Origin of the sequence: Burkholderia sp. KBS0801 (assembly GCF_005937855.2) — a bacterium.
Taxonomy (GTDB): domain Bacteria; phylum Pseudomonadota; class Gammaproteobacteria; order Burkholderiales; family Burkholderiaceae; genus Burkholderia; species Burkholderia ambifaria.
The window spans coordinates 2,466,560-2,522,525 of the sequence record NZ_CP042178.1 but is presented as its reverse complement, the minus strand read 5'-3'; the positions used below and the strand labels follow the sequence as shown (position 1 = coordinate 2,522,525).

General features: G+C 64.2%; 54 protein-coding genes and 1 pseudogene (2 of these 55 cut by a window edge). 29 read left to right on the top strand and 26 right to left on the bottom strand.

The genetic code is table 11. From position 1 onward, the window contains the following. Window positions 1–237: the 5' portion of a hypothetical protein gene (locus FFI87_RS28205; protein ID WP_138849919.1), read on the bottom strand. The gene continues 2,076 nt to the left of window position 1, outside the view; 237 of the gene's 2,313 nt are visible here — the first part of the coding sequence; the start codon lies at window positions 235–237; its stop codon lies off the left edge, out of view. Between the two features lie 18 nt (window positions 238–255). Then, window positions 256–3,024, bottom strand: coding sequence for a type VI secretion system Vgr family protein (locus FFI87_RS28200; RefSeq protein WP_138850264.1), 2,769 nt, complete (start codon window positions 3,022–3,024; stop codon window positions 256–258). 748 nt (window positions 3,025–3,772) lie between these two features. Here FFI87_RS28200 and FFI87_RS28195 point away from each other — a divergent pair. From FFI87_RS28195 to FFI87_RS28150, 10 genes are all read left to right on the top strand, one after another. Next, window positions 3,773–5,023 carry an MFS transporter gene (locus FFI87_RS28195; protein WP_138849920.1) on the top strand — a complete coding sequence of 417 codons (1,251 nt, stop codon included), beginning with the start codon at window positions 3,773–3,775 and terminating at the stop codon, window positions 5,021–5,023. Window positions 5,024–5,180: 157 nt separating this feature from the next. Beyond that, entirely contained in the window at window positions 5,181–6,110 is a 930-nt protein-coding gene (locus tag FFI87_RS28190; RefSeq protein ID WP_006752302.1) for a LysR family transcriptional regulator, read from the top strand. 114 nt (window positions 6,111–6,224) lie between these two features. Then, a complete protein-coding gene (locus tag FFI87_RS28185; protein WP_138849921.1) occupies window positions 6,225–6,719 on the top strand; it encodes a hydroxyquinol 1,2-dioxygenase in 495 nt (164 codons plus the stop codon). A 43-nt stretch (window positions 6,720–6,762) separates the two neighbouring features. Continuing rightward, window positions 6,763–7,782 (top strand): hydroxyquinol 1,2-dioxygenase, encoded by a 1,020-nt coding sequence (locus tag FFI87_RS28180; protein WP_138849922.1) that lies wholly within the window; start codon window positions 6,763–6,765, stop codon window positions 7,780–7,782. Between the two features lie 32 nt (window positions 7,783–7,814). After that, window positions 7,815–9,281, top strand: a complete 1,467-nt coding sequence (locus FFI87_RS28175) for an aldehyde dehydrogenase family protein (protein ID WP_138849923.1) — start codon at window positions 7,815–7,817, stop codon at window positions 9,279–9,281. 7 nt (window positions 9,282–9,288) lie between these two features. Next, window positions 9,289–10,356: a maleylacetate reductase gene (locus tag FFI87_RS28170; RefSeq protein ID WP_138849924.1), complete on the top strand. Its 1,068-nt coding sequence runs from the start codon at window positions 9,289–9,291 to the stop codon at window positions 10,354–10,356. Window positions 10,357–10,384: 28 nt separating this feature from the next. Further along, the gene (locus FFI87_RS28165; protein ID WP_138849925.1) at window positions 10,385–11,257 is read left to right on the top strand and encodes an intradiol ring-cleavage dioxygenase; all 873 of its coding nucleotides are present in this window, start codon (window positions 10,385–10,387) and stop codon (window positions 11,255–11,257) included. A gap of 5 nt (window positions 11,258–11,262) precedes the next feature. After that, window positions 11,263–11,574 carry a YciI family protein gene (locus FFI87_RS28160; protein WP_012365279.1) on the top strand — a complete coding sequence of 104 codons (312 nt, stop codon included), beginning with the start codon at window positions 11,263–11,265 and terminating at the stop codon, window positions 11,572–11,574. A gap of 3 nt (window positions 11,575–11,577) precedes the next feature. Then, window positions 11,578–11,913, top strand: a complete 336-nt coding sequence (locus FFI87_RS28155) for a Rieske (2Fe-2S) protein (RefSeq protein ID WP_138849926.1) — start codon at window positions 11,578–11,580, stop codon at window positions 11,911–11,913. 235 nt (window positions 11,914–12,148) lie between these two features. Beyond that, window positions 12,149–13,237, top strand: a complete 1,089-nt coding sequence (locus tag FFI87_RS28150) for a porin (RefSeq protein ID WP_138849927.1) — start codon at window positions 12,149–12,151, stop codon at window positions 13,235–13,237. 78 nt (window positions 13,238–13,315) lie between these two features. Here FFI87_RS28150 and FFI87_RS28145 read toward each other — a convergent pair whose 3' ends face one another. Next, a complete protein-coding gene (locus tag FFI87_RS28145; protein WP_138849928.1) occupies window positions 13,316–13,975 on the bottom strand; it encodes a glutathione S-transferase family protein in 660 nt (219 codons plus the stop codon). Between the two features lie 119 nt (window positions 13,976–14,094). Between FFI87_RS28145 and FFI87_RS28140 the strand changes: the two genes are divergently transcribed. Both FFI87_RS28140 and FFI87_RS28135 read left to right on the top strand, forming a co-directional pair. Further along, window positions 14,095–14,910, top strand: a complete 816-nt coding sequence (locus FFI87_RS28140) for a helix-turn-helix domain-containing protein (RefSeq protein WP_138849929.1) — start codon at window positions 14,095–14,097, stop codon at window positions 14,908–14,910. 263 nt (window positions 14,911–15,173) lie between these two features. Then, the gene (locus tag FFI87_RS28135; protein WP_138849930.1) at window positions 15,174–15,986 is read left to right on the top strand and encodes a hypothetical protein; all 813 of its coding nucleotides are present in this window, start codon (window positions 15,174–15,176) and stop codon (window positions 15,984–15,986) included. 92 nt (window positions 15,987–16,078) lie between these two features. Here FFI87_RS28135 and FFI87_RS28130 read toward each other — a convergent pair whose 3' ends face one another. Next, window positions 16,079–16,585, bottom strand: a complete 507-nt coding sequence (locus FFI87_RS28130) for an adenylate kinase (protein WP_249177018.1) — start codon at window positions 16,583–16,585, stop codon at window positions 16,079–16,081. Window positions 16,586–16,736: 151 nt separating this feature from the next. Next, complete coding sequence (locus FFI87_RS28125; protein ID WP_244108060.1) at window positions 16,737–18,815, bottom strand: copper-transporting P-type ATPase; 2,079 nt, start codon at window positions 18,813–18,815, stop codon at window positions 16,737–16,739. Window positions 18,816–19,417: 602 nt separating this feature from the next. Between FFI87_RS28125 and FFI87_RS28120 the strand changes: the two genes are divergently transcribed. The 3 genes from FFI87_RS28120 to FFI87_RS28110 are packed head-to-tail and all read left to right on the top strand — an operon-like array spanning window position 19,418 to window position 21,431. Continuing rightward, window positions 19,418–20,080 (top strand): LemA family protein, encoded by a 663-nt coding sequence (locus tag FFI87_RS28120; RefSeq protein WP_138849932.1) that lies wholly within the window; start codon window positions 19,418–19,420, stop codon window positions 20,078–20,080. A gap of 17 nt (window positions 20,081–20,097) precedes the next feature. After that, the gene (locus tag FFI87_RS28115; protein ID WP_138849933.1) at window positions 20,098–20,931 is read left to right on the top strand and encodes a TPM domain-containing protein; all 834 of its coding nucleotides are present in this window, start codon (window positions 20,098–20,100) and stop codon (window positions 20,929–20,931) included. A gap of 2 nt (window positions 20,932–20,933) precedes the next feature. Further along, window positions 20,934–21,431 (top strand): TPM domain-containing protein, encoded by a 498-nt coding sequence (locus tag FFI87_RS28110; RefSeq protein WP_012365293.1) that lies wholly within the window; start codon window positions 20,934–20,936, stop codon window positions 21,429–21,431. Window positions 21,432–21,476: 45 nt separating this feature from the next. Here the strand turns inward: FFI87_RS28110 and FFI87_RS28105 are convergent, their stop codons facing one another. Both FFI87_RS28105 and glmS read right to left on the bottom strand, forming a co-directional pair. After that, window positions 21,477–22,736 (bottom strand): IS256 family transposase, encoded by a 1,260-nt coding sequence (locus FFI87_RS28105; protein ID WP_138848321.1) that lies wholly within the window; start codon window positions 22,734–22,736, stop codon window positions 21,477–21,479. A 158-nt stretch (window positions 22,737–22,894) separates the two neighbouring features. Continuing rightward, the gene (glmS, locus tag FFI87_RS28100) at window positions 22,895–24,724 is read right to left on the bottom strand and encodes a glutamine--fructose-6-phosphate transaminase (isomerizing) (RefSeq protein ID WP_138849934.1); all 1,830 of its coding nucleotides are present in this window, start codon (window positions 24,722–24,724) and stop codon (window positions 22,895–22,897) included. A gap of 156 nt (window positions 24,725–24,880) precedes the next feature. On the opposite strand from glmS, the gene FFI87_RS28095 reads away from it, so the two are divergent. Beyond that, complete coding sequence (locus tag FFI87_RS28095) at window positions 24,881–25,372, top strand: Lrp/AsnC family transcriptional regulator (RefSeq protein WP_138849935.1); 492 nt, start codon at window positions 24,881–24,883, stop codon at window positions 25,370–25,372. Window positions 25,373–25,401: 29 nt separating this feature from the next. Here the strand turns inward: FFI87_RS28095 and panB are convergent, their stop codons facing one another. After that, the gene (gene panB, locus FFI87_RS28090) at window positions 25,402–26,256 is read right to left on the bottom strand and encodes a 3-methyl-2-oxobutanoate hydroxymethyltransferase (protein ID WP_138849936.1); all 855 of its coding nucleotides are present in this window, start codon (window positions 26,254–26,256) and stop codon (window positions 25,402–25,404) included. Window positions 26,257–26,333: 77 nt separating this feature from the next. Here panB and FFI87_RS28085 point away from each other — a divergent pair, with 77 nt between their 5' ends. Continuing rightward, a complete protein-coding gene (locus tag FFI87_RS28085; RefSeq protein WP_138849937.1) occupies window positions 26,334–27,152 on the top strand; it encodes an AraC family transcriptional regulator in 819 nt (272 codons plus the stop codon). Between the two features lie 13 nt (window positions 27,153–27,165). Here the strand turns inward: FFI87_RS28085 and FFI87_RS28080 are convergent, their stop codons facing one another. Together FFI87_RS28080 and FFI87_RS28075 are read right to left on the bottom strand one after the other, a co-directional pair. Next, the gene (locus tag FFI87_RS28080; protein ID WP_138849938.1) at window positions 27,166–27,699 is read right to left on the bottom strand and encodes a methylated-DNA--[protein]-cysteine S-methyltransferase; all 534 of its coding nucleotides are present in this window, start codon (window positions 27,697–27,699) and stop codon (window positions 27,166–27,168) included. After that, a pseudogene (locus tag FFI87_RS28075) lies at window positions 27,696–29,065 on the bottom strand (Ada metal-binding domain-containing protein). The gene FFI87_RS28080 and the pseudogene FFI87_RS28075 overlap by 4 nt, the downstream one beginning before the upstream one ends. A 341-nt stretch (window positions 29,066–29,406) precedes the next feature. On the opposite strand from FFI87_RS28075, the gene FFI87_RS28070 reads away from it, so the two are divergent. Then, complete coding sequence (locus FFI87_RS28070) at window positions 29,407–30,699, top strand: MFS transporter (RefSeq protein ID WP_012365300.1); 1,293 nt, start codon at window positions 29,407–29,409, stop codon at window positions 30,697–30,699. Window positions 30,700–30,798: 99 nt separating this feature from the next. Here the strand turns inward: FFI87_RS28070 and FFI87_RS28065 are convergent, their stop codons facing one another. After that, on the bottom strand, window positions 30,799–31,902 hold the full coding sequence (locus FFI87_RS28065) for a LacI family DNA-binding transcriptional regulator (protein WP_138849939.1): 1,104 nt from the start codon (window positions 31,900–31,902) through the stop codon (window positions 30,799–30,801). 113 nt (window positions 31,903–32,015) lie between these two features. Here FFI87_RS28065 and FFI87_RS28060 point away from each other — a divergent pair, with 113 nt between their 5' ends. Further along, entirely contained in the window at window positions 32,016–32,852 is an 837-nt protein-coding gene (locus tag FFI87_RS28060) for an NAD-dependent epimerase/dehydratase family protein (protein WP_138849940.1), read from the top strand. Between the two features lie 19 nt (window positions 32,853–32,871). Here the strand turns inward: FFI87_RS28060 and FFI87_RS28055 are convergent, their stop codons facing one another. Both FFI87_RS28055 and FFI87_RS28050 read right to left on the bottom strand, forming a co-directional pair. After that, window positions 32,872–33,192: a DUF1330 domain-containing protein gene (locus tag FFI87_RS28055; RefSeq protein WP_012365303.1), complete on the bottom strand. Its 321-nt coding sequence runs from the start codon at window positions 33,190–33,192 to the stop codon at window positions 32,872–32,874. 139 nt (window positions 33,193–33,331) lie between these two features. Continuing rightward, a complete protein-coding gene (locus FFI87_RS28050) occupies window positions 33,332–33,799 on the bottom strand; it encodes a MerR family transcriptional regulator (RefSeq protein WP_138849941.1) in 468 nt (155 codons plus the stop codon). 76 nt (window positions 33,800–33,875) lie between these two features. Here FFI87_RS28050 and FFI87_RS28045 point away from each other — a divergent pair, with 76 nt between their 5' ends. Next, window positions 33,876–35,111 carry an NADH:flavin oxidoreductase/NADH oxidase family protein gene (locus tag FFI87_RS28045; protein WP_138849942.1) on the top strand — a complete coding sequence of 412 codons (1,236 nt, stop codon included), beginning with the start codon at window positions 33,876–33,878 and terminating at the stop codon, window positions 35,109–35,111. 36 nt (window positions 35,112–35,147) lie between these two features. Here the strand turns inward: FFI87_RS28045 and FFI87_RS28040 are convergent, their stop codons facing one another. Beyond that, window positions 35,148–35,471: a hypothetical protein gene (locus FFI87_RS28040; protein ID WP_006749566.1), complete on the bottom strand. Its 324-nt coding sequence runs from the start codon at window positions 35,469–35,471 to the stop codon at window positions 35,148–35,150. Between the two features lie 619 nt (window positions 35,472–36,090). On the opposite strand from FFI87_RS28040, the gene FFI87_RS28035 reads away from it, so the two are divergent. Next, on the top strand, window positions 36,091–36,723 hold the full coding sequence (locus FFI87_RS28035) for a LysE family translocator (protein WP_012365306.1): 633 nt from the start codon (window positions 36,091–36,093) through the stop codon (window positions 36,721–36,723). A 127-nt stretch (window positions 36,724–36,850) separates the two neighbouring features. Here FFI87_RS28035 and FFI87_RS28030 read toward each other — a convergent pair whose 3' ends face one another. Together FFI87_RS28030 and FFI87_RS28025 are read right to left on the bottom strand one after the other, a co-directional pair. Then, on the bottom strand, window positions 36,851–38,479 hold the full coding sequence (locus tag FFI87_RS28030; RefSeq protein ID WP_138849943.1) for an NADP-dependent glyceraldehyde-3-phosphate dehydrogenase: 1,629 nt from the start codon (window positions 38,477–38,479) through the stop codon (window positions 36,851–36,853). 473 nt (window positions 38,480–38,952) lie between these two features. After that, on the bottom strand, window positions 38,953–39,906 hold the full coding sequence (locus tag FFI87_RS28025) for a LysR family transcriptional regulator (protein WP_138849944.1): 954 nt from the start codon (window positions 39,904–39,906) through the stop codon (window positions 38,953–38,955). Between the two features lie 220 nt (window positions 39,907–40,126). Here FFI87_RS28025 and FFI87_RS28020 point away from each other — a divergent pair, with 220 nt between their 5' ends. Beyond that, window positions 40,127–41,155: a DUF1338 domain-containing protein gene (locus tag FFI87_RS28020; protein WP_138849945.1), complete on the top strand. Its 1,029-nt coding sequence runs from the start codon at window positions 40,127–40,129 to the stop codon at window positions 41,153–41,155. Between the two features lie 226 nt (window positions 41,156–41,381). Here the strand turns inward: FFI87_RS28020 and FFI87_RS28015 are convergent, their stop codons facing one another. From FFI87_RS28015 to FFI87_RS34620, 3 genes are all read right to left on the bottom strand, one after another. Beyond that, a complete protein-coding gene (locus tag FFI87_RS28015; protein ID WP_011660169.1) occupies window positions 41,382–41,579 on the bottom strand; it encodes a CsbD family protein in 198 nt (65 codons plus the stop codon). Between the two features lie 53 nt (window positions 41,580–41,632). Continuing rightward, entirely contained in the window at window positions 41,633–41,983 is a 351-nt protein-coding gene (locus FFI87_RS28010) for a BON domain-containing protein (protein ID WP_138849946.1), read from the bottom strand. Between the two features lie 88 nt (window positions 41,984–42,071). Beyond that, window positions 42,072–42,236, bottom strand: coding sequence for a hypothetical protein (locus FFI87_RS34620; protein ID WP_006749573.1), 165 nt, complete (start codon window positions 42,234–42,236; stop codon window positions 42,072–42,074). Between the two features lie 390 nt (window positions 42,237–42,626). On the opposite strand from FFI87_RS34620, the gene FFI87_RS28005 reads away from it, so the two are divergent. The 5 genes from FFI87_RS28005 (at window position 42,627) to FFI87_RS27980 (ending at window position 48,406) form a co-directional block, all read left to right on the top strand. Continuing rightward, window positions 42,627–44,171, top strand: coding sequence for a helix-turn-helix transcriptional regulator (locus FFI87_RS28005; protein ID WP_138849947.1), 1,545 nt, complete (start codon window positions 42,627–42,629; stop codon window positions 44,169–44,171). A 162-nt stretch (window positions 44,172–44,333) separates the two neighbouring features. Beyond that, on the top strand, window positions 44,334–44,525 hold the full coding sequence (locus FFI87_RS28000; protein WP_011660173.1) for a CsbD family protein: 192 nt from the start codon (window positions 44,334–44,336) through the stop codon (window positions 44,523–44,525). Between the two features lie 413 nt (window positions 44,526–44,938). After that, entirely contained in the window at window positions 44,939–46,090 is a 1,152-nt protein-coding gene (locus FFI87_RS27990; protein ID WP_138849949.1) for a branched-chain amino acid ABC transporter substrate-binding protein, read from the top strand. Between the two features lie 194 nt (window positions 46,091–46,284). Beyond that, entirely contained in the window at window positions 46,285–47,457 is a 1,173-nt protein-coding gene (locus FFI87_RS27985; RefSeq protein WP_012365312.1) for an NAD(P)/FAD-dependent oxidoreductase, read from the top strand. A 346-nt stretch (window positions 47,458–47,803) separates the two neighbouring features. After that, the gene (locus FFI87_RS27980; protein WP_175711048.1) at window positions 47,804–48,406 is read left to right on the top strand and encodes a J domain-containing protein; all 603 of its coding nucleotides are present in this window, start codon (window positions 47,804–47,806) and stop codon (window positions 48,404–48,406) included. Between the two features lie 72 nt (window positions 48,407–48,478). Here the strand turns inward: FFI87_RS27980 and FFI87_RS27975 are convergent, their stop codons facing one another. The 6 genes from FFI87_RS27975 to FFI87_RS27950 form a co-directional block, all read right to left on the bottom strand. Next, the gene (locus FFI87_RS27975; RefSeq protein ID WP_138849951.1) at window positions 48,479–48,982 is read right to left on the bottom strand and encodes a prolyl-tRNA synthetase associated domain-containing protein; all 504 of its coding nucleotides are present in this window, start codon (window positions 48,980–48,982) and stop codon (window positions 48,479–48,481) included. A gap of 83 nt (window positions 48,983–49,065) precedes the next feature. Then, on the bottom strand, window positions 49,066–50,481 hold the full coding sequence (locus tag FFI87_RS27970; RefSeq protein WP_138849952.1) for an aspartate ammonia-lyase: 1,416 nt from the start codon (window positions 50,479–50,481) through the stop codon (window positions 49,066–49,068). Next, window positions 50,474–51,457, bottom strand: coding sequence for a LysR family transcriptional regulator (locus FFI87_RS27965; protein ID WP_175805044.1), 984 nt, complete (start codon window positions 51,455–51,457; stop codon window positions 50,474–50,476). Before FFI87_RS27965 ends, FFI87_RS27970 begins: the two co-directional genes overlap by 8 nt. Before the next feature lie 120 nt (window positions 51,458–51,577). Continuing rightward, entirely contained in the window at window positions 51,578–52,933 is a 1,356-nt protein-coding gene (locus FFI87_RS27960; protein ID WP_138849954.1) for an MFS transporter, read from the bottom strand. Window positions 52,934–53,146: 213 nt separating this feature from the next. Then, window positions 53,147–53,560, bottom strand: a complete 414-nt coding sequence (locus FFI87_RS27955; RefSeq protein WP_138849955.1) for a gamma-glutamylcyclotransferase — start codon at window positions 53,558–53,560, stop codon at window positions 53,147–53,149. 18 nt (window positions 53,561–53,578) lie between these two features. Then, complete coding sequence (locus FFI87_RS27950; RefSeq protein WP_279607543.1) at window positions 53,579–54,685, bottom strand: type II asparaginase; 1,107 nt, start codon at window positions 54,683–54,685, stop codon at window positions 53,579–53,581. A 450-nt stretch (window positions 54,686–55,135) separates the two neighbouring features. Here FFI87_RS27950 and FFI87_RS35275 point away from each other — a divergent pair, with 450 nt between their 5' ends. Next, on the top strand, window positions 55,136–55,408 hold the full coding sequence (locus tag FFI87_RS35275) for a helix-turn-helix domain-containing protein (protein ID WP_138849956.1): 273 nt from the start codon (window positions 55,136–55,138) through the stop codon (window positions 55,406–55,408). A gap of 44 nt (window positions 55,409–55,452) precedes the next feature. On the opposite strand, the gene FFI87_RS27940 is transcribed toward FFI87_RS35275, so the two are convergent. Next, on the bottom strand, window positions 55,453–55,839 hold the full coding sequence (locus FFI87_RS27940) for a MerR family transcriptional regulator (protein ID WP_138849957.1): 387 nt from the start codon (window positions 55,837–55,839) through the stop codon (window positions 55,453–55,455). 86 nt (window positions 55,840–55,925) lie between these two features. Here FFI87_RS27940 and FFI87_RS27935 point away from each other — a divergent pair, with 86 nt between their 5' ends. After that, window positions 55,926–55,966, top strand: the start of a protein-coding gene (locus FFI87_RS27935) for an alpha/beta fold hydrolase (RefSeq protein ID WP_138849958.1). Its footprint extends 868 nt past the window's final position; only the first 41 of its 909 coding nucleotides appear in the window; its start codon is at window positions 55,926–55,928; its stop codon lies beyond the right edge, outside the window.

Below are 55,966 nucleotides of genomic sequence, written 5' to 3'. Positions count from 1 at the left end.
CCATTCGCCCTCCGAGTTCACGCCATGCACGAAGATCACGATGCCGGGCAACGGCAATTGCTTGATGCAGATCAGCGGCGTGTTCTTTGCAAACATCGTCACGCCTTCGCCGCGGCCGACGACGATCTGCGGCGGCGCCGGCCGCGGCGCAGGAACGTCGGGAGCATAGGCTTTCGTCGCAGGTTCGCCGCCAGGCGCGACCGCTACCGTCGCCGAATCAAGAAACGAATCGGTCATTCAAACTCCTGCGCATTCCTATACGTTTTTCTTGATGAACCGCACCGCCAGTCTCTCGAACTGGTCGGCATCGACGGCGGGCAGTTGGCCGTCCACGTCGCTCGACACATTCGACACCGGCCCGGATGGCTTTTGAACCTCGCCTTCGAATCCCGCCGCCGCGTGGCCGTCCGTCGCGCGGACCAGCTTTGGCACGCGGCCAAGCGTGTCCTGCGCGAATGTCGGCATGTCCGCGCTCATGTTCGCCGGACCATCCCACGCATGACCGGCCGATTTCACCGTGAAAGTGCCCGGGCAACCCAGCTCGATATCGCCGCCGCGCAGCCTGAGATACGCGCCACCGGACGTAACGAGCACGACTTCATCGCTCGCGGTGCCAACGAGCTTTCCGCCCGCCGCGGTCAATTGAATGTTCTTCGCCGAGTCGACGCGCGTATCGTCGTTCTGCGACTGGAGCGCGACCTTCCCCTGATTCGCGATCGCCGACACGCCGTCGCCGTGCGCAAACATCGCGACGCCGCGACCGGCATGCAGATTGATGCGCTCGCCGCTCGTGACCTGCACATGTTGCTGCGCGACCTGATCGATGTTCTCGCCCGCATGGATGACGTGCGTTTTGGGCGTGACGTGGAGCGCCCCGGACTGCGCGCCGAACGCGAGCAGCGCGCACGCATCGTCGGCCGCGCCGGCTTGGACGCCGCCGGGCGTCCAGTTACGGAACGCACTGGCGACGTTGTCCTGACCGCTGGTGTCGGCGGACTGCCCGCCGTGCTGGCCGGCGTAATCACCGAGCGATTTGAAGAGTTCGGCACATTGATCGAGCAGGCGAATCAGTTCATCGCGATCGAGCTGACCACCGGTGGCCCGTGTGCGCGCATAGGTCGACAGCAGGATGCCGCGGGCGGCACGCAACGCGGCGGCGGCATCGGTACGCAACTCCGCGCCTTCGCCGCGCGCCTCCCCATGTCCGTTTTCTCGCGGCTGCGTCAGATAGCCGAGATTCAATTCGGTATGCGCATGTTCGCTCGCCAACTGCGCCGAGATTTGCGACGGCGTGTCGTCCAGACGAAGCTGGTTATAACGCCTGCCGTTGATTTCCTTGGTCTTGATGCCGGAAAGGAAACGGTTGCCGGGAAGCGCGCCGGTATGGCTGAAGGTCGCAGGCGGGTTCGCGGCATTGCTCAGGACGCCGATGATGACCAGCCGGTCCGGGTCGCCTGCAAGACATCCCAACAGGACTTCCATGCCGACGCGGGGCAGGAAGAGCGTCCCGAAGTTGCCGCCCGCCAGATTTGCCCCAACGCGAATGGGTGCGCTGTCACCGGCCCGGCCGTTCGTTCCGGCGCCTTGCGCGTGCGCATGATCGGCCGGATCGTAACCATGAATCCGCACGCGCACGCGGCCGGCGCTGTCGCAAGACACTTCCTCGCCCTGCGTGCCGACGATCGTGCCGGTCAGCAGGTGAGCCGGCGGCACATCGATCTTCGGATCGTAGGCGGGTTTGAGCGGCACGCCGCGCCGCACGCACGTGAAGCGGTTCTCGTAGCGCGTGTCCGCTTGTTCGGCAACATCGGCAGGCGTCGGCCCACCGGTTTGCGCCAGGTTACGGCTCGCCGCGAAGAGTCCCTGCGTCCGACTTGCGAGCTGCGTTGGCAAGTTGTTGTGGATGTCGTGTCGAACCGACGTGACGACGAACCGACGATGCTCGATCGGCTTCATATCCAGCTCCGGGTCGCCCGTCAGCGTGAACCAGTGGCCAACCGGCAAATCGCGCACGTTGCTGATCCCGTCGTATCGCTCGGCTTCGAACTGGTGAGCCAGTATCCGGTCGCGCGTGATGCGGTCGTGATCGTTCCACGAATCGCCGACATGCGGGATGTCGATCGCGACGTCGCTCAGCAGGTGTGCCAGATCGTTTCCCGATTCACCCTGATGGAGGCTGGTGACGGCCATGGAATCGTCGATACGCGCCGTCTTGTAGTCCCACGACGGACGGCGGACCTTGCCGGACGACAGGCGCTGGCGGTGCGCAAAGAGCGTCACCGTGTCGCGCTGCGCAGCGCCCGCATCGCGAGGGTGAAGGCGCAGCGCACCGGCCGGTGCCTCCTTCAAACAATGCGGATCGTCGCAAAATACGAGCGTGTGAACCGGCGGCTCGTCGGTCATGCCGTGCACGCGTCCGACCGGCTCAGCCTTCGCGAAGACCGTGATGCCTTCCCGGCGCAGCAGACGCCGGATGAAGCGCGCGTCCGATTCGTTGACCTGCCGCGTGAGCTCGCGCACCGGATAGCGATCGGCCTGCAGCCCGGACAGGTCGAAATCGAATGCGCGCGCGAGTGCGTAGCTGCGCTGTTTCCATTCGTTCATCAGCGTCGTGAGGATTTCCGTCACGCTGCGCGAGCGGAACACGCGGGCGTTCGTGCGGCCCTCCATCAACGACAGCGCGTCACACACCTGCAACTGATAGACGGTCAGCTCGCCGTCGGATTGACCGGTCCGCACTTCGCGCACGATCGCATTGATCGCGCGTACGCCGCCCCGATCGGTCGTCACACGAACCGACACGGGCAGGCCGAGAAACAGCGCAGGCGACAGATGGTCGTGGGTGGACACGCAGGTCAGCTGCCCTTCGATTCCGGACATCAGCCCTTCGGAGATATCGGCGTGATGGAGCGCCAGCAGATGGCCGACCGCGCGTTGCGCGCGCCCGAAATGGAGATCGACTGGCCGCGGGTTTCCGTCAATCAGACCAGACGCAAAATTACGGAGCGTTTTTGCTATCGATATCACGCTAATCTCATTGCTAGGTTTCAGAATTCAGATTTATATGAAATTGAATATCGGTATGGTTAAGCACGGGAATCCGCTAAATCGCGCGGCGGAGATTAGCAAGTTTTTCTGGATCCGAGAATGTATTTTTATTTTGGGATTGTGCGATTTATCTTTAAGAAACAGTATTTTGCGTTTGTCGTGATTTGTTTGTTTTTTTTAAAGTCTTATTTCCGGATGCGATTGATGCTGTCTCGACGATCGTTCGGTCAGCTGCGGGGTGCGATCAGCTGATTTTGTCCGATTATTGCAGGCGTGTATTTTAAAAAACTCGATTTGTCAGACATAAAGGCGGGCGACTGCGTGTTGCAGTATCGGAAAAGATGCGAACGGGATCGCTACTCGTGCCTGCGCAGGCAATGTGCGGGGAACGCATGATGTCTATGAGGGATTCCCCCGTAACACGCCGGTGAACGCCACGTCGACGCCCATGGCCCTTCTCCCGGCGCTTTTCCGCCGACGCTTCCCACCCCCCGGCTCCCGATTATTTGCGTTTCGCGAATGGCGCGTTCGCCGGTTGTTCCATACCCGATCGGCGGCCCCGCACCTATCGTTCGGGCGTCGGCTGATTGAATTCGACGCCTGCCACCGGAAAGGCGGCCGCCACTTCCTCGCGACTCGCGTCGCATCGCACACAAGACAACGGACCTGGCTTCATGCACCGACGCTGCGGCGCGTGCACGCGGACCAATCCACGGAGACAGACATGAAAGCAAACGAGTGGGATACCTCCTATGAGTGGAAGGCGGTGACGCTGCTGGCGCTCGGCTTCGGGCTGGTCGGCCTCGACCGCTGGCTCATCGCGCCGCTGTTCCCGTCGATCATGAAGGACCTGCACCTGACCGCGCAGGACGTCGGCAACTGCATCGGCGTGCTTGGGCTGTCTTGGGGCATTTTCGCGGCGCTGATGGGCGGCATCTCCGACAAGATCGGCCGCCGCAAGGTGCTGATCCCCGCCATCGTCGCGTTCTCGCTGCTGTCCGGCTTCTCGGGGCTCGCGGGCGGGCTGCTCGGCCTGATCGCGATCCGCGGGCTGATGGGCGTGGCCGAGGGTTCGTTCTGCCCGACCAGCTTTGCCGCGACCGCCGACGCTTCGCATCCGCGGCGGCGCGGCCTGAACCTCGGGCTGCAGCAAAGCGGCTTCGCGCTGTTCGGGCTGGCGCTGTCGCCGATCATCGCGACCCAGTTGCTCAACGTCGTGTCGTGGCGCTGGGTGTTCGCGCTGGTGGCCCTTCCGGGGCTGATCCTCGGCGCGATCATGTTCTTCGTGATCCGCGAACCGAAGCGCACCAAGGAGGTCGTGTCGGAACATGCGCCGGCCTCGCTCGGCCATGTGCTCAGGAGCCGTAACATCCTCGTCGCGATGGCCGCGCTCTGTTGCGCGATGACCGGCGTGTTCGTGCTCGGCGCGCTGCTGCCGCTGTACCTGACGGACTACCTGTCGCTCGGCACGCAGAAGATGGGCCTGGTAGTGTCGGCGATCGGCTTCGGCGGCTTTCTCGGGCAGTTCGGGCTGCCGGGCCTGTCCGACCTGGTGGGGCGCCGCCTCGCAAGCATCGTCGGCTTCGCCGGCACGGCGGTGATGCTCTACATTTTCCGTGGGCTCGGCCCGCAGCCGTTCGCACTGTTCGGCGTCCTGTTCGTCGCGTCGTTCTTCACGCTCGGGCTGGTGTCGCTGCTGTCGGGTCCGGTCGCGACCGAAGCCGCGCCCGTCGGCCTCGTGTCGACGTCGATCGGCGTGGTGGTCGGCTGCGGCGAGATCTTCGGCGGCGGCATCGCGCCGGCTCTGGGCGGCTACGTCGCCGCGCACTTCGGGATCCAGAACATTCTGTGGCTGCCGATGATTGCGGTGCTGCTCGGCATCGTGGTCAGCATGCTGCTGCGGGAAACTGCACCGGCCGTGCTGCAGCGCCGCGTGGGCGTGCAGCCGGAGCTGACTACGGGCGAGCAGCCGTAACATGCGGCTCGGTCGCACCCGCACCTGTACCCGCACCTGCGCCCGGCGGCCTGCGAGATTGACACCTGCCGGGTGACAGTGTGACGCTTTGCGCATGCTCCAACGGGCCGGCAGGTGCGGTTAGACTGGCGGTTTCGCTTCCCGGAAAAGGCGCCGCATGGACCGCTTTCTGAGCATCGAGGCATTCGTCAGGGTCGCGGAGGCGAGCAGTTTTGCGGAAGCGGCGCGCCAGCTTGGCGTCACGAGTTCGGTCGTGACGAACCGCATCCAGCAACTGGAGAAGTTCGTCAACGCGCCGCTGTTCCATCGCAGCACGCGGCACGTGCGGCTGTCCGACGTGGGCGAGACCTTCTACCGCGAATGCGCGGAGGTGGTCGGGCGCGTCAACGAGCTGACCGACCAGATGCGCGAACTGCGCGCGACCCCGACCGGGCGGCTGCGTATCCAGATGCTGCCCGGCTTCGCGCTCGATCACTTCGGCGTGCCGCTCGCCGAATTCAATCGGCGCTACCCGGGCATCCAGCTCGACATCATCGTCAACGACCGTGTGGTGGACCCTGTCGAAGAAGGGTTCGACATCGCGTTCCAGATCTTCCCGCCGATTTCCGAATCGCTGATCGAGCGGCGCCTGTTCGTGGTCCGACGCCTCTTCTGCGCGTCGCCCGCGTATCTCGACGCGCATGGTGCGCCACAACATCCGCGCGAATTGCTGCAGCACACGACGGCGCTGTATTCGGGTTATCCATCGCGCAACCGCTGGACGATGACGCGCGGCGACGAGGTCGTCGAAATGGAATTGCCCGGCATGATCCGCTCGAACTCCGTGCATTTGCTGCGCGAGTATGCGCTGACGGGCGGCGGTGTCGTGTGCCTGCCCACGCTGGTCGCGAGCGAGGCGCTCGTCGCGGGCCGGCTGGTGCCCATCCTCACCGACTTCCAGATCGCGCCGCTGAGCTTCGCGGCCGTCTATCCCGCAACGCAGCGACAGGCGTTGAAGGTGAAAGCGCTGGTCGAATTCCTCGCCGAATACATCGGCGACGAGTCGCCGTGGGACCGTCCGCTGCTGGAGCGCGGCTGGGTCCGCTGAGCCGGGCGATTATTCGCGAAACGCAAATGCCGTAGTCGCGCTCCGTTGCCTTGTTGAGGGGCGCCCTTGCCCCTAGAGTTGAATCCAACAAGCGGTACAACTCAGGAGACAGCAATGACCGACACGGCATTCCACACCGTCTTTGGCTCGCTCGACAGCTACACCAAGGGCGAGATCGAAATCACCAGCGGCAGCGCGCAGCACTACGCCTTCTCGAACGTGTTCGAGGTGGCATCCAAGTCGGCCCCCTACGAGAAAGTCGTCGCCGGCAAGAACCTCGAATACGTGATCGAAGTGCTGCGCACCGACGGCGAGTCGCCGTGGTTCGCATGCGCGCACGACGAGTTCGCGATCCAGATGGACGGCGAAGTCAGCATCGAATTCATCAAGCTCGACAACCCGCCGACCACCGGCCGCGGCACCGTGAGCGCCGGCACGCAGCCGGCGGGCCGCGAGATGGGCTACGTCGTCCTGCGCAAGGGGCATCAGGCGCTGCTGCCGGCCGGATGCGCGTATCGGTTCGCCGCCGACAAGCCGGGCGTCGCGCTCGTGCAGACCGTGCTCGGCGAACTGTCCGTCGAGAAGTGGCCCGACATCTGCCTGCACTGACCGATCCGACCGCCCCCCATTCGACTATTCCTGGAGACACGTGATGGCCACCCTCGAGACCCTCGATCTTTCCGCAGGCTTTGCCGCCGATCTGGTGCAAGCCACCGAAGCCGATGCCGTCACCGGCTACCGCCGCTTCCTGCTCGGCGCGTTCGCGTTCCAGCGCGACGAGTACTTCGTGAAAATCAGCTGGCCGGCGAAGGGCAGCACACGCACGCATGCGATCCCCGCGGACGCGTTTTTGCGCGCGATGATGCGCGACGTGGCGTGGGGCTTCTTCTACGGCTGGGTGAATTTCGATCACGTGTTCGGCACGCGCAATCACTACGGCAAGGTGGACGTCTATGCCGGCACATTCAACGGAATCCTGAAGGAAGCCGGCGTCGACTACACCGAGACCTTCGAAACGCCGACGATCATGGCGACCTTCAAGGCGATGCTGCACGACTGGACCAACGAAGGCTTCGACCCGTTCGCGGCGCCCGAGGAAACCGGCACGGCATTCGGCCGCAAGCATGGCGAGAACGGCGCGGCGATCGAACGCACGCGCATCGCGACGCGCTGCATGCCGGGCCTCGAAGGCGACTCGCCGCTGCGCGACGAACTGCCGGTCAACCGCGCGTTCCGCGACGTCGGCCAGGACGAGCCCGAGGTGCATGTGAAGCCCGGCTTCGAAGGCGAGCTGCACGCGTTCAACCTGTTCAAGTACCTGTCGCGCTCGGACGTGACGTGGAATCCGTCGGTCACTTCCGTATGCGGGCGCAGCCTGTTCTGCCCGACCACCGAGGAATTCATCCTGCCGGTGTTCCATGGCAACGACCGCGTCGAATGGTTTCTGCAACTGTCCGACGAAATCGTGTGGGACATCGGCGACAAGAACACCGGCGCGCCGCGCGCACGCATCACGATGCGGGCCGGCGACATCTGCGCGATGCCCGCCGACATCCGGCACCAGGGTTACTCGACGAAGCGTTCGATGCTGCTGGTCTGGGAAAACGCGACGCCGGACCTTCCGCAGCGATACGAGAGCGGCGAGCTTGCGCCGTATCCGATCGAATTCTAAGCAGCGCATGCGCGCGATACCGAGGACGATTCATGCAAACCCAACTCTTCATCGACGGCCGCTTCGTTGACGCCGTCGAGCGCGGCACGATCGACGTGCTCAATCCGCACGACGGCTCGCTGATCACGACGATCGCCGCCGCCACCGCGGCGGACGTTGACCTGGCCGTGGAAGCGGCCACCCGCGCGTTCCCGAAGTGGTCGGCCATGCCGGCGGCCGAACGTGGCCGGCTGCTGCTGCGTCTGGCCGACGCGATCGAAGCCAACGCGGAGGAACTCGCGCAGCTCGAATCGCTGGACACCGGCCACCCGATCCGCGATTCGCGCGCGCTCGACGTGCCGCGCACGGCAGGATGCTTCCGCTACTTCGGCGGGATGGCCGACAAGCTGCAGGGCTCGGTGATTCCGGTCGAAACCGGCTTCCTGAACTACGTGCAGCGCTCGCCGATCGGCGTCGTCGGCCAGATCGTGCCGTGGAATTTCCCGCTGATGTTCACGAGCTGGAAGATGGGCCCGGCGCTGGCCGCAGGCAACACGGTGGTGCTCAAGCCGTCGGAGATCACGCCGCTGTCGACGCTGCGTATCGTCGAGCTGATGGCCGAGGTCGGGTTCCCGGCCGGTGTCGTCAACATCGTCCCCGGTTACGGGCATACGGCGGGCCAGCGGCTTGCCGAACATCCGGGTGTCGGGAAGATCGCGTTCACCGGTTCGACGGCGACGGGCCGCCGGATCGTCGACGCATCGCAGGGCAACCTGAAGCGCGTGCAGCTGGAGCTGGGCGGCAAGGGCGCGAACATTGTGTTCGACGATGCGAACCTCGACGCCGCCATCAACGGCGCCGCGTGGGCGATCTTCCACAACCAGGGGCAGGCGTGTATCGCGGGTTCGCGTCTCGTGCTGCACGAACGCATCGCCGACGCATTCCTCGAGCGCTTCGTGTCGCTGGCGTCGTCGATCCGTGTCGGCAATCCGCTGGACCCGGACACCGAGATGGGGCCGCTCACGTCGAAGCAGCACCTCGACCGCGTCCTGTCGTTCGTCGACGTCGCGCGCGAGCAGGGTGGCCGTGTGCTCGCGGGTGGCAGCGTGCCGCAGGATGCGGCGCTCGCCAACGGCTACTACGTGCGCCCGACGGTCATCGAAGCGAAGAGCGCGGCCGATCGCGTCGCGCAGGAGGAAGTGTTCGGCCCGTTCGTCACCGTGCTGCGCTTCGGCAGCGACGACGAAGCGCTGTCGATCGCCAACGCGACCGAATACGGGCTCGGCAGCGGCCTGTGGACCAACGATCTGTCCCGCGCGCACAGGATGGCAGCGCGCATCGACGCGGGCATGTGCTGGATCAACTGCTACAAGCGCGTCAATCCGGGCAGCCCGTTCGGCGGCGTCGGCCAGTCGGGCTACGGCCGCGAGATGGGTTTCGAGGCAATGCACGACTACACGGAAGCGCGCTCGGTGTGGGTCAACGTCGACGGCAACGTGCCGCCGCACTTCAAGCGCTGAGGCCGAGATGGAGCGCTTCGTCTATCAGGGAACGCCGTCGCGCGTCGTGTTCGAATGGGGCGCGCTCGAGCGGCTGCCCGACGAGTTGTCCGCGCTCGGCGCGCACCGCGCGCTGATTCTGTCGACACCCGAGCAGCAGCCGCTCGCCGAACGCGTCAGCGGCGTGCTCGGTGAGCGGGCCGCCGGCGTATGCGCGCAGGCCGTGATGCACGTGCCGATCGAGGTGGCCCGTGCCGCGCGCGAGATGGCGGCCGAGCTGGGCGCGGACTGCTGCATCGCGATCGGCGGCGGCTCGACGATCGGGCTCGGCAAGGCGATCGCGCTCGAATCGTCGCTGCCTATCCTCGCCGTGCCGACGACTTACGCGGGCTCGGAGATGACGCCGATCTACGGGCTCACGGAAGGCCGGCTGAAGCGCACCGGGCGCGATGCGCGCGTGCTGCCGCGTACGGTGCTCTACGACCCGTCGCTGACGTTGTCGCTGCCGCCGGGGATTTCCGCGGCGTCCGGCGTCAACGCGATGGCGCATGCGGTCGAAGCGCTCTATGCGGAAGATGCGAACCCGGTGATCAGCCTGATGGCCGAGGAGTCGATTCGTGCGCTCGGCGACGCGCTGCCGGTCATCGTGCGCGCGCCGGACGACCGCGAGATGCGCAGCCGCGCGTTGTATGGCGCATGGCTTGCCGGCACGTGTCTCGGCGCGGTCGGCATGGCGCTGCACCATAAGCTCTGTCATACGCTCGGCGGCACCTTCAACCTGCCGCACGCGCAGACACACGCCGCGATGTTGCCGCATACCGCCCACTACAACCATGCCGCGGCGCCCGACGCGCTGCGCCGGGTCGCGCGGGCGCTGGGCGGCACCGACGCGGCCGACGCCGGCCCGCTGTTGTTCCGGCTGAATCGGCAGCTCGGCCTGTCGGCGGCGCTGGCCGATATCGGGATGCCGGAAGCGGGCCTCGACGAAGCCGCCGACCTCGCATGCCGGAACCCATACGCGAATCCGCAGCCGATCGAACGCGCGCCGATTCGCGAATTGCTTCAGCGTGCGTGGCAAGGGCACGCGCCGCGGTGAGCGGCCGGCCGCATCCAAGGAGACGAACGTGACGAATGATCATCATGACGGCGATACCCGGCTGACCGAGCAGGTCGTCGCCAGCTTCGACGGTACGCCGAACCCGCGCTTGCGCGTGCTGATGCAGAGCCTCGTGCGGCACCTGCATGCGTTTGTCCGCGAAACGGAGCTGACCGAGGCCGAGTGGGTGACCGCGATCCGCTTCCTGACCGAAACCGGGCAGATGTGCGACGACGTCGTGCGCCAGGAATTCATCTTGTTGTCGGACACGCTGGGCGTGTCGATGCTGGTCGATGCGATCAACCACCGTTTCGCCACCGGCGCGACGGAAACGACCGTGTTCGGGCCGTTCTACATCGAGGGCATGCCGGAGCGTGCGTACGGCGAGAACATGGCGTTCACGCCCGGCACGCCGGTCGTCGTGCATGGCCGCGTGCTCGGCACCGACGGTGCGCCGGTGCCGGGCGCCGTGCTCGACGTGTGGCAGACCGCCGACAACGGCATGTATTCCGGACAGGACAACGCACAGCCGCACGGCAATCTGCGCGGCCGCTACCGGACCGATGCCGAAGGCCGTTATGCGATCACGACGATCCTGCCGGTCAGCTATCCGATTCCGACCGACGGCCCGGTCGGCAAGATGCTCGATGCCACCGGACGCCATCCGTGGCGGCCCGCGCACCTGCACTTCATGATCGATGCGCCGGGCTACCGCAAGCTCGTCACGCATCTGTTCGACGAGGAGGACGCGTATCTGGAGTCCGATGCCGTGTTCGGCGTGAAGCCGTCGCTGATGGTCGCCTATCGGCCGCGTGCGGCGGGCGATGAACTTGCGCGCCGGTTCGGGTTGAAAGGCGCGTACCGCGAAGCGACGTATGACTTCGTGCTCGACCGGAGCTGACCGACATGGCTCGATTTTTCGCGGTGTTTGCGACCGACCAGCCCGGGATGCGCGACGTGCGCGACCGCGTGCGCGCCACACATCGGACTTACCTGCGTTCCGCCGCGCAGCACGGCGTGTACGTGCGGCTCGGCGGGCCGACGCTCGATCCGCAGGGCGATGCGATGAACGGCACGCTGCTCGTCATCGAGGCGGACGACATCGATGCGGTGATGCAGTTCGTCGGCAACGATCCGTACGTGAAGGAAGGGCTGTTCTCGCGGGTCGAGGTGCGTCCGTGGGACTGGAGCCTCGGCAATCCCGAGCGGAGAGTGTGAGCCATGGGCGCCACGCAACTCTGCCGCTTCTCCGGGGTGCCTGACGGCGGGGCGCGGGTCGTCGACGAGGCGGGCATCGGGCGACCCGTCATCGTCGTGCGGCGTGGGGAGCAGGTTTGGGCATATGTGAACCGTTGTCCGCATTTCTCGGTCCCGCTCGATTTTGTGCCGGGCAACGTCTCCTGTTACCGGTCGCAGGTGCTGATGTGCGCGCATCACAGTGCGCTGTTCCGGTTCGACGATGGTGTGTGCATCGATGGACCGTGCTCCGGGGCCACGCTCGAAGCCGTGGCTGTCGAAGTGGATTCGGCGGCATGGGTGGTCTGTCGGGGCGCGTGAGTCGGAAGGTGGGATTGCCCAGCCGTGTTCGGGTGATCGGGCAATCGCATCGAGGTGGATGAAATCGGGAATGAGCGGGATTTCATTCAATTTCAAATCAGTAAAACTAAGTAATTTTCCGGCCCGGATGAAAGAGACACCGGGCTGGGGAAGTCGTTGTTTCACGAAACATCGGTCGAGTACCCGCGAGACAGCAGGCGGCCGTTCGCATTGACAGAAAAAAGACGGAGACACCATGAAACTGAGGTTTGGAGCAGTCGCGATGCTTGTCATCGCGCAGGGCGCGTACGCGCAAAGTAGCGTTACCTTGTTCGGCCTGATCGACAGCGGCATCTCGTATGTCAGCAACGAGGGCGGCGGGAAGAACGTCAAGTTCGATGACGGCATCTTCACGCCGAACCTGTTCGGCTTGCGCGGCACGGAAGATCTCGGCGGCGGATATCGCGCGACGTTCGCGCTCGTGAACCAGTTCTCGATGGCGAACGGCAGCATCATCGGCACCGGGATTTTCGGCCGCAACGCATACGTCGGGATCGAGAGCGATCGCTTCGGTAACATCACGCTCGGCAACCAGTACGACTTCATGGTCGATTCCCTGTTTGCGAAGGGGAATGCGATTTCGATGGATATCAGCGGACTGTACGGGTTCAGGAATGGCCCGTTCCAGCGGCTTGCGCTGCCGAACAATCCGACCGGCGCATTCGATTGGGATCGAACGGCGGGCAGCAAGCCGGTGGCGAATTCGGTCAAATACAACTCGCCGACGATTGCCGGTTTCTCCGCTGGCGTGATGTATGCGTTCGGCGGCGTGGCCGGTTCCATCGGCGCGGACAACGCCGTGAGCGCCGGGTTGAACTACGAAGTGGGGGCGTTCGGTGTCGGCGCCGCCTATACGAACGAGAAGTACGGTCCGGCGCCCGGTACACCATCGACCAGTGTGCGTAACTGGGGCGTCGGGATGCACTATGACTTCGGCGCGGTGACCGCGAAGGCGTTGCTTACCACCGTCCACAATTCGTTCAACGACGCCGGTGTGTGGATGGCTGAAGCCGGTGGCATGTGGCGCATCAGGCCGGACGTTTTTCTCGGCGCGAAGTACATGTACATGAAGGGCAACGAAGCCGTGAACGACAACCACGCGCATCAGGTCAGCGTCGCGCTTCAATACCTGCTGTCGAAGCGGACGATGGTGTATGTGTCCGGGGACTACCAACGCGCGAACAGCGGCGCGAACGCGCAGATCAATGGCGTGCTCGACCCGAACGGGGCATCTAGTTCAGCGACCCAGGCAGTTGCGCGGATCGGGTTGCATACGATGTTTTGACGGACGCGGCCGCAGCGGCGGCGCGCGGTTCGGCAGGTGTCGGGGCGGAGCTTGCGTCAAGCTCCGCCCGGTTGCGGGCTACCTCGCCGTGACGGCGCTCTCTTTGGCTTTGTCCTGCTCCTCCGCCAGCGCCGCATCCGCCGCCTGTGCGCGCTGGATGGCCGGGCGTGCGAGGATGCGATCGATGTACGCGCGAATGCGCGGCGTCTCGGGGATCAGCTTGAACATCGTGGTCCAGTTCAGCGCCGAGCCCCACAGCACATCGGCCGCCGTGAAGCGCTCGCCGAGCAGGTACGGCCCCTTTGCCAGTTGCGCATCGAGCGCGGTGACGACGGCATCGAAATCGCCGTAGGGCGACGTCGAGTAGGCGGCGGGCGGACGATTCATCGAGCGGTCGACGATGGCCGGCTCGAAGCACGAACCGTAGAACGTCATCCAGCGCAGGTACGGTCCGCGCAGCGCGTCGCCCGGTGCCGGCGACAGGCCCGCTTCCGGATACAGTTCGGCCGCGTACAGGTAGACGGCGGGCTGCTCGGTGACGATCACGTCGCCGTGACGCAGCGCGGGAACCTTGCCCAGCGGATTGATCGCGAGGTAATCGGCTTCGTGATGCTTGCCGGTCGACAGATCGAACGCGTGCACTTCATAGTCGGCGCCCAGTTCCTCGAGCAGCATGCGGGCGCCCGCCGATCGGCTGCGCGGGGAGTGGAACAGGGTCAGGTGACGGTCTTGCGGCATGGCGGGCTCCGGTGTGATTCGGGACAAGGTTTCCAATGTAGGTAGGTTCCAGGCCGCCGTCTTGGAAAAATCCGCTGTGGCGGTGCATCATTACGCAATCCTTCCACCCGTTCGTCACCATGGCCGACTTGCGTAACGTGACCGACCCGCCCAAGGGCGTCGTCGGCCCGAAAGCGTTCCACCAGCGCTTCCGCCTGAATCGCTACTACCCGTGTGCCGAGCTGGCCGGGGTGCTCGATCACCACTGGGTCGTCGAATGGGATCTGCGCGACCAGCCGTCGTACGTGCAGCGCACGCTGCCGTATCCGTGCGTGAACTTGGTGTTCGACCGGCGACGCACGGGGATCTTCGGTGTGGTGTCGGGCGCGTTCGAGACGACGCTGGCCGGGGCGGGGAAGGTGATCGGCATGCGGTTTCGGCCCGGAGCGTTTCGCGCGTTCCTCGGCAAACCCGTGCATCTGCTGACCGACAAGGTGGTGCCGGTGTCGACGCTGCTCGATTGCGGCGATGCGGAAGCCGAAAACGCCGTGCTTGGCGCCGAGGATGATGCCGCGATGGTGGCGGTGGCCGAGGCGCTGCTGTTGCGCGTGCTGCCGCCGCCGGATCCGCAGGTCGAGCGCATTCATGCCATTTTGCAGATGCTGCAACAGGACCTCGCGCTGACGCAGGTGCGCGATCTGGCCGAGCGTGCGGGGTTGAGCGAGCGCACGCTGCAGCAGCTTTTTGCCAGCCATGTGGGCGTGACGCCGAAGTGGGTGATTTGTCGATACCGGTTGCACGAGGCCGCCGACAAGCTCGCGGGCGGCGAGCCGGTCGATCTCGCGGAGCTGGCTCATGCGCTCGGGTATTTCGATCAGGCGCATTTCACGCGCGATTTTCGCAAGCTGGTGGGGAAAGCGCCGGCGGAGTATCGGCGGGAAGATCGGCAGCAGTGAGTTGGCGGGTGCGGCTTCGTGACGGGCAACCGAATGTCATTGCCTGCCGCACGTCGTGCCGCTGCTCGCCAGTCGTGGATTGTTGGATTGTTGTAGTCCGGGCAATACGATAGTGTGGCGTGCTGGCCTGCCGCCGAGCTGCAATTGAACCTACGATGTGTCGCGTAGGCGACCGGTGAGCTCGAACGGTTGGCGCGCTGCCCATCAATTTCATCCTGCCGATCGCGTGGTCGGCCGGTCAGTCAGATAATCAGGAGTCTGTCGTGTTTTACCGGAAATCCATGTTGGGTCGTCGGAATGTCGTGTGCGTTGCCGCCGTGGCGATCATGCTGGCGCAAGTCGCGGCGCGTGCAGAGGCCGCCGATGTCGGCGACGCGGCGGGCGCTGCGCCCGCCGTGTCGCCCGACACGTCGCCCGCGCGGCCGATTGTCGGCGACGATCCGGTTGCGATTCGGGACGCGCTGCACAAGCAGCATATCAAAAGCGCGGCGCCGTCCCTGAGCGATCGCGTTCGCAGCCTAGTCCCCGGCGGTGCCGACAAGCATGGACGGAACGCCGACCTGGCCGCGGTCAATCTGGATCGTGAGGTGACTTTCCTGGTGCCGGTGTTGTACGGGCTGCTGTATCAGTCGAAGAAGCACGTGTTGAAGGTGGACGTCGACTTGATCGACAGCGACGGCGAGGGCCGGAAAGGCATCCTGCTCAAAAAGAGCATCACCGGGAAGCGCGGGCGAGGGCTCGCGATCGCGGCCGAGGCGAAGGCAAAAGGCTATATCCAGCAGATCGACATCATCGAGCTCGATCCCGGAAAAGGCGGGAAGTCCACCGTTCGCGGGCGTGTGAACCTTTCGCCGGCCGCGTATGCGCAAACGCATGGCCAGTTCGCGATCGCTATTTCCGGGCGGCTGGTGCGGCCGTATCTGACGGAACACGTCGAGCACGCGGAGCCGAGCAACGACGAGCCGACCGATATCACGACGAGGACTTCCAGGTTGTATCTGGATGTCGAATCTATCTCGCTGGTGAGTCCGGCGAGTGGGGCGGTGGTGTTGAAGAAGTTGAGTTTGTCGAAGTAGCGGTATTGCGATCAAGTGCATTTCACGCGCGATATCCGACGCCGTCTTGACTCGCCGCGGTGAGTTGGCGTCGGCGAGACGCACCGCAGAGTCTAGGAAGGCTGCGCGTCCCAACGATGGAGGAAGGCCATTACGTCATCGCGTGATCGAAGAATCCGCTTGTCGGCCCGGTATTCGTCAAACAATTTCTGGTGGCCAACGTACGAACTCGATCCCTGACGACTTCGATACGTCGAGGCCCAATCCAGCAGCGCGGCGAATGACGCCGCGTCTCCTCCTCGACGAATACCGCGTTGACGAATATTCTCAACGCATTCCGCTTCGTCGAGGCACAACCAGATCAGCGCGGTGGAGTCATCGCGGATCTCATTGACGAGCGAACCGTAAATACCTTCGATGACCCATCGATCAGCTTTCGCGGCATCTCGCAGTAATTGAACGGCATCGTTGCGCTCCCGAGCAACGCTGTATCCGCCCGGAAGCCAATGAATCGAATCCAGGTCTACACAGGGCGCCGCCAAGCGATGCGCGATTCGTTCGGCGAGCCAGCTTTTTCCGGAGCCCGAATTTCCCACTTTCAGTGTTCTTTGCAGATCCATACGGGGGCTCGTCTCGTGGGGGCCAACGGCTAATCTCTCGATCGTCATGTGCCGCAGATTAATTGATCGGCGACGGCTCGGAGCGCAAGCTCGCCAAGCCGGTTGATCGCATGATCGCAGGTCCGCATGGCGACGCACGCTGCGAGAAAAGCTAAATCTTCGCGTTGCGCAGTCGCAGCGCGTTCGAGATGACCGAAGCGGAGCTAAGACTCATAGCCAGTGCGGCAATCATCGGCGACAGCAGCAGCCCCGTGAACGGGTAAAGTACCCCGGCCGCCAGCGGAACACCGAGTGCGTTATATACGAACGCGAAGCCAAGATTTTGCTTCATGTTCGCGACCGTTGCCTCGGACAGCGCCCGAGCACGCGCGATACCGCGCAGGTCGCCCTTGACCAGCGTCACCTGGGCGCTGCTCATTGCCACATCCGTGCCGGTTCCCATCGCCACGCCGACATCGGCCTTGGCAAGCGCGGGGGCATCGTTTATGCCGTCCCCGGCCATCGCCACGACATGCCGGGCTTGCTGAAGCCGTGTCACCAGGTCGAGCTTGTCGGCAGGCTTCACCTCGCCATGGAATTCATCGACGCCGAGCTTTTCGGCCACGGCCTTGGCCGTGACCACGCCGTCACCGGTCGCCATCACGACGCGAATGCCGTTCTCCTTCAACGTCGAAAGCGCTTCCGGCGTCGTCGCCTTAATCGGGTCAGCGACTGCCAGCAGTCCCGCCAAGCTGCCATCGACCGCCAGGTACATGACACTGGCGCCTTGCGCGCGCATGCTGTCCGCCTCGTTGGCCAGCGATTCGACGGAGACGGCGTCGTTCTGCATCAGCGCGGTGTTGCCCAGCGCGAGTTTCGTGCCGGCGATCAGTCCTCTCACGCCGATACCCGTCGCGGATTCGAAATTCTCCGGGCGGTCCAAAGTCAGGTTCTTCTCACGCGCAGCCGCGACGATGGCCGAGGCAAGCGGATGCTCGCTGCCCTGGTCGAGACTCGCCGCCAGACGAAGCACTTCGTCGGTCGTGTATCCGTTTGTGCCCACGGCCCGCTCGAAGGCTGGACGCCCCTCGGTCAGCGTGCCCGTCTTGTCGACGATCAGTACATCGACCTTTCGCAGATTTTCGATCGCGGCCGCATCGCGAAAGAGAATTCCGCTGGTGGCTCCTTTGCCGCTCGCGACCATGATGGACATCGGTGTCGCGAGGCCCAACGCGCATGGACACGCAATGATGAGTACCGCCACCGCGTTAATGAGGCCGAACACCCAGCTGGGCTCGGGCCCAAAGATGCCCCATACGAAGAACGTCAGAAGAGCGGCGCTGACGACCCCGACGACAAACACCCCAGCCACCTTGTCGGCCATCCGCTGCATGGGTGCTCGGGACCGCTGCGCCTGCGCGACCATCTGCACGATTTGTGACAGCACCGTCTCGGAGCCGACCTTTTCCGAGCGGATGATGAGACTGCCTGTCGCGTTCATCGTCGCGCCGATGACGTGGTCGCCAACGCGCTTCGTGACGGGAATGGGCTCGCCGGTGATCATGGACTCGTCCAGCGAACTCGAGCCATCGGTCACCACGCCGTCCGTGGGGACTTTCTCGCCGGGCCGCACGCGAAGCAGGTTTCCGACATGTACATGGGACAACGGAATGTCTTCCTCGGAACCGTCCGGGTTGATGCGTCGGGCCGTCTTGGGGGCGAGCCCGAGCAGCGCCTTGATGGCGGCGGACGTTTGCGAGCGGGCCTTCAGTTCGAGCAACTGCCCGAGAAGCGTCAGCGAAATGATGACCGCCGCCGCTTCGAAATACACGCTGACTCGGCCGTGCTCGCTGTACGTTTCAGGAAACACGCCGGGGAAGAGGGTAGCGATGACGCTGTAGATATACGCGGCGCCTGTCCCGAGCCCGATGAGCGTCCACATGTTGGGGCTGCGGTTCATGAATGAGCGAATGCACCGCGCAAAAAACGGCAGGCCGGCCCACAGGATGACCGGCGTGGAGACGATGAACTCGACCCAGCTTTCAGTGCCGGCATCCATCAGTTTCAGGCGATGGCCGAACATCGCAAGCACGAAAACGACGACGGTCAGTGGCAACGTCCACCAGAATCGCCGTCGGAAATCGACCAGTTCCGGATTCTCGCCTTCGTCGACGCTGGGCAGAATCGGTTCCAGCGTCATGCCGCACTTCGGACATTGCCCCGGGTGGTCCTGGCGAATTTCCGGGTGCATCGGGCACGTGTAGATGGTGCCCTCGGGCATCGCTTGGGGCTGCTGATTGGCCGTCTCGTGTGCGTCATGCCCGCCCGATGACACGTGCTCGGAAATCCGTTGACGACAACGCTTGTCTTCGCCAGGTTGACCGCTCATTTGACGCTCCGTTGCTCAGCCGTTCGGCTCCGGTTATTTACCGAGGCCGGCCGGTACATCGGTTGCGCACAGTGAGACGCCACAGCGTCGGCTGTGGGTGGGCCGCCTGATTTCAATGTACCTGGGCCGGGCGTTTCCCGAACATATTAGGTAAAACTTCTGGGCCGGATGCTCCCCCGCGGCCTGACGGTCCACGAGCATCGTTTTCGAAAGCCGGTTGAATTCCGGAATCACTCTATGCTCGCGCCCCTTCGACGGTTTGACGTCGCTCAACAAAATCAAGAACCAAAGTCGTCATACGAATAAGAGCCATGGAGCGAGCGTGCGACCGCTCGGGTGCATCGCCCCGGACATGCTCGGCAACGCAGCATTGACGTGCATCAACGCTGCGCCGGCCCGGCTACTTACGATAGACAGTGCACCCGTGAGCGGAATGCCGCGGAATATCGAGCAGAGGCGCGTCCATGGTGGAAAAATCGGCAGCAATCTCCGCGCGGCGCGGTCTGGCCCGCGCACTTCTGACGGCCGCCCTGGCGGTGTCCCTGCTTGCTCTCGCTGGATGCGGCTATAACGCGATCCAGACTCAAGACGAGCAGGTGAAGGCCAGTTGGTCAGAAGTTCTAAATCAGTATCAACGGCGTGCCGACCTTGTCCCCAATCTCGTCAACACGGTGAAGGGGTACGCGAACCAGGAAAAGGAAGTGCTCGTCAGTGTGACGGAGGCCCGGGCGCAAGTGGGCTCGATTCGCGCCACGCCTGAACTTCTTGCCGACCCGCAGGCGTTCGCAAAGTTCGAGGCGGCGCAGGGGCAGCTCACGTCGTCTCTGTCACGTCTGCTCGTGGTATCGGAGAACTATCCGCAATTGAAGTCGGATGCGAACTTCCGGGACCTGCAGGCGCAGCTCGAGGGTACGGAAAATCGTATTGCCGTCGCCCGCAATCGATACATTCGCTCCGTCCAGACGTACAACACGACGGTACGTTCGTTCCCGAGTAATTTGACTGCAAAGGCGTTCGGCTATCTGGAACGACCCAACTTCTCGGTAAGCAACGAAGCCGAGATTACCAGGCCGCCGCGGGTCGACTTCGGCTCGACGCCAGCATCTGCAGGCAGGGCTTCCAATTGAACGTGTTCCGACTGGCGATGGCCGTCGTCTTCGCCTTCTTTGTGTTGGGGGGAGTTCGCGCCCACGCGGACGCCGTTGTCCCGCCGCTGACATCGAGAGTAACCGATGAGACTGGAACCCTGACCAGCGACCAGAAGGCTGGCCTTGAGCAGACGTTGAAAGAGTTCGAAGCGAAAAAGGGAACGCAGATTTCGGTTCTTGTTGTTCCAACCACGGGGCCGGAAACCATCGAACAGTATTCGATGCGAGTCGTCGAGCAATGGAAGCTTGGGCGCAAGAACGTCGACGACGGCGCGCTCCTGATTATCGCCAAGAACGACCGAACGCTTCGAATCGAGGTCGGTTACGGCCTCGAAGGCGTGCTCACCGACGCGGCGAGCAATCGCATCATCAACGAGGCAATCGTTCCCCGGTTCCGAAACGGCGATTTCTACGGCGGCATCACGGCGGGCCTCGACGGCATGATGCGCGTCACCAGCGGCGAGCAGTTGCCCCCGCCGCGGCGACGAGATCAGGCAAGCACCGGCGCCGGACGGTTACTTCCGCTTCTCTTCCTCCTGACGGTCATGGCCGGCGGCCTCCTGCGCGCCATGCTCGGGAGATTGCCGGGGGCCGCCGTTACAGGCGGGGTCGTGGGTGTACTCGCGTGGGTTTTATCGGGGGCGCTATTTGTCGCTATTGCGGCAGGACTGATGGCGCTGCTCTTCACGTTGCTGGGGGGCGGGATGGGCGCGGTTGGCGGGCGCTTCATTGGCGGTAGCGGTGGGCGTTTCGGTAGTGATTCGAATCGCGACATCTTTCGCGGAGGCGGTGGAGGCTTTGGCGGCGGTGGCGCATCGGGACGGTGGTGAGCATGGACCTGAAACGCCTCTTTCGGCATCTTTTCACGACCCACTGGCGGGTCAACAGCGCATTTTCACGGCAAGCACTTATCGCTATTGAAGAGGCTGTACGTACCAGTCATCGCGCGCACGTGGGTCAAGTCAGGTTTGCTGTAGAGGGGGCGCTGCACATCGGCGCCTTGCTGAAGGGCACATCTGCGAGGGACCGTGCCATCGAGGTTTTCTCGGACCTCCGGGTTTGGGACACGGAGCACAACAACGGCATTCTTATCTATCTGCTTCTTGCGGACCGCGACGTCGAAATCGTTGTGGACCGAGGCATACACGCCAAGGTGGATGGCCGCGAATGGGAGGCGATTTGCCAAGCCATGGAGGCCCATTTCCGGCAAGGAGATTTCCGGTCCGGTGCGCTGCGGGGTGTCGAGCAGGTTACCGAGCTGTTGAGAAAACACTTTCCAGCTCACGGTCCGCGGCGCGACGACCTTTCGAGTTCGCCCGTCGTGATGTGAGGCCTCGGAGGTATCCGGAATTTCGTGTGTGAGGCGGATTGAGTTTCAGACTCCAATGTTGAATCGTTCCGGGTAAAGCAGCGCAAACTGGGTCATCGCGCTCTTCCAATCGTGCCGGGAACCGGTCCACTTGGCTACGACGTTGCGCAGCGCTAGCCAGATCAGTTTGAGCGCGGCCTCGTCCGACGGGAAGTGGCCGCGCGCCTTGATGATCTTTCGAAGCTGCATGTGCAGCGACTCGATGGCGTTGGTCGTATATACAATTTTCCGGATATCGGGCGCGAAGGCATAGAACGGAATCACCTGATCCCAGGCTCGTCGCCAGAGGGCGGCAATCGGTGGGTATTTCGTACCCCACGGGCTCGTATCGAACGCATCCAGCGCCACGGCGGCCGCTTCGGCCGACGGTGCCCGATAGACTTCCTTGAGCGCCGCCGCGACGGATTTCCGGTCTTTCCAACTGGCGAAGTCCAGCGAGTTCCGGATCAGATGCACGATGCAGGTCTGGACCGTCGTTTCCGGGAACACCGTGTTGATTGCTTCCGGAAAGCCCTTCAGGCCGTCGACCACGGCAATCAGGATGTCCTGCACGCCACGCAGCTTCAGGTCGTTCACCACCCGCAGCCAGAACTTGGCCCCCTCGGTCTGCTCGATCCAGAGGCCCAGCACGTCACGTGTGCCGTCGCGGCGCACGCCCAGCGCCAAGTAGATCGCCTTGTTGCGGACCACGCCTTCGTCGCGGATCTTGACGCGCAAGGCGTCGAAGAACACCACCGGGTACATCGGCTCGAGCGGCCGCTGTTGCCACTCACGCACTTCGTCGATCACCGCGTCGGTGACGGTGCTGATGAAGTCCGGCGACACCTCAATGCCGTACATCTCCAGCAAGAAGCCCTGAATCTCCCGCACGCTCATGCCGCGTGCGTACATCGCGATGATCTTGTCGTCGAAGCCGGTGAAACGCCGTTCGCCCTTGGCGATCAGCACCGGGTCGAAGGTGCCTTCGCGGTCGCGCGGAATCTCGACGTCGAGCAGGTCGTCATCGGTCGCGATGCGCTTGCGGCTGGTGCCGTTGCGATGGTTCGTGCGGCCGCCCGGTTTGGCTTCACCCTTCTCGTAGCCAAGGTGGTGCGTCAACTCGCCACCCAGCGCGCGCTCGAAGATCGCCTTCTTGAGCGCAGCGAGCTGCTCGTTGATCGTTGCGCGGTCCAACGTCCCGGGCACCAGTTGCTTGATCAGTTCCGGGTCCAGGTTCAAGCCCTTGCCCGGCTCAATCGTCACTTCTTCCTTGCGTTTGCGTGGCATAAAGTGGCTCCTTGGCCATCAGTTTATGCCTCACACACAAAGGTTCGGATAGGCTCGAGGCCTCGGCTTCATATCGATCCTCCGGAGCGGAAATCTGCCAATTTTGCGAGAAGCCGTTGGCACCGAAGTTGCCAAATGCCCAATCGCCCCCGCGCCCTTCACTCCACCGTCACCGACTTCGCCAAATTCCTAGGCTTATCAATATCCGTCCCTCTTGCCAACGCCGCGTGATAAGCCAGCAATTGCATCGGCACCGTATGCAGTATCGGCGACAGCGGCCCGTAGTACTCGTTGAGTCGAATCACCTCGATCCCTTCGCTCGGCACCAACCCGCAGTCCACATCCGCGAACACAAAAAGCCTGCCATTACGCGCACTGACTTCATGCATGTTCGACCGAAGCTTCTCGAGCAGCGCATCATTCGGCGCCACCGCAATAACCGGCATTTCATTACTGACCAACGCCAGCGGCCCGTGCTTCAACTCCCCGGCGGGATAAGCCTCCGCGTGGATATACGAAATCTCCTTCATCTTCAGCGCGCCTTCGAGCGCGATCGGATAATGCATCCCGCGTCCGAGAAACAGCATGTTGTCGCGTCGCGCGAGCAGCTCCGACCAGCCCATGATCTGCGGCTCCAGCGCGAGCACCTTCGACATCGCATCGGGCAGATGCCGAAGCGCACGCAGGTGCGCCTTCTCCTCGTCATCGCTCAACCGGCCACGCACCTGCGCAAGCGCCAGCGTGAGCAGGAACAACGCGACGAGCTGCGTCGTGAACGCCTTCGTCGACGCCACGCCGATCTCGATCCCCGCACGCGTGACGAACTGCAGCGCGCATTCGCGCATCAGCGCACTCGTCGCGACGTTGCAGATCGCGAGCGTATGCATCATCCCGCGCTGCTTCGCGAAATGCACGGCGCCGAGCACGTCGGCCGTCTCGCCGCTCTGCGACACCGCGACGACCAGCGTGCGCGGATTCGGCACGCTGTCGCGATACCGAAACTCGCTCGCAATCTCGACACTCGCCGGCAGTTTCGCGATGCTCTCGATCCAGTACTTTGCGGTCAGCGCCGCGTGGTAACTGCCGCCGCACGCGAGCAGCAACACCGAATCGACATCGTTGAACACGCGCCACGCGCCGTCGCCGAACAGCTCCGGCATGATCGACGCGACATCGAGCAGTGTATCGGCCACCGCCTGCGGCTGCTCGAAGATCTCCTTCTGCATGTAGTAGCGATACGACCCGAGATCGGCCGCGCCGCTGTGCGCCGCCACCCGCTGCACCGCGCGCTCGACGCGCTGGCCGGCCGCATCGACGATCCAGTAGCGATGCAGCTGGATATCGGCGACGTCCCCGTTCTCCAGATACGCGATGCGATCGGTGATGCCCGACAACGCGATCGCATCCGACGCCAGGAAATTCTCGCCTTCGCCGACACCGACGACGAGCGGCATCCCGTCACGCGCACCGACGATACGGTGCGGCTCGTCGCGGCACATCACCGCGATCGCGTAGCTGCCGCGCAGCCGTGCCACCGCGCGGCGCACCGCGTCGAACAGGTCGCCGTCGTACAGGTGATCGATCAGGTGCGCGATCGCCTCGCTGTCGGTCTGGCTCGCGAACACGTAGCCGTGCGCCTGCAGCTCCGTGCGCAGTTGATCGCAGTTCTCGATGATCCCGTTGTGCGACAGCGCGATGCGCGCGTTGTCGTCGCTCGGCGAGAAGTGCGGATGCGCGTTGAGCGTGACGGGCGCGCCGTGCGTCGCCCAGCGCGTATGCGCGATGCCGGTATAGCCTGACAGCGCGTGCGCGGCGATCTCGCGCTGCAGGTTGGCGACGCGGTCGACGCTGCGCGCGCGTGCCAGCGCTCGGTCGCGATAGACCACGACGCCGCACGAATCATAGCCGCGGTATTCGAGCCGCTTCAGCCCGTCGACGAGGTTCGGCAGGATGTCCCGCTGGGCAACCGCCCCGACAATTCCACACATATCGCGCTCCGTAAATGTCCTGTCTGGACCCGTGACAGCGATGGTAGAGTCGAGCGTATGGAATTAAATTTCAAAATATACCGATAAATGAAACGAGACGGCGATCGGCTATCATGTTGAAATTAAATTTCACATCCTGACCGGAAGGAGCCGCCGATGGCCGGCATCACGCTCGACGATCTCGACCTGCGCATTCTCGCGATCCTGCAGGACGACGCATCGGTGTCGAACCTGCAACTGGCCGAGCGTGCGCTGTCGTCGCCGCCGACCTGCATGCGCCGCGTGCGGCGGCTGACGGAGGCGGGCGTGATCCGCCGCCAGGTCGCGGTGCTCGATCCGGTCGCGATCGGCACGGCGGTCACGGCGTTGATCGAGATCAGCCTCGACCGGCAGACGGCCGAAGACTACGACGCGTTCGAAGCCTACGTGTGTGCGGAGCCGGCGGTCACGCAGTGCTACCGCGTGTCGCCGGGGCCCGATTTCGTGGTGATTGCCGATCTCGCCGACGTCGCCGAATACGACGCGTTCGCGCGGCGGCTGTTCACCGGCGCATCGAACGTGCGCAACGTGCGGACGTTCTTCTCGACGCATCGCGCGAAGTTCGAGGCGAACGCGCGGGTCGCGCATGCGATGCGCAAGCGCGCATAGCGTGAGGTGAACGCGTCATTCGTCTTGCGTCACACCGTTGCGCCCGCATCGGTCAGTTGCAGCGGCTTCCCGTATCCGAAGCAATGCGCGGGCTCCGGAAACACGCGGTGCCGCACGTCATGCGCGTACTGGCGGATCGCGTCGCGCATCACCGCATTCGCATCCGCGTAACGCTTCACGAAGCGCGGCGTGTACGCATCGAACGCGCCGATCATGTCCTCGGTCACGAGCACTTGCCCGTCGCACGCGGGCGATGCGCCGATGCCGATCGTCGGGATCGTCAGCGTTCCGGTCAGGTGGCGCGCGAGCGCCTCGGCAGTGCCTTCGATCACGACGCTGAACGCGCCGGCCCGTTCGGCCGCACATGCGGCGTCGAACACCTGCGCGGCCGAAAGCGGGTCCATCCCCTGTGCGCGAAAGCCGCCCGTCGCGTTGGCTTGCTGCGGCATGAGGCCGACATGCGCCATCACCGGAATGCCGCGCTCGGTCAGGAAGCGGATCGTATCGGTCATCTCGCAGCCGCCTTCGAGCTTCACGGCCTGCGCGCCGGTTTCGGCGAGCAGCCGCGCGGCGGAGCGGTAGGCCTGCGCGGGCGATTCCTGGAACGTGGAGAACGGCAGGTCGACGACGACGCACGCCTGCGCGGCGCCGCGCACGACGGCCGCGCCGTGTGCAATCATCATGTCGAGCGTGACGCGCAGCGTATCGCGCATCCCGTACAGCACCATGCCGACGGAGTCGCCGACGATGATCACGTCGGCCACGTCGTCGACGAGTGTTGCCATTGGCGCGGAATACGCGGTCAGCGACACGAGGCTGCCGAGCCCTTTGGTCGAGCGGATCGCGGTGACGGTCTTTCGGGTGGTGCGGGTATGAGCGCTCATGAACGGAAGCCGTGTGAAAGAAGAGCCGCCACGGTAGCATCGCGCTCGTTCGTGCAATGACCTTCGGAGGACGTCTTATGTTGCTGGCGGGACAACCCGGCGCCCCGTACGCAGTGCCGCCGATGGCGCGCCTGCCGAGGCCGCTATACGTGCGCGCCTTCGGGATTCCCGGCAACGTGAGCGTCGATGCGCACAGTCATCCGTGGGCCCAGCTAATGTATGCGACGAGCGGCGTGCTCGAGGTGTCGACGCCGTCGGGCCGGCAACTGCTGCCGCCGCACTATGCGATGTGGATTCCGCCGCACGTGCCGCATGCGGTATCGACGCGCGATTGCGTCGCGTTCCACAGCCTGTATCTCGATGCGGCGATCGCACGGAGCGACGTGAACGACGATTGCACGATCCTCTGCATGACGCCGCTGCTGCGCGAGCTGGTGATCGCGACTCGCGAATTGCCGGTGAATTACGACGAGACGGGGCCGGACGGTGCGCTCGTGTGCGTGATCGCGGACCGGATCGCCCGCATGCAGCCCGCGCCGCTCACGGTGCCGCTGCCGCGCGATCCGCGCCTGCTGAAAATCGCGCGCGCATTGCATGCGGCGCCGGGCGATACGCGCGGTCTCGACGAATGGGGCCATCAGGTCGGCGCGACGCGGCGCACGCTGTCGCGGCTGTTCCGGCAGGACACGGGGCTGTCGTTCACCGAATGGCGGCAGGCCGTGCGGCTGCTCGCGTCGCTGCCGCTGCTCGACGCGGGCGAGCCGATCGGCACGGTGGCCGCGCGACTGGGTTACGACTCGACATCGTCGTTCATCGCGCTGTTCCAGGCGAAATTCCGCGTGACGCCCGGCGCGTATGCGAAGCGTGAAGCGCGTCGGCCCGTGTTGAGCGCGTGACGCGCGGCATGCGTCAGAACGCGAGCGTCTGCTGCACCGGATGACGCTCGCCGTGCGCGAAGCCGGCGCCTTCGAGCGACAACAACGCGCGTTTCCGTTCAATCCCGCCCGCATAGCCGGTCAGGCTGCCCGACGCGCCGATCACGCGATGGCACGGCACCATGATCGACACCGGGTTGCGGCCGACCGCGCCGCCGACGGCACGCGCGGCACTCATCGGCAGCCCGACGCGTTCGGTGATGTCGCCGTACGACACGAGCTCGCCAAACGGAATCGCGAGCAGTTCCTTCCACACGCTGCGCTGAAACGCGGTGCCGCGCAGATGAATCGGCACCGAGAAGGTTTCGCGCGTGCCGGTGAAATATTCGGCGACTTCTTCGGCGACCTTGCGCGCGAGCGACGGCACATTGCGCGTGTCCGCATCCGGCGCGATCGCCAGCGACGGATAGTATTTCTGGCCGACGAAGAACAGGCCCGTCAGCGCATCGTCCTCGATACGAATGGCGATGTCGCCCAGCGGGCTCGGAATCAGATGAGCGAGAGTCATCGCGAAGCTTCTCCATGAAGGCGCCACACATGCAGTGCGGCATACGCGCGCCACGGCGCCCAACGCGCCGCATCGGGCGCGGATGACGCGATGCGCGGGCGTTCGGCGGCGACGCGCGGCGCGAGCCACGCGTCGTCGGCGGGGAACGCGTTCGGCCAGGCCATCGCACGCATCGCGACGTACTGCACCGCGCGTTCGTCGAAGCCGGACAGCGCGCGCAACGCGGCGAGCGTCGCATCGAGCGGCGCCATCGGTTCGAGCGCGAGCGTGCCGTCTGCAACGACGCGGGCCAGTGACACGATCGCCCGCGCGGCCTCGCGCGTCACGCCGATTGCTTCGAGCGCCGCCGGCGGCGCGGCCGCCAGTATCGCAGCTGAAGGCAACGCATGCGTGAGGCCGGGCGCGGCGTCGGCGACCGACGTACCGAAGCGTTCGGCAACCCGCGTCAGCACCGGGCCTGCGTGCGTCGCGGCCAGATGCTCGCCCGCGTGCGGCGGCTGTCGAGATCGAACAGCCGCCGCACGCGCGCGAGCACGGCCGGCACGACGGGCGTCAGCGCGGGCGACACGGTGACTGCGAGCGCGAACCGCTGCGGCATGTGCGTGACGGACAGCCAGCCCGTCACATGACCGCTGCCGTTCGGCAGTGCGACGACGCGCGCATAGCCCTGTGCGTCGATCCGCTCGACGCCGTCGATCTGCCGCTGCGCGAGAAAGCGCATCAACTCGGGCCACGCGAACGGCGGCCGGTACGGCAGCGGGAACGTCATGTCGCCGCCGCCCGCTGCGCCGGCGCCCTTGCGCAGGCGCAGCGGATTGAGGCCGTAGCGTTGCCGGAACAAGTCGTTCAAGCGCCGCACGCTGCCAAACCCGGCGGTCGACGCGACGACGGCCACCGGCAACGCGGTATCGGTCAGGAGGCGCTTGGCCATCAGCAGCCGGTGCGTCTGCGCGAACTCGACCGGCGAGACACCGAACTGCGCGGCGAAGATCCGGCGCAGGTGGCGCTCGGTCACGCCGACGCGCTGCGCGAGCGCGTTGACCGAGCGCTCGTCCAGGAAACCGTCCTCGATCAGCGTGGCGGCCGCGTCGGCGAGATTGCCGGACAGGTCGAGCAGCCCGTGGCCGGGCGCGAGCTCGGGCCGGCAGCGCATGCACGGCCGAAAGCCGGCTTTCTCCGCGGCGGCGGCGCTCGCGTAATAGCTGCAGTTGCGCGCCTTCGGCGGTTTCACCGGACAAAGGGGGCGGCAATACACACCGGTCGTCGCCACGCCGACGAAGAACCAGCCGTCGAAGCGGCGGTTCCGCGAAAGCAGGGCTGCGTAGCAGGTGTCGGGATCGAGGCGCATGCGACGACTGTAAACCATCGCCGCCGCCGATTCTGGTCGAAATCGGACCTGTGTATCGGCGCGCGAGTTCGCGTCATGCCCCCCGTTTTGCCCGCAGAAAAATTCCAGAAAACGGTTAATGCCAATCTGCGAAACAGTCGTCTCTTTTTGCGCGGCCAATTTCGAGATGACTCATCGAAATCCCCGACTGACACGGCACCCGGCCACGCCCTATTCTTTGAAAAACGTTTTCCACGACTCGACGGGTAATCGGCCGCGCCACGAAAGGGCGGGCCGCCGCCCGTCCCGGCGCCCGTCGCCGGTCACGGACAGGCAACGACTTGCGGCGCGACGGGCGCGGCCGCGCATTGGAGACACTCATGCAATCTGCCGTCGTCGGCGCGGTGCGCGCCGCCGCCAGCCGCTACCGCTGGACCGTCTGTGCGCTGCTGTTCTTCGCGACCGTCATCAACTACATGGATCGCCAGATCCTCGGCCTGCTCGCGCCGATGCTCCAGCACGACATCGGCTGGAGCCAGGTGCAGTACGGTCGCATCGTGATGGCGTTTTCCGCGTTCTACGCGATCGGCCTGCTTTGCTTCGGTCGCATCGTCGACTGGCTCGGCACGCGCATCTCGTATGCGGTCGCGATGCTGGTGTGGAGCATCGCGGCGATGATGCACGCGATGGTCGGCTCGGTGATGGGCTTCGCGGCGGTGCGCGCGTTGCTCGGGATCGGCGAGGGCGGCAACTTCCCGGCCGCGATCAAGACCACGGCCGAATGGTTTCCGCGCCGCGAACGCGCGCTCGCAACCGGGATCTTCAACTCGGGCGCGAACATCGGCGCGGTGTTCGCGCCTGCGATCATCCCGGCGATCGCGGTGGCCTACGGGTGGCGGGCGGCGTTCGTGATCGTCGGCGCAATCGGCATCGTGTGGCTCGCGGTGTGGCTGGTGCTCTATCGCACGGCCGACACGCGCGCGCTCGCCGACGCCTACGACGAGCCGCGCGACGAAGCCGAAGCGCTCGACGCGGCGAACGTGAACGCCGGCGCGCCGCGCTGGGGCGAACTGATCCGCAAGCGCGAGACGTGGGCGTTCCTGATCGGCAAGTTCCTGACCGACCCGGTGTGGTGGTTCTATCTGTTCTGGCTGCCGAAGTGGCTCAACGAGTCGCGCGGGATGGACATGCAGCATATCGGCCTGCCGCTCGTGTGCATCTATGCGCTGACGACGGTCGGCAGCATCGGCGGCGGCTGGCTGTCGTCGGCGTTGCTGCGTGCGGGCTGGAGCGTCAACGGCGCGCGCAAGACGGCGATGCTGATCTGCGCATGCTGCGTGCTGCCGATCGCGTTCGTGTCACAGGTGCAGAACCTGTGGATCGCGGTGCTGATCGTCGGCCTCGCCGCGGCCGCGCACCAGGGCTGGTCGGCGAACCTGTTCACGACGGCGTCCGACCTGTTCCCGCGACGTGCGGTCGCGTCGGTGGTCGGCATCGGCGGGATGGCCGGCTCGATCGGCGGCGTGCTGTTCTCGGAAGTGATCGGCCAGGTGCTGCAACGCACGGGCCACTACTGGGTGCTGTTCGCGATCGGCGCGCTCGCCTACCTGCTCGCGCTGGCGGTCATGCACGTGCTCACGCCGAAGATGAAGCCCGCGAAGCTCGACGCGTGATGACGTGTTGGCGTGCCGGCAAACGAACGCGCCGCCCGGAGGCGGCGCGTTTTCATGTGCGGGGCGAGGAAGCGCCGGGTATCGCAGCGGGCGCGTGCGTCAGCCGACCGCGGCCGTCGATGCGCGCATGATCAGCCGCGGCTCGAACGTCGAATAGCTTGCGTCGGTACGCCCGGCGAGCGCGTCGATCAGCTTCTGCATCGCGAGCTCGCCCATGTTCTCGCTCTGGATGTCGATGGTGGTCAGCGCGGGCGCCGCGTATTCGCCGTACGGCACGTTGTCGACGCCGGCGACCGACACGTCCTGCGGCAGCCGGAACCCGAGCGACGCGGCTTCCTTCATGAAGCCGAGCGCGATCAGGTCGTTGTAGCAGATCACGGCCTGCGGACGCTGCGGCCCGAGCATCACGCGCGAGCACGCGCGCTCGCCGGCCTCGGCGGTCGGCGCATGTGCGTCGTGCACGTCGAGCGGGAGGCCTGCCTCGGCGAGACAGTCGCGCGCGCCCTGGATCCGTTCGTCGTTCACGCGCGCCGGCCCGAAGCCGAGGTACGCGATGTGCGTATGGCCGAGATTGAGCAGGTGACGCGCGAGCATGTAGGTGGCGAGCCGGTTGTCGATGCCGACGCTCGGAATCGGCAGGCCGGGGCTGCGCCGCAGCAGCACGAGCGGCTTGTGCAGGTCGAGCATCCAGCCGGCTTCCTCGTCGGGCATCCGCGTACTGACGATCAGCCCGTCGACGCGCTGCGCGAGCGCCTCGATCAGCGAGCGTTCGCGCGCCTGATTCTCTTCGGTATCGACGAGCAGCAGCGTGTAGTCATGCTGGAGCGCGACGCGGTTCGCGCCTTTGACGACGTTCGTGAAATACGGGTTGCTGATATCGAGGATCACGACGCCGATGGTGCGCGTGCGTCCGGTGATCATCGAACGCGCGAGCGGGTTCGAACGATAGCCGAGCCGCTCGATCGCTTCCTTGAGCCGCGCCTCGACAGCCGGCGAAAAGCGCTGCGTGCCGTTCACGTACTTGGATACCGTCGCGACCGACACGCCGGCTTCCGCCGCCACGTCGCGGATCGTCGGGGAAACTTTTTTCATGAGGAGGGTAACGTTTTCGTTCCATTGCCCCGGATTGTGGCAGAAAAAGCCGGCACTCGACCACCGCCCGATATCGGGAAAATGCGGATGGCCGCGGGCAGGTTCAAGCATTGACGGTCGGCTTTTGTCCCGCGTATAGTTGGAAAACGTTTTCCGCTTTCGGCTGATTCCACCGATTTCGGGCAACTTCAGGACACCCTTCAGGACAGATTCAAGGAGACTCGATGAACGCCTCATCCACCGGCGCACGCAAGCCGTTCGGGCGCCTGCTGCTGACCGGCGCGGCCGGCAACCTCGGCCGCCAGGTGCGCGGCGCGCTGGCGAACTGGGCCGACGTCGTGCGCGTGAGCGACATCGCCGCGCTGGACGACGCGGCCCCGCACGAAGAAGCCCGTATCGTCGACCTGGCCGACCGGCCGGCGGTGATGGACCTTGTCGACGGCGTCGACGCGATCGTTCATCTCGGCGGCATTTCGGTCGACGCACCGTTCGACGATCTCGTCGATGCGAACATCACCGGCACGTACAACCTGTACGAAGCCGCGCGCAAGCACGGCGTGAAGCGGATCGTGTTCGCGAGCTCGAACCATGCGATCGGTTTCCATCCGGTCACGGAGGTGCTCGATGCCGATTCGCCGCTGCGCCCGGACAGTCTCTATGGCGTGACGAAGTGCTTCGGCGAGTCGCTGTCTCGCTACTACTTCGACCGCTTCGGGATCGAGACGGTGTGCCTGCGGATCGGCTCGTCGTTCGAGGCGCCGAAGAACCCGCGCATGCTCGTGACGTTCCTCAGCTATCGCGACTTCATCGAGCTCGTGCGCTGCTCGCTGCTGACGAACCGCGTCGGGCACGCGATCGTGTACGGCGTGTCCGACAACCCGGTGAAGTGGTGGGACAACACGAAGGCCGGCTTCCTCGGCTTCCGGCCGCAGGACAGCTCCGCGCAGTTCGAGGGGATGTTCCCGCTCACCGCGCCAACCGCCGACTACGACGATCCCGCGCAGCGCTACCAGGGCGGCGGCTTCGTCGTCGGCGAGCCGATGGAGCGCAACGCGAAGTAAGCGCGGCGCACGACGTGGATCAGCGCAGGATGTCCGTCGCCTTGTGCCGTTCATCCACGCCGTCGATCAGGATCAACGGGCCGCTCGCGTGCCGCGCGCGTAGCGGCTGGATCTGCTGATACGCATCCGATTCGTACCAGGCGCGGGCGGTGTCGAGATCGGGAAACGCGATCGCGATCAGGTCGCCGCGCCACTCGCCTTCGCGCACGTCGGGCCGCGCGCCGTGAATGACGAAATGGCCGTCGAACGGCGCGAGCGTGCCGTCGATGCGCTCGAGGTAGTCGACGATGTCGTCGCACATTTGAACGTCGTGCAGGTGGGCGATGGCGTAGGCGGTCATGGCGGGCTCCGTGGTGTCGATGCGATGCGTCGATCGATTCGTTGATCGATGCGGCCATGATCGGTGCGCGGGCGGCGCGCGTCGATTACCCGCGACGTAAGCAAATCCACCTGGACGAACGCGATGCCGGCCGGGCGCGTCACGCGCGCTTGCGCATCGGCCGCGGGCGCGGCACCGCCTCGGGTGCCGGCGCCGACTCCGCCGCTTCCTTGCACAACTTCTCGAGCATGCGTTGCGCGGCGCCCGCGCAATCTTCGCCGGCCGGCTTGTTCGCGATCTCGTCGATCAGCGTTTCCAGGCTGCGCCGGTTCTGCGCGAGCCGCTGTTCGAGCAGCGCGATTTCGTCGACCTTGTGCCGCAGCGCGTGGAGCAGTTCGTCGTGCGGCCACGCGCCGAGATCGGGCGGCAGCAGCGCGCGGATCTCGTCGAGCGCGAAACCCGCGCGCTGCGCGCGGTCGATGATCGCGAGCCGCGTCAGTGCCTCCGGCCCGTATTCCCGATAGCCGTTCGCCTGCCGACGTGCCGGTTCGAGCAGGCCGCTCGCTTCGTAGAAGCGGATGCGCGACGCCGCGATGCCGCTGGCGCGCGCCAGCTCGCCGATTTTCATGGTTATGCTCCAGGGGGCTTGACCTTGAAGCTGACTTTAAAGTTATGGTGGGGCATCGTCAATCGAGGATGTCCATATGAACCTGTTTGCGCCCCTCACCCTGCCCAATGGCGCGGTGATTCCCAATCGCCTCGCCAAGGCCGCGATGGAGGAAAACATGGCCGATGCGGATCACGCGCCGTCCGACGCGTTGCTGCGCCTGTACCAAGCGTGGGCCGACGGCGGGGCCGGCCTGATCCTGACCGGCAACGTGATGGTGGACGGCCGCGCGATGACGGGGCCGAACGGCGTCGTGCTCGACAGCGACGCGCATCTCGACCGCTTCCGGCGGTGGGCGCAGGTCGCGCGCTCCGGCGGCGCGCACGTGTGGATGCAGATCAATCATCCGGGGCGCCAGATGCAGGCGGCGCTCGGCCAGACGACGGTCGCGCCGTCGGCCGTGCCGCTCGCGCTCGGTGCGCTGTCGAAGCAGTTCCCGGTGCCGAAGGAGATGACGGAAGCCGATATCGTCGACGTGCAGCAGCGCTTCGTGCGGGCCGCGCGGCTCGCCGAGCAAGGCGGCTTCACCGGCGTGCAGATCCACGCGGCGCACGGTTACCTGCTGAACCAGTTCCTGTCGCCGCTGACCAACCGCCGGCAGGACGCGTGGGGCGGCCCCATCGAGCACCGCGCGCGGCTGCTGCTCGATATCGTGCGGGCTGTGCGCGCGACGGTGTCGCCGGCGTTCGTCGTGTCGGTCAAGCTGAATTCGGCCGACTTCCAGCGCGGCGGCTTCAGCGCGGACGATGCGAAGCGTGTCGTCGAACTGCTGAATCCGCTCGGCGTCGATCTCGTCGAGCTGTCGGGCGGCAGCTACGAAGTTCCGGCGATGCAAGGCGAGGCGCGCGACGGCCGCACGTTGGCCCGTGAAGCGTATTTCCTCGAATTCGCGCGGGACATCACCGCCGTCGCGGCGATGCCGGTGATGGTGACGGGCGGGATCCGGCGTCGCGCGGTGGCCGAGCAGGTGGTCGCCAGCGGCGTGGCGATGGTCGGCATCGCGACCGCGCTGTCGATCGATCCGAACCTGCCGCGCGACTGGCGGGCCGGCAAGGACAGCGCGCCGGCGCTGCAGCCGATCCGGTGGAAGAACAAGGCGCTGGGCGCGCTGGCGAACATGGCCGTCGTGAAGTTCCAGCTCGCGCGGTTGAGCGCCGGGCGGCGTACGCATCCGGGCGTGTCGCCGCTGCGCGCGCTGGTGTCGCAGCAGATGGCCGCGCAGTGCCAGACGCGGCGCTACCGGAAGTGGATGGCGGGGCGGGCGGCGCGTTAGGCGCGACGGCGATGCGGCGTGTGGCCTGATGCCGGCTCAGACCGGGTACGCATCGTCGACCTTCAGGTTCGCGAGCCGGAACAGCGTGCGCAGCGTCTGCGGATGAATGTCGCGGCGCGCGGCGAGCGACGTCAGCATGAAGTCGAGCACCTTCGCGTAACGCAGCAGCACGAGGCAGCGCGCGAGGTCCGCATTGCCGCCGCGCATGCCTTCGGCGAAGTGGACCATCTGGGTCGACAGCGAGCGTGCCATCTCGAGTTCCATCTGCTGTTTTTCGGTCCATTCGAGCTGCGGCTGTTCGAGCAGTTTCGCGAGAAAGAGCTGGAACGACGTATCGGATGAGTTGGGCAGCGCATCCATGGGGAGCCTCGTTGCTTGCGTGGATCGTTCGGGCGTATCCGGTGGACGGATCCCGATCCGGTTCATGTCCGCGCCGACTGGTGACGCGGCTGTCGCTGCAATGCGAATGCAGGTTTCGTACCAGCGGCGCGATCCGGTTGTCGAGCAACGTCGACGCGGAGCGCGGCCGCGGTCATCGCGTCCCGCCGGGGCTGGCTTGCGTGGAAAATCGACGAAGGGATCCATACGCCGCGCGTGGTCGCTATCGATCGCGCGTCATGGCCCGGACGGATGAAATGCTTCAGCGATGTAACGTAACGCCGGGTTCAAACCGGTTACGTGTTTCGGTCGACGGATCGCCGGAAGGTCGCGACGCCTGTGTGTCGGCAGTGCCCCGTGGCCTCGGGCGGCTGCGCGCCGCGCGCCGCGACCACGTCCGCCGCACGGTCGAATGCCGCGACGCGTGCGCCGGATGTTTCATATCCGAGACGTTTTCGCGCGAGGCGATCCGGATGCGTATGCGTATGCAACGGACGCCGCCGGCGCGATCCAACTGGCCCTGCGAATAACCGGCCAACTGTCCATGGGCAGCGGCGCCGTGTTTGCGAACAATCTTCGCATCATCCCCGCGAGGTTCGACATGAGCGTCCACGCCTTCTTCTCGGCCAACCTGCTGCTCGCCTACACGGCTTATTTCATCGGCACGGCCAGCCCCGGCCCGAGCAATCTCGCGATCATGTCGGTTGCCGCGAACCATGGCCGCAAGGCGGCGCTCGCGTTCGCGCTGGGCGTCATCTCGGGATCGATGTTCTGGGCGACGGTGGCCGCGCTGGGCGTATCGGCGGCGCTGCTCGCATGGTCGAAGCTGCTGGTCGCGATCAAGCTGTTCGGCGGCGCGTATCTGCTGTGGCTCGCGTTCAAGTCGGGCCGCACCGCGTGGTCGGCCAGATCGGCCGATACGCTGAACGCGGCGCCCGAGCAGAAGCTGTCGCGCCTCTACGTGCGCGGCGCGATGCTGCACCTGACGAATCCGAAAGCGATCCTGGTGTGGGTCTCGATCGTCGCGCTGTCGTCGAACGGCGCGGGCGCGTCGCACGGCGCTGTCGTGCCGGGCTGCATCGCGATCGGATGCGTGGTGTTCGGCGGCTACGCGCTGGTGTTCTCGACCGACAGCGCACGCCGGCTGTACGTGCGCGGCCGGCGCGCGATGGAAGCGTGTCTCGCGGTGGTGTTCGGCGTGGCGGGCGTCCGGTTGCTGGCGTCGAACGTATAGGGCGGCGCGTCGCGAAACGGCGTCGCGCGCAGCGCCGCGTCGGCGTTCCCGGTCCGCGCGTGGCGCGCACGCGCAAAAAAAAGCCGCTGCACCGGCGCGGGCAGCGGCTTGTTCCGGGCACCATGCTTCAGAAAATGAAGCCCGTGTTGATGAACTTCGAGTAGTGATCCGACACGATCGAATCCAGCAGCTGCTTGCTGCCCTCGGTCTGCTTGGCCGCGACCATCGAGCGGATCGAGAACGCGCGCAGCGCATCGGTCACCGACAGCGTGCCTTCCGCCGAGTCCTTGCGGCCCGCGAACGGGAACACGTCCGGCCCGCGCTGGCACTGGCAGTTGATGTTCACGCGGCAGACCTGGTTCACGAGCGGATCGACGAGCGCGCCAATCTGCGCCGGATCGGAACCGAAGATGCTGACCTGCTGACCATGGTCCGACGTCGTCACGTAGTCGAGCGCGGTTTCCACGTCGTCGAATGGCGCGACCGGAATGATCGGCCCGAACTGTTCCTCGCGATACAGCTTCATGCCTTCGGACACCGGATACACGACGGCCGGATAGAACAGCGTCTTGCTGAACTCGCCGCCCGAGTGGTTGACGACCTGCGCGCCCTTCGCCTTCGCGTCGTCGATCGCGTCGGTCATGTACGCGGTGCGATGCATGCCCGGCAGCGGCGTGATGCTGACGCCTTTCTCCCACGGCATGCCGATCTTCAGTTGTTCGAGCGCGGCGGTGAAGCGTTTCAGGAACTCGTCGACGATCGAGCGATGCACGAGCAGCATCTTCAGCGCGGTACAGCGCTGGCCGTTGAACGACAGCGCGCCGAGCAGACACTCCTTCACGGTGAGGTCGAGATCGGCGTCGGGCAGCACGATCGCCGCGTTCTTCGCGTCGAGGCCGAGGATCGCGCGCAGCCGGTGCGACTTCGGATGCTGCTTCTTCAGGTGATCGGCGACCTTGCTCGATCCGATCAGCGCGAGCACGTTGATCTTGCCCGACGCGAGCATGTGCGGCACGACCACCGCGCCCGGCGCGTAGATCGTGTTGATCACGCCTTTCGGGAACGCATCGCGGAACGCCTCGAGCAGCGGCTCGAACAGCAGCGTGCCGTACTGAGGCGGCTTGAACACCACGGTGTTGCCCATCAGCAGCGCGGGGATCAGCGTCGCGAAGGTTTCATTCAGCGGATAGTTGTACGGCCCCATGCACAGCACGACGCCGAGCGGCGTGCGGCGGATCTGGCCGATCGTGCCTTCCGCGATCACGAAGCGCGAGTTCGCGTTGTCGAGCTCCTTCAGCGCGTCGATCGTCTGCGTCATGTACGTGACGGTGCGGTCGAACTCCTTCTGCGAATCGGCGAGGCTCTTGCCGATCTCCCACATGATCAGGTTCACGACCAGCTCGCGCTGCGCGACCATCCGCTTGATGAAGTCCTGCATGCACGCGATGCGCTGCTCGACCTTCATCGTCGGCCACTCGCCGCGGCCCGAGTCGTACGCGCGCACCGCGGCGTCGAGCGCTGCGTCGCTTTCCCTCTCGCCCATCACCGGATAGCTGCCGATCTCCATCTGCGCGACGCTGCCGTCCGGCTGGCGCACGCACACGGGCGACAGCACGGTCTTGGTCGTGCCGTCCCACGGGCGCAACTCGCCGTCGACCAGCGACACGCGCTGGTGGATCGGAGCGGCGAGCCGGAACTCGGCGGGGATGTCTTGATAGGCGGGAAACAGCTGCTGCAGGGAGGCGGAATCGGGCATGACGGTCTCGTTTGACAGGTGTCCGGAAAGGACGGGCGATGCGGAATCCTGAGCTGAATGATCCTCGATCCTTGAATCGGCATGATGACGCGCGCACGTCTCGACGTCACGCTACGTCACGCGATGGTGTGGCCGAAACCCGGATTGGAACCAGTTCCATTTAAAAGGAACGCCGCGCCGATTGCAACATTTACCGAACGCGATCGTTCGGCGCGTAAGGATTCTGTAGGACTGTTTCCAAATGCCGGAAATAAGCCGATCGGTGCGTGCGCAAACGTTTCACGGCGGCCGGTTTGGGCGGATAATGGCCACGCGCGGCGCAGAAAAAATTGCCCCGGGACCTGAGAGAAAACATAAGCAGTGAAGAAATGAGAGAAGGTGCCGCCGCGCTGCCGAAGCGAGGTCGGCTGCCCGGAGCGCCGGGTCGGGGTTGCCCGCCCGGCGCGCACCGGACTTGTCGCGGTACGCCGCGATCACTCGACGTCTTCGTCATCCTCCGCATCGAGATCGTCTTCCCTCCCGTCCCGCCCCGGCGCCGCATACGCGCTCGCCTGTTCCAGCAACCACGCACGAAACGACTCCAGCGGCTTGCTGTGACTGAGCTCCGTCGGATACACGAGGTAGTACGCCGAATCGCCGACCGTCGCCGCGTCGCACGGCACGACGAGGCCGAGCTGCTGCAGTTGTTCCTCGACGAAGAACTTCGGCACGAGCGCGATCCCGAGCCCGGCCGCGGCCGCGCTGATCAGCATCGTATGGAGTTCGTAGCGCACGCCCTGCATCGTGCGGATGTCCTCGACGCCGTGCGTCTCGAACCATTGCGCCCATGCGCCGGGGCGCGTCGTCGAGTGCAGCAGCGGATACGCGAGCAGATCCTCCACGCGTTCGACCGGCCCGTCGAGCAGCGCGGGCGAGCAGATCGGCACGACTTCCTCGCCGAACAGATAGTCGGACGACGTGCCGGGCCAGGTCGGCTTGCCGTAGTGGATCGCGGCTTCGAAGTGCGTGTCCTCGAACGAGAACAGGTCGGTGCGGCTGCCCATGTTCACGCGTACGTCCGGCGTGCGGTCGTAGAAGCTCTTGATGCGCGGGATCAGCCAGTGCGACGCGAAGGTGGGCAGCACGGCCAGCTCCAGGTAGCCGCCGCCGCTACCGTGCGCGATGATCGACAGCGTGTCGCGATCGAGCGCTTCCAGCGCGCGGCGCACCTGCGTGCCGTACAGCTTGCCGGCGCGCGTCAGCACGACGCGCTGCTTCACGCGTGCGAACAGCCGCACGCCGAGGCTCGCCTCTAGCGTCGCGATCTGCCGCGATACCGCGCTTTCGGTCAGGAACAGCTCCTTCGCCGCGTGCGTGAAGCTCTCGTGGCGCGCCGCGGCTTCGAAAGCCACGAGCGCACCCATGTTGGGGATCTTGAATTTGCGCATGAATTTGTCTGACGAAGGAGCCCGCCCGAAGCGGGCCGGCGAACGCGTGCGGGAACCGTCAATAATTCCAAAAACTCATCACGTGTCAATTTAATCTCGCTTTACGCCCGGCTGCAACCCTTTGAATAATGCATCCCACGCAAGGTCAGGCGCCCGCGGGGGCGGCCGGCCAACCGAAATGCCGGCACGTTTGCCGGCGATCCCCGACACGAGAATCCTGATGCGCAATCCGAATATCGACAGCCTGCTGACGAAGCTGCTGGGACAGGCAAAGACCGACGCCCTGTTCGCGACCCTGAACATGCCGGCCATTCTCGAGGAATGGGAAACCGACGTCGTCACGCGCGCGGAAATCGCGCAGGCGATGAACATGGCGCTGTTCGAAGGGCTGCTCGAACGTTCGGCGAACGGCCGCGCATACACCGCCGAAGCCATCGAAAACGGCGGTTCGGTCTACTTCGACCACGGCGCGCTGCGTACGGTGCGCTGGCCGCACACGGGTGCGCTGCCGCCGGGCGAGGCCGCGTTCACGCGGATCCTGCGTCCGCTTGGCTTCCGCCTGAACGGCCGTTATCCGCTCGACAAGCTCGGCATGACCGGCCGCGCGTACGCCCATGAAGACGCGCCGGACGAGATCGCGCAGTTCTTCGTCAGCGAACTGCATCCGGAACGTTTCTCGAAGGAATTCCAGCAGGCCGTGACGAACGTCGTGAGTTCGTCGCGCGATCCGCTGTCGCCGGCGGCCGTCGCGCTGCTGTGGGAGATCGAGCGCGAAGGCTGGCTGCCGCTCGATGCCGCGCATGCATTGCTGCCCGAGATCGTCGGCGCGTTCGCGCGCCAGCACGACGTGCCGAACGAACTCGACTACGAAACGCTGTTGCTCGAATCTGCCGAGATGGCATGGATCGCGACCGAAGGCAACGCATTCAACCATGCGACCGATCGCGTGACCGACGTGTTCAAGCTGTCCGACGACGAGAAGGCGAAGGGGCGGCCGATGAAGCCGGAAGTCGAGCGCTCGCGTTCGGGCCGCGTGTTCCAGACCGCGTATCGCGCGGACATCGTCGAGCGCGAGTTCCGCACGCGCGACGGCGGCACGGTGAAGCGCAACGTGCCGGGCTCGTTCTATGAATTCATCACGCGTCGTCGCACGTTCGACCAGGCGGCGCGGCGCTGGGTGACGGACCTGCGTTTCGATGCGGGCAACGCGCAGGGCATCTTCAAGATGACGGCGAACGCGGCGAAGTAAGCGCGACGCACGCAAGACAAAAGGGCCGGCGGCTGATGACAGCCGCCGGCCCTTTTGCGTTGCATGAGCGCGTCGAGCGTCAGAACAGATGCGTGACCAGGTAGAACAGCACCAGCACGCCGAGCGGTACGCCCAACAGCCATGCGATCAGATACTTGCCCATGTCGTGGTCCTCCGCATTGCCGCGACGCGGGACGCGTCGCGGCGGTGTGAGGAGACTGACGCGTTACAGCTCGCGATCGAACTCCTTCATTTGCTTCTCGGCTTCGTCGCGCGCGATCCCGTAACGCTCCTGGATCTTGCCGACCACATAGTCGCGATTACCTTCGGCGACGGCCAGGTCGTCGTCGGTCAGCTTGCCCCACTTGGCTTTCAGCTTGCCCGACAACTGCTTCCACTGACCCTTGATCTTGTCTTCGTTCATGGTGTGCTCCTGTCGTAAAGGGAGAAAAGTGCGGCGCCAGGCCGCGTGATACCTCAGGCCTTCGCCTTCAGGCCGGATGCGTCGACGTGCTTCACGCCCTTCACCGAGCGTGTCACGGCGATCGCTTTCTTTACCGCGATCTTCGAATGCAGCACGCCCGTCAGCGTGACGACGCCGTCCACCGTCTTCACGTCGATGTCCGTGCTCTTCACGCCTTTGGTGGTCGCGAGTTCGCTCTTCACCTTGGTCGTGATCCATGTATCGGTCACGGGCTGGTCCGATTCGGCCTTCATGGATTTCTCGGTCGACGACGCCTGTGCGTACGCGGTCGTGAGCGGTGCGCCAGCGAGCAGGAAAGCCGCGCTGACGGCGAGCAGCGTCGAAAGGTGCGAGGTCTTGTTCATTGATGTTCTCCTTCGAGTGGCGTGAGTGAATGGATGCGAATGCAATGCGAATGCAATGCGAATGCGGATCGCGCCGCGCGTTATCGCGTCATCGCGCGATCGGCGTGTCGTAGCCCGGCTCGCGCGGCGGCATGTCCGGGCGCGGTACGTCGGGTGGTTGGGGCACGGGCGGGTCGGTGCCGGGCGACGGTTCGGGCGGATGGTCCGGAGCCGGTTCGGGCCGCGTCGGATCAGGTGTCTGATGCAGCTTCATCGGGTCGTCCTCCTCTGCGGTAGTTCAGCGCGTGAGCGCCGATGCAGTACCAGCGTACCGGCACGAACGCACGCACACATCGCGCAAATTCACCGGGTTGCCTAGTGCGTTTGCACGGGGACGGAACGGCCGGGCGGGAACGGGAAATGCGCCGATGGACGCGCGAGGCGCGACGGCATGCGCGGGTGCCGCCATGCGCGCCGCTTGGCGGGATAGCGCACGCTGGCGGCATGGCACGCGAATGTACTATTGCGCATGGTGCATCCAGCGTGCCGAGCGCATCGACGGCACGCGACCATCGCGACACGCGCCGGGCCGGCGCACGTCGGCGCCTGATGGCGCGGATGCAGCCCAACCGGCAACCATGCACACGACGTGGACGACCCTTCAATGGACGATCGAGTAAACGAACAGACGCTCAAGTCGCATACCGACCGGCGTCAGCTGTACCAGATCATCGCGGGGCTCACCGAAGGTGTGATCCTCATCGAACCCGACCAGCGCATCGTGTGGGCGAACGAGGCCGCGCTCGCGATGCACGGCGTCACCGAGCTCGATGCACTCGGCGCGGACGTGACCGAGTATCGCGAGCGCTTCCGGCTGCGCTACCGGAACAACAATCCGGTGGGCGACGGCCACTATCCGATGGATCGCGTGATCGCGGGCGAGGAGTTCAGCGACGTGACGGTCGAAGTCGAATCGGCCGCCGACGAGAACGTGAGCTGGGTCCACCGGATCCGCAGCCTGGTGCTGACGAACGCCGCGGGAGAGCCCGACTGTCTCGCGCTCGTGCTGCACGACGCGACCGAATGGGCGAGCGCCGAGGAGCGCTTCGAGCTCACGTTCAACGCGAACCCCGCGCCGGCCGTGATCTGCCGGCTCGACGACCTGCGCTACGTGAAGGTCAATCAAGGCTTCCTCGACATGACGGGCCACGCACGCGACGACGTGCTCGGCCGCTCCGTCTACGAAGTCGATGTGCTCGATCAGGCCGAGCATCGCGAACTCGCGATCGAGCGGCTCGGCGAGGGCGCGACCATCCCGCAGATGGAGGCCGTGCTCAAGCGCGCGGACGGCGGCACGAAGGCGGTCGTCGTCGCCGGGCAGCCGATCGACATGAACGGCGAGGCGTGCATGCTGTTCACGTTCATGGATCTCGAGCCGCGCAAGCAGGCCGAACTCGCACTGCGGCAGAGCGAGGAGTGCTTCGCGAAGGCGTTCCGGATGGCGCCGGTCGCGACCGCGATCGTCACGGCCGACCGCTTCGAACTGCTCGACGTGAACGATGCATTCGTCGCGATGGCCGGCCATGCGCGCGACGATCTGCTCGGCAAGTCCGCCGACGAGATCGGGCTGTGGGCCGAGCGCGGCGCGCGGCAGCAGATCGACAGCGCACTTGCACGCGACGGCAACGTGCGCAACGCGGACGTGCAGATCCGCACGGGCGACGGCGACGTGCGCGATTGCGTGGTGTCGGCCGAACCGGTCGCGATTCACGGGCAGGATTGCCTGCTGATCGCGTTGCTCGACATCAGCGATCGCAAGCGTACCGAGATGGAGCTCGTTTACGCGATCGAGACCGCGATGCAGGATGCGTCGTGGTTCAGCCGCACGCTGATCGAGAAACTGGCGAACGTGCGGCGCGAGAATGCGCCGGACGCGGGCGCGCAGCTGTCGGATCTCACCGCGCGCGAACGCGACGTGTTCGACCTGCTGTGCCACGGCCTCGCCGACAAGGAGATCGCCGGCCGCCTCGGGCTCGCGCCGAACACGGTCCGCAATCATGTCGCGACGATCTACGCGAAGCTCGACGTGCATAGTCGCGGCGAGGCGATCGTGTGGGCGCGCGAGCGTGGGATCGTCGGCGCGGCAGACGCGAACGGCGCGCGCGGCGACAAGGGCGCCGAGAAGGGCGGCGCGAACGTCAAGGGCTGACGCCGGGCGCGGGCCGTCTCCCCATCGGTGCGAATGCACCATGCAGGCTGGTGCATCCGCATCTGCCGCGCGCGGCGCGCGGCTGCGATCCTGTCCACTCGGCGGTGCGACGCGGGCTGCGGCACCGTCGGCTCTCTCCCCAATTCGTTGCAGGAGACGACCATGGACAGGAATCGCATCGAAGGCAAGCTCAAACAACTGAAAGGTTCGGTCAAGGAAGCACTCGGCAAGGTGACGGGCGACCGCGAGACGGAGGCGGAAGGCGTGGCGGAACAGCAGGCCGGCAAGATCCAGGAGAAGGCGGGCGAAGCGGCCGACGAAGTGCGCCGTCATACGGGCAGCGACCGGCACTGAGCGCCGTTGACTCATCGCACGCTGTGCCCATGCCGCGTGACGTCGCGATGATTCTCCATCGGCATTACCCGTCGCAGCCTTAATTCGAAAGCATTTAGGCGCATCCCGCCCGATCTTTCTCCTTCCCGGCCCGCCATCGCGCGGGCCGGCGCCGTCTGTGCACACGGAACTTGATGACAATTCCTCACAACGTAGTTCCGATATTTCGTTTGCTGCACGCGTATTGGCTACCCACAATCGGTTCACCTCTTTCGCGCTGACAGGTTCTTCGGAGACGGAACCGGGGTGATCGACCGGCAGGCGACGCGCGTTTCGCGCAGCCCCCGGCGACAGCAGAATTCACCGGCACGCGGGAGGTCGCCGCCGCGCGATGGTCGCGCGGCGCATCCGACCCATAGAAGAAGGATTGGCCGATGACGTTCCGCATTCGTTCGCTTTCCGGCATTGCACTGACCGCCGCGATCCTCGCGTTCCAGACGGGCGCGGCCCACGCGCAGGAGACGGTCGTCAAGGTCGGCGTGGCCGTGCCGCTGACCGGCGGCGGCGCCGCCTACGGCAAGGACATCGAGAACGGTGTGCGCATGGCCGTCGACGAGGCGAACGCCGCGCATACGACGATCGGCGGCAAGCCGGTGAAGTTCGTCGTCGCGTCGCAGGACGACCAGAGCGACCCGCGCATCGGCGTGCAGGCCGCGCAGCAGTTGACCGACGCGCAAGTGGCCATCGTGATCGGCCACTTCAATTCGGGCACGACGCTGCCCGCGTCGAAGATCTACGCGAAGGCCGGCATTCCGATGATCACGCCGTCGGCGACCAATCCCGACATCACGCGTGCCGGCCTCGGCACCGTGTACCGCGTGATCGCCACCGACGCGCAGAACGCCGGCAACGCCGGCGCCTATGCGGCGAGCGTGACCAAGGCGAAGCGCATCGCGATCATCGACGACCGTACCGCGTTCGGCCAGGGCGAAGCCGACGAGTTCGAGAAGGCCGCGAAGGCGAACGGCGGCACGATCGTCGCGCGCGAATTCACGAACGACAAGGCCGTCGACTTCAGCGCGCAGCTCACGAAGATCAAGAGCACGAACGCCGACCTGGTGTTCTTCGGCGGCCTCGACGCGCAGTCCGCGATGCTGGTCAAGCGCATGCGCCAGCTCGGCATCCGCGCGCAGTTCCTGGCGGGCGGCGGCGTGATGAACGCAAACTTCATCAAGCTCGCCGGCAACGCGGCCGAAGGCGCGTCCGTGTGGGAGTACGGTCAGCCGCTGTCGCGTCTCGCGAAGGGCAAGCAGTTCGAAACGAAATTCAAGCAGAAGTACGGCGTCGACATGCTCGCGTATGCGCCGTTCGCGTACGACGCGACGTGGATCGCGATCAACGCGATGCAGAAGGCGAACTCGACGAAGCCGGCCGATTTCAACGGCGCGCTGAAGGGCACGCGCTACGACGGCATTACCGGCACGATCGCGTTCACGAACACGGGCGACCTGAAGAACCCGAGCTCGACGCTGTATGAAGTGAAGAACGCCGCGTGGCAGCCCGTCACCACGCAAACGGCGGACTGAATACCCGAACGCGCGCGGACTTTCGCGGCGACGCCGGACGTGCTGAAATACCCAAGGCGATCGAATGCGATCGCCGCGCATGTCGGGGCGATACGCCGGGCGGTCCGCACGCACGGCGCCGCGCGCGACGCGGCACGAACAACTTTCGGGCGCGGCCGGCTGGCCGCGCCCTTCACGTGCAACTGGAGTCAGTCGTGAGTTCTCAAGTCGTCATCGTCGGCGGTGGTGTGATCGGCAGCTCGATCGCCTATTTCCTGCGCGCTACCGATCCGACGGTGTCCGTGACCGTCATCGAACGCGATCCCACTTATGCGAAATCGTCGTCGGCGCTGTCGGCCGCATCGATTCGCCAGCAGTTCTCGACGCCGCTGTCGATCGAGATGTCGCTGTTCGGGATCGACTTCTTGCGCACGATCGGCGAGCGGCTCGAGGTCGATGGCACGCGGCCGTCGATCGATCTGCACGAAGGCGGTTACCTGTTTCTCGCGACACCGGCAGGCGATGCGACGCTGCGCGAAAACCATGCGCTGCAGACGAAGCTCGGCGCCGATATCCGCTTGATGGATCGCGATGCGCTGCGCGCGAAGTTTCCGTGGCTGAACGTCGACGATCTCGTGTCGGGCGCTTATGGCGCAAGCGGTGAAGGGTGGTTCGACGGCTACGGGCTCGTGCAGGCGCTGCGCAAGAAGGCGCAGGCACTGGGCGCGCGCTACGTGCCGGCCGACGTGACCGGCGTCGTTCGCGACGGTCGCAAGGTCACGCATGTGATGACGAGCGACGGCGAGCGCTACGCGTGCGACACGCTCGTCAACGCGGCGGGGGCGTGGACGCGCACGCTGTCGTCGATGATGGGCATCGACATTCCCGTGTATGCGCGGCGTCGCAGCATCTTCAACGTGTCGTCGCCGGCGCAGCTCACCGGTTGTCCGCTGCTGATCGATCCGACCGGCGTGTATTTCCGGCCGGAGGGGCGCACGTATATCTGCGGGACGTCCCCGAGCCCGGATCGCGATCCCGACGATCTGCCGCTCGACGAGGTCGATCACGACCTGTTCGACGAGGTGATCTGGCCGACGCTCGCGAATCGCGTGCCGGCGTTCGAAGCGCTGCGCGTGGAGAACTGCTGGTCCGGGTACTACGAGTACAACGTGTTCGATCACAATGCGATCATCGGGTATCACCCCGAGCTGGATAACGTCGTGTTCGCGAACGGCTATAGCGGGCACGGGCTGCAACAGGGGCCCGCGACCGGGCGTGGGGTGAGTGAACTGATTCTGGGCGGGCGGTATGAATCGCTCGACCTGTCGTCGCTCGGCTGGGAGCGCGTGCTCGAAAACCGGCCGATCGTCGAGAAGAACGTCGTGTAGCGCGGCGTGACCGCCCGGTGTGGGGTGGGCGGGATTCTCCTTGTGTCTCAATCTGATTGGCCCGGCTTTGCCGGGCTTTTTTTGTTCTTTGGGGGTTATGGGTGGGGGGCGGCGATTGGCATTCGGCCATGAAGCGCCGTTCGCCTGCATGCACATTCGGACACTCGAGCGACCGCTCCAGTCGGCAAACGGCCGTTCCGATGAGAATGATTCAGATTCCGTCATCTGCCAAAGCGCTCCTGACCTGCACTCAGGGTGTCAGAACGCGGTGAATTCTCGACCCGACGGATTGGCGCTGCGGCGACATGCTACGATCAACGCGATCCGACTTTCATCCCGACGCGCAATGACGACAATGTATGAATTGCTCGGTGTGTGCGAGAACGCGACCAACGAGGAAATCAAGCGAGGCTACCGAAAGGCGGCGATGAAAGCGCATCCCGACCGCAACGTCGGGTGCGAAGCGGACGCGCATGCGCGATTTCAGGAGATCAAGGAGGCATACGCGATTCTCTCGGATCCGGAGCTGCGCCGCGTCTATGACACCGCTTACGCAGAGGAAATGCTCCGTCACGCACGGCTTCGCGAAGAAGAGGAGCGCTTGAACGCGGAGCGCGAAGCGGAATATGCGCAGTTCGTGGCATGGGCGATGCGCTTCGCCGAGCAAGGGCACAACCGCGACGTCGTGTTCGGTGTTCTGCTCGGCCGTGATTGCGATGTTCAACTCGCCGAGCGCATTGCCGGCAGCGTGGTCGAGTTGCATGCGTCGCGCCAGCCGGGCGTATCGCCGGACGGGGAGCGTGATGAGCAGATGCCGCAATGCGACGAGAGGGCGACACAGGCGACATCGGCGCACGCGTCAAAGAGCGACGCGCGAAGGAGTGGCGAACACGCGCATACGGACTTTTTCAGCGCTCTCTGGCACGGCGTGTTCGGGCTGCGCCGGTGAGCCTTGGTGTGTTGCATCGACGGGTTGAATCCGCATCCGATACTGGTCCTAGAGCGTACGGATGGCGGCGTTCTAAGCGATTGTGCGGTCGGGGAGCGGCGTCCAGTCGGCGCGATGACCGATGGTTCGGAGGAAGGCGTCAAGTGCTTGTTTGGAGAGCGAAACACTTGCGTTGTTCTCTAACGGATGGAAAAGAAACAACTGTTCTGCGTGCAGACCGCAATCCACAATGAGCCGAACACGCTTCGCTTCATCATTGACCAGCGCAAACGGGCTCAGGGAGCCAGGCAGGACACCCAGCAGTTCCAAGAGTTTGTCTGATGACGCGAAGGAGAGACGCTTACTGCCAAGCAGGTCTGCCAGAGCAACCAAATCGAGAGACTTTGTGGCCGTCGTAACTATCAAAAAGTAGCGTCCTTTTTTGTCTTGAAGCAGCAGATTCTTGCACCGCACACCTTCAAGCGCGAGGTCGAGTTTGCCCGACTCAGCCATATTGAGCACCGAATCATGCTGCTCGCAAGAGAACGGTATTTGTCTATCGGCGAGGAGCTTCAGTAGTTCGTCTTTTCGCAACATTGATGTGTTTCAGTCTTTGAGGTGGCAGGGCGGTGGCCGGCTCGGGAAACCGTCTGCACGGCCGATGACCCCATTCATTTCGGTTACGCGTCGTCGAATACAGGATACGATGCCTTGCGGATAGCAGCGATGGTCGCATCGGGCGACAGCAACCCCGATTCGTCCAGGATGGTTACAAGCGAGCGGCCCTCCGCCACCGACTGCCGAGCGAGCTTACTTACACGGGCGTAGCCGACTTTGGGAACCAAGGCCGTTGCAACTGCCATCGATTCCAAAAGATGCTTCTCGTTACGTTCCACGTCGGCCTGGATGCCCTTGACGCATTTCTGTGCGAAACGTTGAATGCCGTTTGTGAGCAGCATGATGCTATCAAACACACGAGAGGCAACTACGGGCTCGAAATGGTTGATTTCCAGCTCGCCGTACTGCACTGCCTGAGCAACTGCGACGTCGTTTCCAACGATCGCGAAGCTCAGCTGGAGTATTGCCATTGGCAGGACAGGGTTAACCTTGCCGGGCATGATTGATGAACCGGCCTGTGCCTCTGGCAGCCTCAGTTCGCCCAAGCCACCCACCGGTCCCGAAGACAGCACCGTCAGGTCGGAAGCGACCTTTGCGAGCGATACGGCAGTCGTGCGGAGTTCTGCCGAAACTCGCGAGAATACGTCCATGTTCTGCATTGCATCGAAGGAGTTCGTCGGTGCCTGATAGTCCACGCCCGTAATTTTGCCAAGATGCGAATACACCGCAGCGCGGTAGCCAGCCGGAGCGCCGAAACCAGTCCCGATGGCCGTGCCGCCCAGCGGAAGCGTACGAAGCTTGTCGCGAACTGCTGCGAGTTCTTCGGCCAGACGCTTTGTCAGAGAAGCGTAGCCTCCAAACAGTTGGCCGAGACGCATCGGTTGCGCGTCCTGTAGGCAGGTGCGGCCAAGATGCAGTACATCGGCAAACTCGGTGGCCTTGCCGTCGAACAGAACCGCAAGTTGCGATAGCTCTTCGATCAGAGGTCCGAGCATCGCATATGTCGCGATCTTCAAAGCTGCAGGGTAAGCGTCGTTTGTCGATTGCGAAGCATTGACGTGATCGTTCGGATGAACGACTTCATAGCTACCGGGTGCGTGTCCGAGGAACTGCTGCGCACGGTTGGCGATGACCTCGTTGAAGTTCATATTCGTCGAAGTCCCGCCCGAACCTTCCATCAGATCTACGAGAAGCGACGAGTCGCACCGCCCGGCGATGACTTCTTGACAGGCTTGGGCGATCGCTTCGCACTGTTCCTTGGTCACGACGTTATTGTCGAGGTTCGCCAGTGCGGCGGCCCACTTGACCTGTGCGAAGGCGTCCCGGAACTGCGCGTAGTGAGCCACATTGAGCGGGGACACCGTAAGATTTTCGACGCCTCGAACAGTGTTCACGCCGTAGAGCTTGTCAACCGGAATGGTGACTTTGCCGACGTAGTCCTGCTCGGTGCGCTGCTCGCCTTGAGTAAGCTTATTCATGAGTGTTCCTTTCGCCAACGGTAACAAGAGATTCGATGTTCGAGCCAACGGCCTTCAGCCTCGGCATGAATGATGTTTTGATGACCTCATGCGCGGTCTCGCAGGCGTCATCGAAGAAAGCGTTGTATTCGTCTCGTCGCGCCACTAGATAAAGCGAGCGCTCCAAGCCCATATTGTCAATTACGTGAGTAGCGACGTTGCCCGCATGTGTCACAGCTTGGAGATGGCACATGGGAGATGTAATTGCCCATCCGATGCCTTCCGCAACCATGGATGTGAGGGCGTCCGCGTTGTCCAGCTCCAGCCTGTTGGGGGCGCGAACTTCAATTCGCCGAAGATACCGTTCGATCTGCATGCCTACCTGAGAGGTTCGGTTGAACCGGACGATAGGTAAGTTTTTCGCGAGCGACCGCAAATCGTCCAGCGTGCGCACCGGCTTTGTCATCTCCTTTGGCGTTATAACGAAGTACCGTTCTGAGAAAAGCCTGTAGCGGACAACGTCATTCGCATCCATCAACGGGTCGCTGGTTATGATGAGGTCCAGGTCTCGGCGCAACAGGGCTTCGCCCTGTTGCGGGCTTAGACCAGTGCGTATCGAGAGCTGCGAAACCCTACTCAGCAGGTTTTTCGTGAAAAGTGAGCCGCAAGTTGATGCGAAGGAGTCGACCAATCCGATACGCAAATCAGGTTTGATACCTTGACCTGCCTCAACGACTTGCGCCTTCAGGTTGGCAATTTCCTCACTCAAGACTGCACCGCGATTCCGAAGCGCGATTCCAAACGGCGTCAATGCGAGCGGTCGTGTCGTACGGTTGACCAGCACGACGCCTAACTCTTCCTCAAGCTGCCGGATTATCTGCGACACGCCTGATTGTGAGATGCCCATCCTCGCTGCCGCTGCCGACATGCTTCCTTCTTCGGCAACGGCCACAAAGATTTGCACTGCATGCATGTCGAGTGGCTTGTTAGATGACATTGTTCGGCTCCTGATAGTTGCTTGGGCTCACTGTCGCATAGGCTTGCCGACTTCAGAACCGCATGCTGTTGCCGCTTTCAGGAACCGACTGCTCGCCGCTCACCACGATGACGTAAGCCGTCAGACAGGGCGCTTGGCAGCAAAAGATTCTTCCTCGGCGGCGGTATCGGACTTTACGTCGGTCAAATTCTCATTGCCCGTTTCAGGGGCCGTCAGGTGACAGAAAATCCCGCCAAAGAGCAGCACTGCGACGCACGCGCCCAACGCCGCGTGAATGCCGACGTGTTGGACCGCCAGCGGGAGCAAGAACGTGCTGATCGCCGAACCGAAGCGACTTGCCGCAACTGCCAGGCCCACGCCAGATGCACGCAGATGAGTCGGGAAGAGTTCGGGCGGATAGACGAATTCAAGGTTTGCTGCTGCCGAGAGAATGCACGCGAACGCGCCGAATGCGATCATCGTTCCGACGGGGCCGAAATTGGCATACGCCAGCACAGCCAGACCAAGCGCCGCGAGGTAGAACGTCCCGATCAGGAAGGTGCGGCGAGACAGCCGATCGACCAGCAAGAGCCCGATGATGGCACCGGCCAACAGCAGAACGTTATAGACAAGGCCGCCAACGAATTTGTCTTTGACGTGCAGCGCCTCAAGCACTCGCGGCGCGAACGTCCCCAGTGCAAAGTAAGGGATGACCTGACACGTATAGAACACGCAACCGACAAGGGTGTTTTTTCGCCAGCGCGGCGAGAACAGCTCGGACCATGCGCCGCCGCGGTGCTGCTTTGCGTCGGCCGTCGGCTTCGAAAGCGTAACTTCGGAACCGAACTTACGGCGAATGATGGCCAGGGCTTCGTCGCCGCGTCCGCGTTTCATCAGCCACATCGGCGATTCCGGCACGATGAGACGGAACGGAAGAATCAATAGGGCAGGAACGCCGCTTGCCGCGAGCATGATTCGCCAGGCGTCCGGGCCAATGTCGCGCATTGCGAACCCGGCAAGATAGGCGCCAACATAGCCGGCCGCCCAAGCTGCGGCTAGAACGCTGAGAAGGCGTCCCCGGTAGCGACGCGGAGAATACTCGGTGACCAGGGACTTACTCACGACATAGTCAGCGCCGAGAATGAACCCTAAAAGCAGGCGCAGAACGAATAGCTGCGTAGGCGAGGTGACGAAGTACTGCGCGCCCGAGACGACGGCGAAGAGCAGCATGTCATACGCAAAGATCGATCGGCGACCGAACTTGTCTGCGAATGGGCCTGCCAACATGCTGCCGAAGAAGAGGCCCGCAAGCGACGCCGCTCCGAGTAGCCCCATCCACACCGCGTCGAGGTGAAGGGGGCCCGCTGCCATGCTGACGGCGATGCCGATGATGCCAAGCACGAAACCGTCGCTGAATTGCCCGCCCGTGCCACTGAACGCGACGCCCACGTGGAAAGGACGAATGGGTACGTCTTCAAGTAAAACCTGGTTGCTCACTGTCGTCTCCTGTCTCGGGGTGATGCCTAAGTGTCTTGGCACCTTGAAAACAGTCTATGACGAGAAATTCAGCAAAACAGCAGGTCCGGCCATACTATTATCGTTTCTAATAGAAACTCGAAGCACGGCTGAATATGAGCCGGCGCTGCGCTTTTGGTAGCGCGTAAAAAAGCCCAGCGCGTAGCGCCGGGCTGTCCAAGGAACTTCGTTCGGTCAGTTTTTCGTAGTTCGGGATCGGCGGTGTTCCACCCAATTTCCTGAGCGGATCTCGGGCAGTCCCAGCACCGATGCGGCTGACACAGGGTAGAACAGGCAAGCCACCGTTTGTCCATCGACATTGAGGTCGATCACTTCCAACGAGAACAATGTTTCATTCTCGGGATATGCTCGCTCGACCTCATCGAGCACAGCTCGCAGTTCGTCCTCGATTTCGTAGACTTCCCCGATTACGGGGCCGCCATCGCTAGCTGACACTAATCCGGGGTACTTCCCGAAGTCGTAGAGACGTCCCCTTACGGTCGCGGGCCCGACGAAGCGAGGCGCAGTCAGCCCATGATCGACGGCAAGATCGCAAATGTCGTTAGCCTCGCCCTTGCGCAGCGTTCCGTACAAGAACATGTTGAGCATTAGCTTTCGGTCCCGAGTTCAGAACTGATGAAGCATCTGCTGAATCCGGGCCGGGTCTTTTGTGACCGTGAGCGCGAGCATCAAGAGAATACGAGCCTTCGGCGGATTGAGGTTATCCCCCAGCAGGCCAACGTACGCGGGATCTTCCGGAACGTAACCACTGCCGGTTCGTGACGAACGGACCACGATGACCCCCTTATCGATTGCCTTCTTGATTGACGGAAGTGCGAGAAGCGACTCGCTGCCCGCGCCTACGCCCGCCACGACGATGCCGCGAGCGCCGTGGGACACTGCACCGTCATACAGATAACCTCCGTCGTTCTGATAGCCATACATGATGTCAACTTCGGGAAGCGAATCGAGGTTAGACACATCAAACGGGGTCTGCGTTGTGTGAAGTTTTACCACAGCGGTTTCGAAGTGCGGCACGTTGTCAACCAAGGTGCCAAGGTAGCCGTCGTCAGGGCTCTTGAACGTATCGAGGCTATCAGCGTTAGTTTTAGTCGTGTATCTCGCAGAGCCGATCCGGTCGTTGAGAACAATCATCACGCCTCGCCCGCGTGCCTCGGGTGACGCAGCGACAGTCACCGCCTGAAGCAGGTTGCTAGGGCCGTCCGCGCTGATAGCAGTCGAAGGGCGCATTGAGCCGGTGACGACGACCGGCTTGTCGCTCTTGACGACCAGATTCAGGAAATAGGCGGTCTCTTCGAGCGTATCGGTTCCGTGAGTTACAACCACGCCTGCGATATCGGGTTGAGCTAAAAGTTCGTTTACCCGCTTCGAAAGCTTGAGAAGAATAGCGTTGGTGATGTTTTCGCTTCCAACGTTCGAGATCTGTTCGCCTGATACCCTGGCTACCTTTCCCAGCGATGGGACCGATTTGAGAAGCGCATCTGCGGTGAGTACGCCCGGTTTGTAGCCCGTCGACTGCGTTTCCGTAGCCGCGGTTCCAGCGATCGTTCCACCAGTCGCCAGTACAGCAACGTGAGGCAGGGCGGTTTGCTGCTGAGTCTGGGCTTGAGCCTGCGCTTGGGCGTTCAACGACCCAGTCGCGAGAAAGCCAAAAATGAGGAACGTGCAAGCAAGGCGTTTCACCTGGCTCAATTGAGCGCATGCATCTTTCACAGCGTACTCCCGGATTGAAGGTAAAGGATCGCCGGCGCGTCATCGCTGACGCGGGCGATTGAGTCGGACCCAATCGGTAGGTGGTGGTAGGCGTGGACGCCTTGGTCTTCGACTGTTACGGTTCCGATGAGCGGAGTGTAGTAAGCCGGGCGACGCGCCAAAATACTCCGGCAGTACCATTACTAAATCTGATGCTGCGATTCCGCCCGCCTGAAACTCCGCGCTACCTCGGGTGAACTCTGATTGCACCGCTGCACCACGTGCACCGTCGGAGTATGGACTCGACGGCCAAAGTCGTCGGCCAGCAAGACGTGACCGACCTATGAAGCCGAGATTTGCCCCTCGACCCCGAGACCGGCCGCAACGAGCCCTCGCTCAGCGGCGCGAGACTCGCTTCGTCATCCGCATCCCGTGTTAGTTTTCGGGAAAAAATCCAATGTACTAGAAGGCATGAACATCGACCACTTCATCGCCAAACGAGTCCGGGATCTGCGTAAGGCCCGTGCATTCACTCGGGAAGAGTTGGCTGTTTCCAGCGGCGTTAGCCGCTCGACCATTTCACTGATTGAGCGCAAAGAAACCAGTCAAACGGCTGAACGTCTGCAACTTAGCAGAAAGAAGCCGTTCCGCCGGCGCTCGTTGTCGTCAACTCGGCACGCGGAATACAACAGCCGAGGCCTAGACCTTTGCGAGAAGCAGTCAGCGCCGAATGCGAAGTTTTGACGATCGACTCGTGTGCCGCGGGTGTATCCATTCGAACGCACGTCTCACTCGACCGGCGGAACCGCACCTTCCGACAAGGTTTTGATAAGCCTCTTGCGACGCCGTTCGAGATCCGCGATCTGACGATCGATAGCTTCGAGGCGTTGCCGCTGGATATCGGTGATCTGGTCGCACGAGCGCGCGCCTTCGATCAGAAGCATGCAGTCCGGGAAGCCGAGAATGTCTTCAATGGTGAAACCCGTCGCGATCATGCGCCGGATCTGCTTGACCTGCGTGACCGCCCGGTCGGGGAACATCCGGTATCCATTGTCCGCGCGCACCGACGCGAGCAAACCGTGTTTGTCGTAGTGACGGATCGATCGCACGCTTACGCCGGTGCGTTGCGAAACTTCTCCGATAGTCAGCAGTTCCTTTGAGGGCATCTTGTCCATGAAAAACAGGCTAGCACAAAGCGCTTGACTCTGACATTAGTGTCAGGGTTCAGACTGGGCGGACGATTCACCTCGAGGCCTTCTTCATGCTCACCCGAATGCTCAGATACCTGCTGGCCGCCGCAGT

Coding starts and splice junctions, on each gene's coding strand:
- FFI87_RS28195 (WP_138849920.1), top strand. CDS start 3,773: ATGAAAGCAAACGAGTGGGATACCTCCTATGAGTGGAAGGCGGTGACG.
- FFI87_RS28190 (WP_006752302.1), top strand. CDS start 5,181: ATGGACCGCTTTCTGAGCATCGAGGCATTCGTCAGGGTCGCGGAGGCG.
- FFI87_RS28185 (WP_138849921.1), top strand. CDS start 6,225: ATGACCGACACGGCATTCCACACCGTCTTTGGCTCGCTCGACAGCTAC.
- FFI87_RS28180 (WP_138849922.1), top strand. CDS start 6,763: ATGGCCACCCTCGAGACCCTCGATCTTTCCGCAGGCTTTGCCGCCGAT.
- FFI87_RS28175 (WP_138849923.1), top strand. CDS start 7,815: ATGCAAACCCAACTCTTCATCGACGGCCGCTTCGTTGACGCCGTCGAG.
- FFI87_RS28170 (WP_138849924.1), top strand. CDS start 9,289: ATGGAGCGCTTCGTCTATCAGGGAACGCCGTCGCGCGTCGTGTTCGAA.
- FFI87_RS28160 (WP_012365279.1), top strand. CDS start 11,263: ATGGCTCGATTTTTCGCGGTGTTTGCGACCGACCAGCCCGGGATGCGC.
- FFI87_RS28155 (WP_138849926.1), top strand. CDS start 11,578: ATGGGCGCCACGCAACTCTGCCGCTTCTCCGGGGTGCCTGACGGCGGG.
- FFI87_RS28150 (WP_138849927.1), top strand. CDS start 12,149: ATGAAACTGAGGTTTGGAGCAGTCGCGATGCTTGTCATCGCGCAGGGC.
- FFI87_RS28145 (WP_138849928.1), bottom strand. CDS start 13,975: ATGCCGCAAGACCGTCACCTGACCCTGTTCCACTCCCCGCGCAGCCGA.
- FFI87_RS28140 (WP_138849929.1), top strand. CDS start 14,095: ATGGCCGACTTGCGTAACGTGACCGACCCGCCCAAGGGCGTCGTCGGC.
- FFI87_RS28130 (WP_249177018.1), bottom strand. CDS start 16,585: ATGGATCTGCAAAGAACACTGAAAGTGGGAAATTCGGGCTCCGGAAAA.
- FFI87_RS28125 (WP_244108060.1), bottom strand. CDS start 18,815: ATGCACCCGGAAATTCGCCAGGACCACCCGGGGCAATGTCCGAAGTGC.
- FFI87_RS28120 (WP_138849932.1), top strand. CDS start 19,418: ATGGTGGAAAAATCGGCAGCAATCTCCGCGCGGCGCGGTCTGGCCCGC.
- FFI87_RS28115 (WP_138849933.1), top strand. CDS start 20,098: ATGGCCGTCGTCTTCGCCTTCTTTGTGTTGGGGGGAGTTCGCGCCCAC.
- FFI87_RS28110 (WP_012365293.1), top strand. CDS start 20,934: ATGGACCTGAAACGCCTCTTTCGGCATCTTTTCACGACCCACTGGCGG.
- FFI87_RS28105 (WP_138848321.1), bottom strand. CDS start 22,736: ATGCCACGCAAACGCAAGGAAGAAGTGACGATTGAGCCGGGCAAGGGC.
- glmS (WP_138849934.1), bottom strand. CDS start 24,724: ATGTGTGGAATTGTCGGGGCGGTTGCCCAGCGGGACATCCTGCCGAAC.
- FFI87_RS28095 (WP_138849935.1), top strand. CDS start 24,881: ATGGCCGGCATCACGCTCGACGATCTCGACCTGCGCATTCTCGCGATC.
- panB (WP_138849936.1), bottom strand. CDS start 26,256: ATGAGCGCTCATACCCGCACCACCCGAAAGACCGTCACCGCGATCCGC.
- FFI87_RS28085 (WP_138849937.1), top strand. CDS start 26,334: ATGTTGCTGGCGGGACAACCCGGCGCCCCGTACGCAGTGCCGCCGATG.
- FFI87_RS28080 (WP_138849938.1), bottom strand. CDS start 27,699: ATGACTCTCGCTCATCTGATTCCGAGCCCGCTGGGCGACATCGCCATT.
- FFI87_RS28070 (WP_012365300.1), top strand. CDS start 29,407: ATGCAATCTGCCGTCGTCGGCGCGGTGCGCGCCGCCGCCAGCCGCTAC.
- FFI87_RS28065 (WP_138849939.1), bottom strand. CDS start 31,902: ATGCTTGAACCTGCCCGCGGCCATCCGCATTTTCCCGATATCGGGCGG.
- FFI87_RS28060 (WP_138849940.1), top strand. CDS start 32,016: ATGAACGCCTCATCCACCGGCGCACGCAAGCCGTTCGGGCGCCTGCTG.
- FFI87_RS28055 (WP_012365303.1), bottom strand. CDS start 33,192: ATGACCGCCTACGCCATCGCCCACCTGCACGACGTTCAAATGTGCGAC.
- FFI87_RS28050 (WP_138849941.1), bottom strand. CDS start 33,799: ATGAAAATCGGCGAGCTGGCGCGCGCCAGCGGCATCGCGGCGTCGCGC.
- FFI87_RS28045 (WP_138849942.1), top strand. CDS start 33,876: ATGAACCTGTTTGCGCCCCTCACCCTGCCCAATGGCGCGGTGATTCCC.
- FFI87_RS28040 (WP_006749566.1), bottom strand. CDS start 35,471: ATGGATGCGCTGCCCAACTCATCCGATACGTCGTTCCAGCTCTTTCTC.
- FFI87_RS28035 (WP_012365306.1), top strand. CDS start 36,091: ATGAGCGTCCACGCCTTCTTCTCGGCCAACCTGCTGCTCGCCTACACG.
- FFI87_RS28030 (WP_138849943.1), bottom strand. CDS start 38,479: ATGCCCGATTCCGCCTCCCTGCAGCAGCTGTTTCCCGCCTATCAAGAC.
- FFI87_RS28025 (WP_138849944.1), bottom strand. CDS start 39,906: ATGCGCAAATTCAAGATCCCCAACATGGGTGCGCTCGTGGCTTTCGAA.
- FFI87_RS28020 (WP_138849945.1), top strand. CDS start 40,127: ATGCGCAATCCGAATATCGACAGCCTGCTGACGAAGCTGCTGGGACAG.
- FFI87_RS28015 (WP_011660169.1), bottom strand. CDS start 41,579: ATGAACGAAGACAAGATCAAGGGTCAGTGGAAGCAGTTGTCGGGCAAG.
- FFI87_RS28010 (WP_138849946.1), bottom strand. CDS start 41,983: ATGAACAAGACCTCGCACCTTTCGACGCTGCTCGCCGTCAGCGCGGCT.
- FFI87_RS34620 (WP_006749573.1), bottom strand. CDS start 42,236: ATGAAGCTGCATCAGACACCTGATCCGACGCGGCCCGAACCGGCTCCG.
- FFI87_RS28005 (WP_138849947.1), top strand. CDS start 42,627: ATGGACGATCGAGTAAACGAACAGACGCTCAAGTCGCATACCGACCGG.
- FFI87_RS28000 (WP_011660173.1), top strand. CDS start 44,334: ATGGACAGGAATCGCATCGAAGGCAAGCTCAAACAACTGAAAGGTTCG.
- FFI87_RS27990 (WP_138849949.1), top strand. CDS start 44,939: ATGACGTTCCGCATTCGTTCGCTTTCCGGCATTGCACTGACCGCCGCG.
- FFI87_RS27980 (WP_175711048.1), top strand. CDS start 47,804: ATGACGACAATGTATGAATTGCTCGGTGTGTGCGAGAACGCGACCAAC.
- FFI87_RS27975 (WP_138849951.1), bottom strand. CDS start 48,982: ATGTTGCGAAAAGACGAACTACTGAAGCTCCTCGCCGATAGACAAATA.
- FFI87_RS27970 (WP_138849952.1), bottom strand. CDS start 50,481: ATGAATAAGCTTACTCAAGGCGAGCAGCGCACCGAGCAGGACTACGTC.
- FFI87_RS27965 (WP_175805044.1), bottom strand. CDS start 51,457: ATGTCATCTAACAAGCCACTCGACATGCATGCAGTGCAAATCTTTGTG.
- FFI87_RS27955 (WP_138849955.1), bottom strand. CDS start 53,560: ATGCTCAACATGTTCTTGTACGGAACGCTGCGCAAGGGCGAGGCTAAC.
- FFI87_RS35275 (WP_138849956.1), top strand. CDS start 55,136: ATGAACATCGACCACTTCATCGCCAAACGAGTCCGGGATCTGCGTAAG.
- FFI87_RS27940 (WP_138849957.1), bottom strand. CDS start 55,839: ATGGACAAGATGCCCTCAAAGGAACTGCTGACTATCGGAGAAGTTTCG.